The organism is Marinobacter sp. DUT-1, from assembly GCF_050379415.1.
GTDB lineage: Bacteria > Pseudomonadota > Gammaproteobacteria > Pseudomonadales > Oleiphilaceae > Marinobacter.
In genome coordinates this window covers 510,840-565,525 of record NZ_JBNRLS010000004.1, presented here as the reverse complement: position 1 = coordinate 565,525, position 54,686 = coordinate 510,840, and the positions used below count along the sequence as shown (strand labels likewise).

The window sequence follows — 54,686 nt, the reverse complement described above, 5'->3', positions numbered from 1 at the left end:
GGGTTACGTGCTGGAAACCGGCAAGGTGGTCATTGAGGGTACCGGTCGGGAGCTGCTCAGTAACGAGAAGGTCCGGGAGGCCTACCTGGGCATGTAAGCCTTCCGCCGGACGGAATCCGCCAGACGGAAACAGAAAAGGGGACAGGCTTTTGGCCTGTCCCCTTTTTGTTTGCCTCCGGCCTGCCGTTCGGGTCCAACGGGTGGCAGGCCGGATACGCCCCCAGTATTACTGGGGACGTTTGGCAACCAGTGTCAGGATGTCGTAGCTCGCAACCAGTTCGTCGTTCTGGTTGGTAACCTGAACATCCCAGACCACCACACCCTGGGGGTGTCCGTCCGGAGAGGTCCGACCCTGATCGATCTTACGCTTGCAGGTCAGGCGCGCCCGGATGGTATCGCCCGGGGCCACCGGCTCGATGAAGCGCAGGGTGTCCAGGCCGTAGTTCGCCAGTACCGGACCTTCGCCGGGGTCGACGAACAGGCCCGCCGCAGCGGACAGCACGAAGTAGCCATGGGCAATGCGCTTGCCGAACTGCGAATCCCGCGCGGCAATCTCATCGAAGTGCATGTAGAAGTGATCGCCGGACAGGCAGCCGAAATTGACGATGTCCGCCTCGGTGACCGTGCGACGGTGAGTCAGCAGCGACTCGTTGATCTGCAGGTCTTCGAAATGGCGACGGAACGGATGCACTTCGGTTTCGATCACATCGGCACCGCGCACGTATTCGCGGGTAACGGCCGCCAGCATGGTGGGGGAGCCCTGGATGGAGGTCCGCTGCAGGTAGTGATGGACCGCGCGGATACCGCCCAGCTCCTCACCGCCACCGGCGCGACCCGGGCCACCATGCTTGAGCATGGGCAGGGGCGAGCCGTGGCCCGTGGATTCCTTGGCCGCTTCGGCGTCCAGCAGGTGCAGACGGCCGTGGAACGCGGCGAGCAACGGGGCGATTCGGCCGGCAATGGCCGGATCGCGGGTGGTCAGGGTAGTGACCAGCGAGCCCCGGCCCCTGGAGCAGAGCTCCACCGCATCTTCGATGGTGTCGTAGGGAATTACGGTGGCAACCGGGCCAAAGGCTTCGATGTCATGGGCGCCACAGCCGTTTTCCGGGTTCCGGCACAGCAGCAGGTGCGGCTCGATAAAGGCGCCTTTCTCGGTGCCGTCGCCGGTGGGCTTGAAGCTGCCGTCACCACCGACAACCAGTTCACTGGTCTTAAGCAGTTCCTGGATGTTGGCCTTGACGTCTTCCAGCTGGTCGAGGGAGGCCAGGGCACCCATGCGTACGCCTTCCACGGAGGGATCGCCGACGGTGACTTTCGACAGCCGCTCTTTCAGCTTCTCGCAGACCGCGTCGACACGGTCCTTCGGCACCAGGACCCGGCGGATAGCGGTACACTTCTGACCGGCCTTGGCGGTCATTTCACGGCCGACTTCCTTCACGAACACGTCGAACTCGTCGTGCTCGGGGGTCACGTCCGGAGCCAGGATGGCGCTGTTCAGAGAATCCGCCTCGGCGTTGAACGGAATCGACCGGTTGATGATGTTCGGATGGTTGCGCAGCTTGCGGGCAGTCGCGGCAGAGCCGGTGAAGGTGACCACGTCCTGCTCTTCCAGGTGATCGAACAGGTCGCCGGTGCTGCCGATGATCAGCTGCAGGGCGCCCTCAGGCAGGGCACCGGATTCCTGCATCAGACGAACGGCCAGTTCGGTGACATAACAGGTGGAGGTGGCCGGCTTCACGATGCATGGCATACCTGCCAGGAACGTGGGCGCGAATTTCTCCAGCATGCCCCAGACCGGGAAGTTGTAGGCGTCAATGTGGACTGCCACACCGCCGCGGGGCACCAGGATATGGGTGCCGGCGAAGTGGTTGTTCTTGCCCAGGGGCATCACCGGGCCTTCGTGTACGACGTTGCCGGACGGCAGTTCACGGCGGCCCATGCTGGCGTAGGAGAACAGGGTGCCGAAACCGCCATCGATATCGATGCCGTTATCGCCCTTGCTGGCACCGGTGTGCATGGACAGGGCGTACAGCTCCTTCTTGTGCTCCTGCAGGTACATGGCCATGGCCTTCAGGGCCAGCGCACGTTCCTGGAAATCCATGGCCATCAGGTTCTTGCCACCGACCTTGCGGCCATATTCCACGGCTTTCTTGAAATCGAGGGTGTCGTCGTGGGTATGGGCGACGATCTCGCCATTGATGGCACTGGGCAGCGCCTTGGCGGGTTTTTCACCGACCCATTGGCCGGCAATGAAACTTTTCAGGACTGACATGGGAAACTCCATTCGTTTCTGAAACACGAAGGCAAGTCCCGTTTACCCGGGACTTGCCTCGTTCGTAGCTTTGGGGTGGGAAGGGACTACATCTCGTCGTAGTCGAGAACCACCTTGTCGCTGATCGGATAGCACTGGCAGGAGAGCACGTAGCCGGCTTCGACCTCGTAATCCTCCAGGGCGAAGTTCTGGTCCATTTCCACTTCACCTTCCACGACCTTGGCGCGGCAGGTGGAGCAGACGCCAGCCTTGCACGAGTAGGGCAGGTCCGCGCCTTCCTCATTACCGGCATCCAGGATGCTCTTGGTGTCGCGAACCAGCGGGAAGGTCAGGGAACGGCCGTCGGCAATCACGGTCACTTCGCTGATAGACTGCGGGTCCACGTGGGACGGATCCCGGTCTTTCCTGGACTGGGGTACACCACCGGCCGGTGTGAACAGCTCGTAGTGGATCTTGCTCTTGTCCAGGCCGTGGCGGGCCAGCGAGTCGCGGACGGTCTCGGTCATCGCCTGGGGACCACAGATGAAGGCCGCGGTGAGTGCCTTGGCATCGATCCAGTGATCGAACAGGGCGTCACACTTGTCGTGATCGATCCGGCCGTTGTAGAGGTCGATGTCCTGCTCTTCCCGGGTGAAGATATACACCAGGTTCAGGCGGGACATGTACTCGTTCTTCAGGTCCTGGAGCTCGTCCCGGAACATGGTGTTGCTGGTGGCCTTGTTGCCATAGAACAGCGTGACCTCGCTCTTGGGCTCGGTTTCCAGCGTGGTCTTCACAATCGACAGGATCGGCGTGATGCCACTGCCGGCAGCCACCGCCAGGTAGTTGCCTTCGCGCTCGGGGTCCAGGTCTACAGAGAAATGGCCCTGGGGAGGCATCACTTCCAGTGTCTGGCCCGGCTTGAGCTGTTCGTTGGCAAAGGTAGAGAAACGGCCTCCGGGAATCTTCTTGACCGCAATGCGCAACTCATGGTCGTTGACGCTGTTGCAGATGGAGTAGGAGCGCCGTACTTCCTCACCGTCCAGCTTGGTTCTCACCACCAGGTGCTGGCCCTGCTTGTAGGAGAACTTGTCGGACAGGTCTTCCGGTACGTCAAAAGACAGGGTTACCGCGTTTCTTGTTTCCGGTCTGACCTCTTTGAGGGCCAGTGAATAGAATTTGTTCATGGTCGTCTTGGCTCTAGATGCATTTGAAATAGTCGAAGGGCTCGAGACAGTCCTTGCAGCGATAGAGCGCCTTACAGGCGGTGGATCCGAACTCGCTGACCCGCTCTGTGTCGGTGCTGCCGCAATGGGGGCAGGTGATCACTTCGGAGTCGCCCAGCAGGCTTCGCTTGCTGGCGCTGCCCTGGGGCGGCGCAATACCGAACGCCCGGAGCTTCTCTTTGCCTTCGTCTGTAATCCAATCGGTGGTCCAGGCCGGGGTCAGCACCTGTTTGATCCGGGGATTGCGGAAGCCCGCAGCGCGCAGGGCTTCCTCGATCAACTCCTCGATCAATTCGGTCGCAGGGCAGCCGGAGTAGGTCGGCGTGACATCGACGGAAAGTTCCTTCCCGTCCCAGTGCACGGCCCGGACAATGCCGAGCTCGACAACGCTTACTGCCGGAACTTCAGGATCCTTGACCTCGTCAAGGATGGCCCAGATGTCCGCCTCAGTCAGTTGATCGGTGCGGGCGTCTGCCGGCACGCGATCACTGGCAATCAGCTTGTCTACCGCTGACCGCGGGTCTGTATCACCATGTTGTGGCATCGGGATAGGCCCTCTGCAGAAACTGCATTTCTGCCAGAATGAAACCGAGATGTTCGGTGTGTTCGCCGCGCTTGCCGCCCAGGTACATCCAGGCGTCATCCGGCTGCGGCGTCAGGGTGGCTTCCTGGAGCACTTCCTTGACCAGTCCGCGCCAGTTTTCCTTCAGCTGCTCGGGATCCGGGCCGATTCCTGCTTCCGCGATCAGACGGTCGGTTTCGTCCGGGGTGATCAGCTCACCGGTGAAGCGCCAGAGGATGTCTACTGCATCCTGCATGCGACGGTGGCTTTCCTCGGTGCCATCGCCCAGGCGCTTGACCCACTCGGACGAACGGCGCAGGTGGTAGGTCACCTCTTTCAGTGCCTTGGCGGCGATGCCGGCAACCCGCTCGTCGCTGGCATTGACCAGGCTCTTCAGGGTGAAATAGTGCCAGGCGTCATAAAAGAACTGGCGACCCATGGTGACCGCATAGTCCTCGTTCGGCTGCTCGGTGAGCAGCAGGTTACGGTAGTCATGGGCGTCGCGACGGAACGCGAGTTTGTCGGCATCGCGACCGTCATCGATCAGCTCGGCGGCGTACTCGTACCAGTTCCGGGCCTGGCCGACGAGGTCCAGGGCGACGTTCATCAGCGCCATTTCCTCTTCCAGGGCCGGGGCCTTGCCGCACAGCTCACACAGGCGCTGGCCCAGGATCATGTCGGAGTCCGCCAGGCGCAGCAGGTAGTCCGTGAGTGCTTCTTTCTGAGTCATGGAACCGCTCCTTACATGTGTCCGACTTCGTCGGGCAGCTTGTAGAAAGATGCGTGTCGGTAAACCTTGTCTTCCGACGGGTCGAACAGCACCTCTTTCTCATCGGAGGCAGAGGCAGTGATCGCGTCGGACGGAACCACCCAGATGCTGACGCCTTCGTTGCGGCGTGTGTACAGGTCACGGGCGTTTTCCATGGCCATTTCTGCATCGGCGGCGTGGACGCTGCCAACGTGCTTGTGGTTCAGACCGTGCTTGCTGCGTACGAAAACTTCGTAAAGGCTCCATTCAGCCATGATTCTTTCCTCCGGTATCAGGCGGCTTCAGCGCGCTGTTTTTGTTTTTTGGCGTAGGCGACAGCGGCTTCACGAACCCAGGCGCCTTCGTCAATTGCATTCTTGCGAGTTTTGATGCGCTCGCGGTTGCAGGGACCGTTGCCCTTGAGAACGTCGTAGAACTCCTGCCAGTTGATTTCACCGAAATCGTAATGGCCGGTTTCTTCGTTCCACTTCAGGTCCGGGTCCGGAGCGGTGCAGCCCAGGTACTCGAGCTGGGGTACGGTCTGGTCGATGAACATCTGGCGCAGTTCGTCGTTGCTCTTGCGCTTGATCTTCCAGGCCATGGACTGCTGGGAGTTCGGGGATTCGTCGTCGTGCGGGCCGAACATCATCAGCGCCGGCCACCAAAGACGGTTGATGGCGTCCTGCACCATCTGCTTCTGCTCCTCGGTGCCTTCACGCATCATGTCCAGCAGGATCTGGTAACCCTGACGCTGGTGGAAGCTCTCTTCCTTACAGATGCGGATCATGGCCCGGGAGTAAGGACCGTAGGAGGTACGCTGCAGGACCACCTGGTTGACGATGGCGGCGCCATCCACCAGCCAGCCCACGGCACCCATGTCGGCCCAGTTCAGGGTCGGGTAGTTGAAGATGCTGGAGTACTTGGCCTTGCCCTGGTGCAGCTTCTCGATTTCCTCATCGCGGTCGGCGCCGAGGGTTTCCATGGCGCTGTACAGGTACAGGCCGTGACCGGCCTCGTCCTGGATCTTGGCCATCAGCTGCAGCTTGCGCTTGAGGGTCGGGGCACGGGTCACCCAGTTGCCTTCCGGAAGCATGCCAACCACTTCGGAGTGGGCGTGCTGGGAAATCTGGCGGACGAGGGTCTTGCGGTAGCCCTCCGGCATCCAGTTCTTCGGTTCGATCTTCACTTCGGCGTCGATCTTTTCCTGGAATGCGCGCTCTTCGGGCGACATCTCATCCAGGCTCTTGACGCGCTTGGCTCCGGTTTCAACGAGCTGGGCGTACATACAATACCTCCGGTTCGGCTTGTTGTTCTGCGAGCAAGAATGCTCTCTTCATGTTTCTCTGATTTTAGTCAATATTAAATGATACTGAATAAAAATCAAGGAACGATTTTGTGTGTCATGTCAGCTTAAAAGGTTACGCAATGGCTTTTTAAGCATTTGATATTAGAGCTAAAAAAAGTGATACGTAATGAAAAACTATCGAGATCTATTGTGAGAGAGTTAAATTAAATCCCGATAATCCGGATGGTAGGAGCCCCGGCCGGTCGCCGGGACCGGTCGGGGCGCCACCGGAACTTAGTTCCGGCGGTCGATAACCCGCTTGGCCTTGCCTTCGGAGCGGGCCAGGCGGTTGGGTTCCACCACTTCAACACGGGTGCTGATACCGATGTAGGACTTGATGTGGTGCGCCAGTTCCTTGGCGGCGCTGGCGCGTACCTCGTCACCCATGCCGGCTTCCGGCTTGAGTTCGGCACGGATGTCCACGCAGTCCAGGTTGCCCTCCTTGTAGACCTCGATCTCGTAATGCGGGGCCAGTGCCTCGCACTTGAGCACCTGCTCCTCGATCTGGCTCGGGAATACGTTCACACCGCGGATGATCAGCATGTCGTCGCTGCGGCCGGTGATCTTGTCGATACGACGCATCGGGCGGGCCGTGCCCGGCAGCAGACGGGTCAGGTCGCGGGTGCGGTAACGCAGGATCGGCAGGGCCACCTTGGTCAGGGAGGTGAATACCAGTTCGCCGTATTCGCCGTCCGGAAGCACCTCGCCGGTGTTCGGATCGATGATTTCCGGATAGAAGTGGTCTTCCCAGATAGTCGGGCCGTCCTTGGTCTCGATGCATTCCATACCGACACCCGGACCCATCACTTCGGACAGGCCATAGATGTCCAGGGCTTCGATGCCCAGGCGCTCTTCCAGCTCCGTGCGCATGCTGTTGGTCCAGGGCTCGGCACCGAAGATGCCCAGGCGCAGGGGCAGCTTGCGCGGATCAATGCCCTGGCGATCCATCTCGTCTGCAATGTTCAGCATGTAGGACGGGGTTACCATGATGATGTCGGGCTGGAAGTCCTTGATCAGCTGGACCTGCTTCTCGGTCTGGCCACCGGACATGGGGATGACGGTACAGCCCAGTCGCTCGGCACCGTAGTGTGCGCCTAAACCGCCGGTAAACAGGCCATAACCGTAGGAAACGTGGACCTTGTCACCACGGTAGCCGCCGCCGGCCCGGATGCTGCGGGCCACGATGTCGGCCCAGGTATTGATGTCACTCTGGGTGTAGCCAACAACTGTAGGTTTGCCGGTGGTGCCGCTGGACGCATGCACCCGGACCACGTCAGACATCGGCGTGGCGAACATGCCGAACGGGTAGTTGTCACGCAGGTCCGCCTTGGTGGTGAACGGGATCTTGGCCAGATCTTCCAGGGAGTTGATGTCCATCGGCTTCAGGCCGATTTCATCAAACGCCTTCCGGTAGAAAGGAACATTGGTGTAGGCATGGACCACACTCCAGCGCAGGCGCTGGAGCTGTTCGTGACGAAGCTCGTCAATGCTGGCGGTTTCCATGCGGTCGAGTTTGCCGATTTTTTGTAGTGGTAAGGTCATGATTCAGTCCTGCTTGTACTTGTACCGTTAGGTCAACGTGTCAGTCGTAATGGTTGTCTTACTCGGCGCTGTCGGCACGCTCGAGGATCAATGCGATGCCCTGGCCAACGCCAATACACATGGTGCATAAGGCGTAACGGGCTTTCTTGCCGGCCTTGTGGCGCCGCTCCAGCTCGTTCAGGGCGGTGGTCACGAGGCGTGCTCCACTCATGCCCAGGGGATGGCCAAGTGCAATAGCACCGCCATTCGGGTTGACGTGCTCGGCGTCATCCGGCAGGCCGAGGTCCCGGGTGACGGCCAGCGCCTGGGCGGCAAAGGCTTCGTTCAGTTCGATCACGTCCATGTCAGACAGTTCCAGGCCGGCAGTCTTGAGGACCTTGCGGGTGGCTGGTGCCGGGCCAAAACCCATGATCCGCGGCTCAACGCCGGCGGTGGCCATGGCAACGATCCGGGCCCGCGGCTTGAGACCGTATTCCTTGAGGGCATCCGCGCCGGCCATCAGCAGGGCGCAGGCACCGTCGTTGACTCCGGAGGCATTGCCAGCGGTGACTGTGCCGTTCTCGCGGAACGGAGTCGGCAGCTTGGCCAGCTTTTCAAGGCTGGTTTCACGCGGATGCTCGTCGGTATCAACCACCAGCGGATCCTGCTTGCGCCGGGGGATGGTGACCGGCGTGATCTCGTCGGCAAAAACGCCTGAAGCCTGGGCCGCAGCTGTGCGCTGTTGACTGCGCAGAGCGAATGCGTCCTGGTCTTCCCGGGAAATGTTGAACTGCTCGGCCACGTTCTCGGCAGTTTCCGGCATGGAGTCGATGCCGTACTGCTTTTTCAGCATCGGGTTGACGAAGCGCCAGCCGATGGTGGTGTCAAAGATCTCCGCCTTGCGGCTGAAGGGGCTGTCGGCCTTGCCCATTACGAAGGGCGCACGGGACATGGACTCGACGCCGCCGGCAATCATCAGGCGGGTTTCACCGGTACGGATGGCGCGGGCAGCGCTGCCCACCGCATCCATGCCGGAACCACACAGGCGGTTGATGGTGCTGCCCGGGACGTCTACCGGCAGGCCGGCCAGCAGCAGGGACATGCGGGCTACGTCCCGGTTGTCCTCGCCAGCCTGGTTGGCGCAGCCGTAGAGCACGTCGTCCACTTTGGACCAGTCAAGGTCCGGGTGCCGCTGGACCAGGGCCTTGATCGGAATCGCACCGAGGTCATCAGCCCGGACCGGGGAGAGTGCGCCGCCGTAACGACCGATGGGCGTACGGATGGCGTCGACGATGTAAGCGTCCAGCAGGCGGTTGTCAGTGCTCATGAATTGTCCTCCGAATTGCGGACGGTGCCGCGAACTTCATAGGAGCGGCCGCGGAACAGTGCCACGGTGCGGCCGTCCTGGTTGGTCAGGGTAATGTCGTAAATACCGGTACGGCCGCCACGGGAACGCTCTTCTGCGGTAGCGGTCAGCAGATCTCCCTCTTTGGCGCCGGACATGTAGTCAATGCTGCAGCCGGAAGCCACGGTGGCCCGGTCATAGCTGTTGCAGGCAAACGCAAAGGCGGAATCGGCCAGGGTAAACAGGTAACCGCCATGGCAGGAGCCGTGGCCCTGGATCATGTCGGGGCCGACGATCATGGTCAGGATGGCTTTGCCGGGGGCGACCGATTCGATTTTCATGCCAAGTTTCTGGCTGGCACGGTCCCTGGCGAACATGGACTCGGCGCATGCTTCCGCCAGTTTCTGTGGATCGGGTTTCTGTTGATCGATAGTGCTCATGCGTAAAACCCCTTGTTGGCAAAACAGTTCTTTCTCAGCAGCAGCGACGGCCGGTAGCGATCCTCGCCGTAGCTGTTCTGTATGTTGGTCAGCACGGTGAAGGTGCGTCCGGCCCCGAGCCGGTCACTCCAGCTCAGCGGACCCTCCGGGTAGTTCAGGCCGGCTTTCATGGCCAGATCGATATCGGCAACCGTGGCGACTCCGTGCAGGTGGGCGTCGGCACCTTCGTTCGCCAGCATGGCAACGGTGCGCATGATTACCAGGCCCGGGCGATCGGCAATGCGGCTGACCGCAAGGCCGGCTTTCTGCAGCAGGGCGCAGGCATCGTCGATGGCCTCTCCGGAGGCCTGGTCTGCCGCAGCGATGGCAAGACGGGCGGCTTCGGCAAAGTTGAAAGCAAGGTCAAACAGCACCAGGTTGGCGCAACCTTCCTCCGTGGCCCGCTCGGTGGCCATACGGCCGTCGGTCAGTGCCAGCACGGCCTGGCCAAAGCGCAGCTGGCCATTACCGGCTCGCTCGATGATCTTCAGGCCGGCATCACGGAGACGATCCACCAGGGCCGACGCGGGGCCCAGGCTGCCTTCAACGATCACCACGGATTCACTGCTCTGGCGCGGAGCTTCGGTCTGCGGCTCGGGGCGCTCTGCCCCGTCCTGGTAACTATAGAAGCCCTGGCCGCTCTTGCGACCCAGGTGGCCCGCGGAGACCAGCTCCTGCTGAACCAGTGACGGCAGGAAGCGGGAGTCCTGGTAGTAGGCGTTGAACACCGAGTTGGTCACTGCGTAGTTGACGTCATGGCCGATCAGGTCGGTGAGCTCGAAGGCGCCCATGCGGAAGTTGCCCGCCTCGCGCATCAGGGCGTCAAGGGTGGCCGGGTCCGCGGCCTGTTCCTGGACCAGGCGCAGGCTCTCGGCATAGAACGGCCGGGCAACCCGGTTAACGATGAAGCCGGGGGTGGATGTCGCATAGACCGGTTTCTTGCCCCAGTTGGCGGCGGTGTCGTACACGGTCTCGGCAACGGCCTTGTCAGTGGCCAGGCCTAGCACCACTTCCACCAGCGCCATCAGCGGAGCGGGGTTGAAGAAGTGCATGCCCACCAGGCGGCCTGGATGCTTCATGCCGGCACCCAGTGAGGTGACGGATATGGAGGAGGTGTTGGTGGCGAGGATGGCGTCCTCGCGGCACAGTGCCTCGAGGTCTGCCAGCAGGCCGCGTTTGATGTCGAGGTTCTCGACGATCGCCTCGATCACCAGCCCGCTCTCGGCCACTTCCGTGAGATCGGCTACCGGCTGGATGCGGCCGAGGAGGGCGTCCAGGTCCTGCTGGTCCATCTTGCCCTTGTCCACACGGCGTTGCAGAACCCTGGCAATGCCGTCGCGTCCGGCCTCGGCGGCCCCTTCGCGCTGGTCATGCAGGAAGACATGGTGCCCTGCCTGAGCCGCTACCTGGGCGATGCCGGCGCCCATGGCGCCAGCGCCGATTACTGCAACCTTGGTTTGGGTATCCAGTGCCGGCATGTTTTATTTCCCCTTGAAAGACGGTGTGCGTTTTTCCATGAAGGCGGCCACGCCCTCGCGGTAGTCTTCGGTGCGGCCGGCTTCCCGCTGCAGATCCCGCTCGAGGTTGATCTGCTCTTCAAAGGTGTTGTTGACGCTGGCGTGCAGGGCCTGTTTGATCAGTGCCAGGCCCTTGGTGGGCTGGGTGGCAAAGTGGCGGGCCAGTTTCATGGTTTGTTCCATCAGCTGGTCGTCATCCACGCACTGCCAGATCATGCCCCAGTTTTCAGCCTTTTCGGCGCTGATCTTGTCGCCCAGCAGGGCCATGCCCTTGGCGCGGGCCATACCTGCCACCCGGGGCAGGGTCCAGGTTCCCCCGGAATCCGGCACCAGGCCCAGCTTGCAGAAGGCCTGTACGAAGCTGGCGGAGCGGGCAGCAAGCGTAATGTCGCAGGCCAGGGCGATGTTGGCGCCCGCGCCGGCGGCTACACCGTTCACCGCACACAGCACTGGCATGGGCAAGTCACGCAGGCTACGCATCATCGGGTTGTAATAGTTTTCAAGGGAAGCACCGAGGTCCGGCATCTCCTGGCCCGGAGAAACGCTGCGGTCAGAGAGGTCCTGGCCGGCACAGAAACCCCGGCCGGAACCGGTGATCACCAGCACCCGCACAGTCTCGTCCTTGCGAATGGTGTCGATGGCGTCGCGCATGCGCTCGTGCATCTCGACATTGAAGCTGTTGAGGTTGTCCGGTCGGTTCAGGGTGAGCAGGGCGACGCCCTGATCGATTTCAAGAAGGATGCTCGGCTGGGTCATGGTGTTGTCCCGTTGTTGGTAGCAAGAAATGGTTCGAGACGCTCAGCGTCCCGTCACAGGAATGGCGAAGGTCCCCCGGAGCACGCGACGGGTGTCCGGGCGGAGGTTTGCAGTGGCGGTCTCGGTCATTCCCGTTACCGCTCCTGCGGGCGTGATGTGCAGGTTGTTTGGCATAAGCAATCCGGTGTGACTTGTTTTTGTCTCAGGTGCCGGCTTTGCCGGTCAGATTCCGGGCGCTGCATGCCCTGGTTGATCTGGTCTGTCAGGGCCGAATGCGTGAATGAGTATATCTCAGAATTGATACCCGTCAAGGACTCGTGGTATCGACTTCTGTATCACTTTGGCAGGCTGGGGATAAATTTCCTGCTTATATTGTTGAAAATAAAGAAAAATAAATTCTGGCATTGCGCTTTCTATAGCCGTTTCGAAGGCAGTTGATCGTTGTTAAGTCGCCTGAAGGCATGAAATTCCATACAAAAACGGATAATGTGATACGGAAAATGAATCACAGCAATCGTTTTGGGTTCCATAAGGCCCCGAGCCGGTACCCCCTGCCAACAGGAGAAAGTTATGCCCGTATACAGCATTGAAGGTGTTGTCCCGGTTGTCCACCCCACCGCTTATGTTCACCCGAGCGCTGTGCTGATTGGTGACGTCTGGATCGGACCGGACTGCTACGTGGGGCCGGCTGCCTGTTTGCGCGGTGATTTCGGGCGTGTGGTTCTCAAGGAAGGATCCAACATTCAGGACACCTGTGTGATGCACGCCTTCCCCGGTATGGACACGGTAATCGAGAAGAACGGTCACGTCGGCCACGGCGCGATCCTCCATGGTTGCATTGTGGGTGAGGATGCGATGGTCGGAATGAATGCGGTGGTGATGGATGAAGCCCATATTGCACCCCGTTCCATCGTCGGGGCCGGAGCCCTGGTGAAAGCCAGATTCCAGTGCGAGCCTGCCTCACTGATCGTCGGCTCGCCCGCCAAAGTCCTGCGCACGCTCAGTGACAAGGAAGTGGACTGGAAGAAGAAAGGTACCGAGGAGTATCAACGACTGACCCGCCGCTCACTGGCCAGCCTGGTGGAGTGTCAGCCTCTGGAGAAGGGGGAACCGGACCGTCCCCGGGTTGATGCCGGCCAATACCAGCCCAAGCACCAGTCCTGATGGGGCGTTCCGGAGTCAGGCGGTAAAATGGCGGCTCAGGCCGCCATTTCCGATTTCAGGGCGTCGGTGATGATGCGCGCGAAGTCTTCGGGGGAGTCTTCTTGCAGGAAGTGGCCACCCCTGAGGGTGATGTGGGGTTGTCCGTGGGCGCCGGGAATCCGCCGTTGCATGTAACGGTCTTCCCCCCGGGTAATGGGGTCGCCGCTGCTGAAGCAGGTAATGAATGGTTTGTGCCATTTTTCCAGCACCTTCCACGCCGCCCGGTTGGCCAGCCCCGCCGGGTCGTTACGGGAAACCGGGACCAGTTTCGGAAAGGCGCGGGCGCCGGCCTTGTATTCCGTTGATGGGAAAGGCGCCTCGTAAGCCGCTTGCTCTGCTCTGGTCAGGGTCCGTTCAGTGCCCAGCTGGACGATGCGACCGACCGGGAGCCAGGGACTGTGGGTGACGAAGGCTTTCCACAGGGAAAACATCGCCGGTATGCGGTTTTCGCCGGTGGGAAGCATCCCGTTACCCACGATAATGCAGCGGAACCGGTGGGGATGTTCCGCCGCCAGGCGAAGCCCCAGCAACGAACCCCAGTTCTGACACACCAGCGTGATGTCCGTCAGATCCAGTTTTTCGATCCAGCTACCCAGCCAGGCCATGTGGCGTTCGTAACTGTAGTCCGCCATGTCTGCCGGCTTGTCCGATTTGCCGAAACCGATCAGGTCCGGGGCGAGTGCCCGGTGGCCCGCGGTGGCAATGAGCGGAATCATGTGCCGGTACAGGTAGGACCAGGATGGCTCGCCATGCAGCATCAGTACGGGTGAAGCGCCGCGGGGGCCTTCATCGACGTAGTGCATTCTCAAATCGGGCTCTACGTTGAGATAGTTGGGAGCAAAAGGGTAATCCGGCAGACCCTGAAAGCGGGCTTCGTCGGTTCTCAGAATACGCATGCCATCGACTGTCCTGACTGATAGGTTGCGCAATTGCCAGTATGACAATTCTCGCAAATCAGGATAAATCAGATGGCTGTTTCATGTGTTTGAGTTGCGTAACAGTGCGTAGCCCGTTTGAATCAGCAAGCAAGATCGAGCAGGCGATCCGGGTTGTCGATTTCCGCCATGGCGTCGTCACAGCAGTTCACGGCACCGCAATCGTCTGCCGAGCACAGCGCAAGGACGCGGCACTGGATGTCCTGCTGGTTTTCGCCCTCGTTGCGGAACATCCGGGCGCGGGAAAGGATGGATCGGCAATGGCCGCAAAGCAGGGTCGGTACCGCGCTGCCTTCGACAAAAATGGCGTTGTAATGGGTCTGTTCAGTCATAAATATCCTCCTGATAGTTTCAGACTAGGGCCAGAGTATGACAATACAGGGTCGGCCTTTCGCTGAGGTTTCCATCTCTATACGGATCCTTTATCCGGATCGACCACCGGCCGCCGGTTGGAGCGTTTGTCGTCCCAGTCAAGCTCCTTGGGGTCGTACCAGCCAATGGCGTCGAGTACCTTCTGTCGGGTGCGCGGGGACAGGGTGGGCCAGAGTTCCTGGAAATCGTCCAGGCCCTGTTCCCGTTGCTTCAGTTGTTTGCTCTGCAGTCGATTGATGATTCTCGGGAGCTGCAGAGCTTCCCCGAGCTGGCCCGGTACCAGCACCTCCTGACCCATCACCTTACGGCGATGGGTCCTGCCCGCCAGCACGCGCTGAAGTTCTGTCGCGGCATCGAGCGCAGTTTCGGTGGTAAAGGTTTCCAGTTCCAATAATGTGACTCGTTTGTCGGTTAATCCGTAACCGACCACTATAACCTGAAGCAGGCTACAGTGGCCATGTCATCGTGGTAGGCTATCGGGTCGGAGTAGCCGCACAGTCCCCGGTTACCGTTCACTGCTTTGGGAAGATCTGACCTATGTACGCAAAACTTGAAACACGGACTTTTCTGGCCTTGCTTGTCGGCGTTTCCCTCGCGTTCGTGTTTCTGATGAAGCCCTTCTTCGGCCCCATTTTCTGGGCCGTGGCGATCGCGCTCATTTTCCATCCGGTGCAGAACCTGCTGGTCCGCTGGCTGGGTGAACGGCCAAATATCAATGCCTTGATTACCCTGGTTATCTGCATGGTGATCGTGGTGATTCCGGTGCTGGTGCTGGTGACATCGCTGGTGGCCCAGGGGGTTGATCTGTACCAGCAGATCCAGCGTGGCGAGATCCGTCCGGGCGAGTACATCGATCAGGTCAACCAGTCCTTCCCGGCGATCCAGGCATTCCTGGCGCAGTTTGATATCAGCTTTACCGAGTTGCGGGACCGGGCCGTCAGCCTGTTCGTCGGCGGCAGCCAGTTCCTGGCCAAACAGGCTCTGGGCATCGGCCAGAATACCTTTCAGTTCTTTATGGGCCTGGCCCTGATGGTGTATCTGGCTTTCTTCCTGTTACGGGATGGCCACCACCTGGTGGAATTGATCATCCGGGCATTGCCGCTGGGCGATGAGCGTGAGCGCCTGCTGTTTGCCAAGTTCGCCGAGGTTACCCGTGCCACGGTCAAGGGCAACCTGTTGATCGCCATTATCCAGGGAGCCCTGGGCGGCCTGATCTTCTGGGTTCTTGGCATAACGGGCGCACTTTTGTGGGGCGTGGTGATGGCCATCGTATCTCTGCTGCCGGCGGTCGGCGCTGCCCTGGTCTGGGTGCCGGCAGCCATATACCTGGCGGCGGTCGGCGATATCGTTCCCGCCATTGTCCTCACTGTGTTCGGCGTGGTGGTGATAGGTCTCGCCGATAACCTGCTGCGGCCATTGCTGGTTGGGCGGGATACCAAGTTGCCGGATTACATAGTCCTGCTGTCGACCCTTGGCGGCATTGTCATGTTCGGGATCAACGGATTCGTCATGGGGCCTCTGGTTGCAGCCCTGTTCATGGCGTTTTGGGGGATTTTCATCAGGGAATTCGGGCACGAGGCGCAAACGGTCCGTCACCCGGGCACCGGACCGGAACCCGAAGATGAGAACCGGGCCAACCGGCACGGCGGCAAATTGTGATAGGGTATTCATTGTTTGCCTCAGCCTGTGGAGATAGGCACCACACAACAAGAAAAGACCGATGCCGGTGAGGCATCAGGAGTAAGGCAGGTGAGTACCATGAAGAAAACGACCCGTTCTTTCGGTCGCCTTCTGGCTGCAGCTGGTGTGGCGGTTACGCTGGGCCTGGCGCCCTTGGCTCATGCAGATGAAGCCGTGGCAGTGAAAAATGCCCTGTACGGCGCCGGTTACGACATCACGAACGTCAGCTCCGGGATGGATGACAAAACCCGTGCCGCGCTGACCCGGTTCCAGAAAGATCACGGCCTCGAGGCTACCGGTGCCCTGAACGATGAAACCCGGAAGGCGCTCGGAATGATTACCGTTCAGGTCGCTGCGGCGGCGCCAGCCCAGGTCGAATCGCAGGATGCGACGGCAAAGGCATCCAGTAATGCGTCGGCCCAGCCTGCCGAGAAGTCCGGGGAAAAGGACGCCATCGAAGAAGACGACGACGGTGGCTGGTCGCTCTGGTAACGCCGCCGGCTCGCCGCTCACAAAAAAGCCCGCCAGGCCTCAACCTGGCGGGCTTTTTTCTGGTTGTCCGGAAGAGGTCAGTCGAGTTTCGACAGATCCCGGACCGCGCCCTTGTCGGCGCTGGTGGCCAGCAGTGCATAGGCCTTGAGGGCAGCCGAGACCTTGCGGTCGCGCGGCAGGTCTGGCTTCCAGCCCTTGGCGTCCCGGGCTTCCCGGCGCCGGTCCAGTTCCTGCTGGTCGAGCTGGACATTGATGGAGCGGTTGGGAATGTCGATCAGGATGGTGTCGCCATTCTCGATCAGGCCAATTTCCCCGCCGGCTGCGGCTTCCGGGGAGGCGTGGCCGATCGAGAGCCCTGAGGTGCCTCCGGAGAAACGACCGTCCGTGAGCAGTGCGCAGTCCTTGCCAAGGCCTTTGGACTTCAGATAGCTGGTGGGGTAGAGCATTTCCTGCATGCCGGGTCCGCCGCGGGGGCCTTCGTACCGGATGATGACCACTTCGCCGGGTTTCACTTCGTCACCGAGGATGCCGGCGACGGCGGAGTCCTGGCTCTCGAACACCCGTGCCTTGCCTTCAAACACGTAGATGCTTTCATCGACACCGGCGGTTTTCACCACGCATCCGTCCCGGGCGATGTTGCCATAGAGCACAGCCAGGCCACCTTCGGTGGAGTAGGCATTGTCCACGGAGCGGATGCAGCCGTTCTCCCGGTCGCCGTCCAGGCTCGGCCAGCGGGTGCTCTGGCTGAAGGCGGTCTGGGTGGGAATGCCCGCCGGCCCGGCCTTGTAGAACTCCACCACTTCCGGGGTCGGGGAACGCATGATGTCCCAGGTTTCCAGGGCTTCTTTCATGGTCTTGCTGTGAACGGTGGGCAAGTCGGTGTTGATCAGCTTGCCCCGCTCGAGCTCACCCAGGATGCCCATGATGCCGCCGGCACGGTGGACGTCTTCCATGTGGTATTTCGGGGAGTTGGGCGCCACCTTGCACAGCTGGGGCACATGGCGGGAGAGCCGGTCGATCTCGGCCATGTCGAAATTCACCCCGCCTTCCTGGGCCGCCGCAAGCAGGTGCAGGATGGTGTTGGTGGACCCGCCCATGGCAATGTCCATGGTCATGGCATTCTCGAAGGCTGACTGGGACCCGATGCTGCGGGGCAGTACGCTGGCGTCGTTCTCCTCGTAATAGCGGCGGGCATTTTCAACAATCTGGCGCCCGGCCTTCAGGAATAGCTGTTCGCGGTCAGCATGGGTGGCCAGCAGTGAGCCGTTGCCGGGGAGGGCCAGGCCGATGGCTTCGGTCAGGCAGTTCATGGAGTTGGCGGTGAACATGCCGGAACAGGAGCCACAGGTCGGGCAGGCACTGCGTTCATACTCTTCCACCTGCTCATCGCTGGCATTGGGATCCGCAGCGATGACCATGGCATCCACCAGGTCCAGCTTGTGCTCGGACAGCTTGGTCTTGCCGGCTTCCATGGGGCCGCCGGATACAAAAATGGTGGGGATGTTGAGGCGCATGGCGGCCATCAGCATGCCCGGGGTGATCTTGTCGCAGTTGGAAATGCAGACCAGAGCGTCGGCACAGTGGGCATTGACCATGTACTCGACGGAGTCGGCAATGATCTCCCGGGATGGCAGGGAATAGAGCATGCCGTCGTGGCCCATGGCGATTCCGTCGTCCACGGCGATGGTATTGAATTCCTTGGCCACCCCGCCGGCCGCTTCAATTTCGCGGCACACCAGTTGCCCCAGATCTTTCAGATGCACATGGCCGGGTACGAACTGGGTGAAGGAGTTGGCGACCGCAATGATCGGTTTGCCGAAATCCTCGTTTTTCATACCGGTAGCGCGCCAGAGGGCGCGGGCACCGGCCATGTTGCGGCCGGCTGTGGATGTCCGCGAACGATACTGAGGCATGTGTTCTGGTCTCTCTGTTGTTACCTGACAAATTCCGTAAAAAACAGAGGATACCAGATTCGGCCCGGCGCGCATGGTTGTTTTTGCCCCGGCTGGTGACTATAAACAAGACATGAGCCGGAAGATTCCTGCGTTCTGCTGAGCGGAGAAGGAGTTCGTCTATGGCTGGCCGGGAAAGCCTGCCTCTGCGTCGCCTGAAAAGCTTCAATCCTCTGAATCGACTGACCGCCGACCAGTTGGTCCTGCTCGTTAACCGTGCCGAGCGTCGTTGCCACAGCCCGGGCGAAACCGTGATCGAGCAGGGCATGCAGGACGGCCTGGATTTTTTTCTCATCAGTGGCGCCGTGGAACTGCACGCCAAGGATGGGCGCAAATCGGTGATCGAAGCGGAGACGGACAAAGCCCTCAATCCCATTGCCCGGCTCCAGCCGCGTATGTATGAGGTGGTTGCCGTCAGGCCCAGTGAATTTCTGGTGATCGAGCAGGACATACTCAATGGCTTCCTGAATTCCGCTCCGGTGAGCCAGGTGGAAATGGAGCCTTCAGGGGACTGGGTTGCCTCCGGCAGTGCCGAGCATCGGCTGAGGATGGAGTTCAATTCGGAACTCCGCTCCAACCATATCCGTTTACCGAGCGTGCCGGATATTGCCTGGAAAATACGCCGCACCGCGGCCGGGGAAGGACTTTCAGAGAAGAAGCTGGCCATGGCGGTGGCGGCCGATCCGGCCATGACCGCCAAGCTGATACGGGCCTGCAACAGCCCTGTATACCGTGGTCTGGGTGGAGTTCACAGTATTCATGAGGCAGTCACCCGGCTCGGTATGCGTACCACACGACAACTTGTGTCCGAGTTCGCCCTGAGGGACGTTTTCAGAAGCCGGCAGCTGAACTTGCAGAGGGAAATGCTGAAGCTCAGCCAGCAATCCCGGGAACTGGCTGCATTGTGCTGGCTGCTCGCGGATCAGACCGAGGGCCTGGATCGAGATGGCGCAGAGCTGGCCGGGCTGCTGCATGGTATTGGCACAGTGCCGTTGCTGGTTCTGGCCGAGCATCACCCCGGCCTGTGGTCCAGTGAAGCCAGGCTGCGCTCTGTCAGTCGACAATTGCGGGCAGAGTTCGGCAGCGCGCTGCTTGAGAGCTGGGGGTGTCCGCCACCTCTGGTGGAGGCTGTGCGCCATGGGGAGGATTGGCAATATGAGTGTCCCGAAGAGAGCCCTCAGCTGGTGGACGTGGTGATCACCGCCCGGTTGCATTCCATGTTCGGCTCAAGCCAGAATGGCGAGCTTCCAGCCCTGAACCAGGTGCCAGCCCTCTGGCGACTGGCCGGGCCGGAACCCGGTGCCTCCCATAGCCAGGAGCTTCTTGCCGAAGCCGGGGCGAGGGTAGAGCAAACGCAACAATTGCTTTCGACTCGATGACCAAGCCAACCATGCATGTCCCCTTGTTCCCACTGAATTCCATTGTCCTGCCCCGGGGACGCATTCCGCTTCAGCTGTTCGAGCCGCGGTACATCGATATGCTGACCCGATGTCTCAAGGAGGACCGTGGCTTTGTCGTGGTATTGCTCAGGGATGGTGAGGAAACCGGCGCGGTTGCCCGCTTTTATGATATCGGGACTTACGTCCGGATCATCGATTTCCAACAGCTCGAGAACGGGCTTCTAGGTATTACCGTTGAGGGCGAGACCAAGGTGTCAGTGGTTCGCAGCTGGCAACAGGAGGATGGCCTGAATGTGGGCGATGTGGAGTGCCTGCTTGAGGAGACATGGAGTGACGTGCCCGAGCGTTACATTGAGCTGCCCTCCGTCCTGCAGGCTCTGTTTCGGCATCCGGTCATTCGCGACCTTGCTATGGATGTGGACTACGAGGATGCCCGGGATGTGGGGTGGCGACTGACCGAACTCCTGCCGCTCGACAAACAGGAAAAGCAGCGTCTGGTGGAGCTGCAGGATCCTCTGGAACGGCTCAGTCGTCTGCAGGGTCTGCTGGAGGCACTGGAGGAGGGCTAGCCTGCTCCGTGACTGGCTCCCGTGAATACTCTGTTACCGCCTCAGGCCAGCGCTCGAGCAGATAGCCGGCTGTGAACAGAGCCCACAGCAGAATGGCCGCCAGAGTAAATCCATCGGTGTGCATGGGTACACGGTCAAAACGGCTGTAGCTGGCCCGCACCAGGCCGGTGATCGCCAGGCCCAGCAGGATCCCCCCGATGATATCCGTGAACCAGTGCACCCCGAGGTACAGTCGGCTGACGGCCACCGGCAGCAAGGGTAGCGATAACAACACGTAGGCCTGCCAGCGTTTCCGGTGCCGGGTTTCGCCGGCCACAAACCCCGCCAGCATGGTGACAAACACCGTGATGCCGGCGGTGTGGCCGCTGGGAAAGGCTCCGGAGGAAGGAGGTTGGAACACCTGATCCGGGCGCGGGACACCAAGGGTCGACTTCAGCACCCAGACCAGGACGAGGGTCAGGCCGGCGGCGAACAGAATGTGCAAGGCAGCGGCATAGTAGCCCCGGAAACCAAGGACCAGGACCGCCAGCAGGGATGCCATGAAGAGTACCGCGGGGTCGCCGATCAAGGTAACGGTGATGGCCGGGCCATCGAGCAGGGGTTGTCGCAGCTGGCGGAACCAGTCGAGGGCCAGTTGGTTGAAAGGCTCCAGGATTCCGTGCACCGTCAGCTGCCCCCAGATCAGCAGCAGGCCGGACGCGGCAACGGCCATGAGCACGGAGGCCAGCGGAAACTCTCCCTCCCGGGCCGGGCGGTCGTTGGTGTAGAGACGCCAGAACCGGTGTGACAGCTCATACTGCCGCATCCTCTGCTCGAACCAGCGGTAGGTCCGGCTGCCTTCCCCCAGTCCCATCTGGAAACGGATCATGATCAGGTAGACCACGAACAGGGCCGCGAGGCTGATACCCATGACGGCATAGAAATGTGCGGGAGGGCGCAGTTCACCCTGAAGAGCACTGCCGACAACAAAACCAGGCAGGATATAGACCGGGGCCCAGCCAATGGCAGAGGCAATGTTGAACCCCAGGAACCGCCGCCACGGCATCCACAGGGCGCCGGCGACCAGGGGAATGATAGGGCGGATCGGACCGATAAATCGCCCGATCACCACGCTCTTGCCGCCATGCCGATAAAAGAAGGCTTCGCCTTTGCTGATCAGCACCGGGTAGCGGCTCAGTGGCCAGACCGAGGTCAGCCGGCCCTGCAACTGCCGACCCAGGGCAAAACTCACGCTGTCGCCGGCAACGGCTCCCAACCCTGCCCAGACCAGTGCCTCGGTCAGTGGCATGCCGGATTTGCCCGCCAGGGCCGCAACGGCAAACAGGATCGCAACCCCGGGCACGATAATACCTGCGATCGCCAGGGATTCGACGAGCGCAGTCAGAAACAGGGCTCCGGCCAACAGCCCGGGATTGCCTGTTAGCCAGGCCGTCAGGTCGGTCAGCCAGGCGGTGCTCATGCCTCGATGGTCTCTCCCGGGCTGAACCAGGCGGAGTCGGCGCCACGCTTTCGGGCCTCATCGAGGGCCTGTCGGGCACGTTTGCGCAGAGTGTCGGTTCGGGTATCGCCGGTGCCACGGGTCGTGCAGCCGAGGCTGACCGTAGCCTTGCCGACCACCGGCCACGGATGCTCGGCGATGTTTCGCCGGATCCGTTCCGCGATCACCCGGACGCCTTCCTCCGGTGTAAATGGGAGCACCAGGAAAAATTCCGCGTCGTCCAGTGTATACAGGGTGTCGCCAGCTCGGATCACGCCAAACAGATGCTGGGTCATATCGCGGAATACTGACTGGATTGCGTCTTCGCCGTGGAGGTCCCTGGCTTCATCCACATAGTCCAGGCCAAGATGGATTACCGAAAGCGGGTGCCCGGTTGCGATGGCCCGGCTGATCTCCTTCTGCAGGGTTTCGTCCAGGAAGCGGGCATTGTGGGCGCCAGTGACGGGGTCCGTGATCGCCAGGTCTTCCGCGGACTGGGCCATGTGGCCGTAATGCCAGGTGTAGAGGGCTGTCACGGTAAGCAGGATCAGGAGGCCGGTGGTAATAGTCAGGGCTTCGCTGACCGGATGCTTCAGGAACAGGGTCACCGCGAGCGGTACCAGCAGCAACACGGACAACCCGACGCCCTGGCGCAGGGGCAGGATCAGCAGGTTCAGAACGAGGAGGGGCATCGCCCAGTGACTGATTCCCGGGCCGTCCATGGTGATCAACGCTGCAACCAGTCCGCTGTTCAGTCCGGACAGGATGATCAGGTGCCCCGGCGCAGCGAGCTGGTGCCGGCGCTTGATTATGGTGTAGATGAATCCGGCGGCAGTGAGAATGGCCATGCCGGAAGCCAGGTAGAACAGGTCATAGAAACCATAGCGCAGGTTCTGGCCTGCCAGGCTGGCAATGAACAGAGTGGCCAGAACGTAGCCGGCGCTGTGGGTCCAGGTTCTCAGGCGCGTTTCGGTCATGATGCCGGCCGCTCCTGCCCGGCCATGCCGTGGTTCTGTTGTGACCAGGCACTGTACACCTGGGTCCGGTTGCCGCCCTGTTGCTGGGCGCGACGGAGGGCGTGGGCAGCGCTCTGCTGCAGGCTGTCGGCGTCATCGCCGATATTGAGCCCGGCAATACCGGTGCTCACGGTCAGGTGCATTCCGTGGGATTCCAGCAGTGTCTGCAGCCCGGCGCGGATGGTTTCGGCCCGGTCCAGGGCGTTATTGGTACCGATACCCGGCAGAATGACCAGGAACTGCAGGTCCGCGACCCGGTAATAGGTGTCGAAGTCGCGTAACTGGGAATGCAGGTAGCGGCCAATGCGGGGCAGGATCGAGCGGATGTCCTCGTCCCGTTCCTTGTCGCTCAGGTGGGTGTCCAGCCCGATCATGATCACGGACATGTCGGTGCCCTCCCGCTCACTTCGCTGGATCTCCTTATGCAGATCCGCGGACAGGTACTCCCGGCTGGCGGCCTGGGTCAGCTCGTCGGTGCGCCGCAACGGCGCAAGCTGGCGGCTCTTGTATTCACGGAGAAACACGAGCAGCCCGGACAGCAGCAGCGTCAGCAGAAAGGCACTGATCATCTGGTGCCGGTCGGGCAGGCCGGTTGCCCACCAGACACCTGTCATGGCCAGGATGGTCACCGCGAGGGCCAGAATCATGGCGGCGGCGGGCGGAAACAGCGAGAAGGCAACCAGCGGGACGGCGTACAGCCAGTGAGTCAGGGCCCAGGGGCCCACCACGAATCCGGATAGCAGCAAAAGAGTGAGGACCAGGAAAAACAGCCGTTGTACCAGAGGCCAGGGCCGCTTCGCCCGAGCCGGATGAAAGGTCCTGCCACTGATGACGACGCCAGCGGCCGCAGCAGCAACCGCCGCCATCATTGGCTGGCCGAGCAGAGCTTCCAGCAGGGTTATGGCGAGAAATGCCACGAACCCGGCTCGTGACAACCTGGTCAGCAGGAATTTATCGGCCGTCTGGGCCATGGTGTGTCCTTCCTCTCCCGGCGCATCCATTGAGTATGAAGCATAGCGCAGCGGTATAATAATGGTTTGGGATGCGTACTTGAAACGGGAAAGGTAAAGTTAGGCCCTTATTCCTGAATTTGACTGACAAGGTAGCAAGGACACGGGATGGATATAGCAGCATACATGGCCGAGGTCGGCCAGCAGGCGCGAGCGGCCGCCACACAGGTGGCCCGGTCAACCACGGCCACGCGCAACGAGGCTTTGCTGGCAACGGCGGAGGCCCTTGATGCCGCTCGCAACGAACTGGCAGTTGCCAACAGCAAGGATCTGGAGAAAGGGCGCGAAAACGGTCTGGATGCCGCGATGCTGGACCGGCTGGAACTGACTCCCCAGCGGATTGATACCATGATCGAGGGGTTGAATCAGGTGGCCTCGCTGCCGGATCCGATCGGTGAAATCACCGGCATGACCTATCGCCCGTCCGGCATCCAGGTCGGCAAGATGCGGGTGCCCCTGGGTGTGATCGGCATCATCTATGAGTCTCGCCCCAACGTCACTGTGGAGGCGGCCAGCCTGTGCCTGAAATCGGGTAATGCCACCATTCTGCGTGGCGGGTCCGAGGCGATCCACTCCAACCAGGCCATTGCCGCCTGTCTGGCCAAGGGGCTGGCGGCCGCGGGCCTGCCAGAGACCGCAGTCCAGGTCGTAAAGACCACAGACCGTGCCGCGGTCGGTGAACTGATCACCATGCCCCGGTATGTCGATGTCATCGTGCCCCGGGGTGGCAAGGGCCTGATTGAGCGGATCAGCCGGGATGCCCGGGTGCCGGTCATCAAACACCTGGATGGCGTGTGCCATGTCTACATCGACAGCCATGCGGATCCGGAGAAAGCGCTGAAAGTGGCAGTCAATGCTAAAACCCAGCGCTATGGCACCTGCAATACCATGGAGACTCTGCTTGTGGATCGCGAAGTGGCGGCCGATATCCTGCCCCTGCTGGCCTCCGCATTCGAGGAAAAGGGCGTGGAACTGCGGGGCTGCCCGGAAACCCGCGAGATCGTCCCGGCGGCCGGTGAAGCTACCGAGGCGGATTGGGAAGAAGAATACCTGGCGCCGATCCTGGCGGTTCGGGTGGTGGACGGCCTCGATGGCGCGATTGAGCACATTAATCGCTACAGCTCCCAGCATACCGACAGTATCATCACGGAAAACTATACCCGGGCCCGCCGGTTCATTACCGAGGTGGACTCCAGTTCGGTGATGGTCAATGCGTCCACCCGGTTTGCCGATGGCTTCGAGTACGGGCTCGGCGCAGAGATCGGAATTTCCACTGACAAGATCCATGCCCGCGGTCCGGTGGGGCTGGAGGGACTGACCTCCCAGAAGTACGTGGTGTTCGGCGATGGTCACGTGCGGACCTGATGCCGATGCACGTCATATACGGGGGGACCTTCGACCCGATCCATCACGGCCATCTGCGGCTGGCGATCGAGTTGTGTGATCGTCTGGAGGTGGAGCGCGTCAGTCTGGTGCCATGCCACATCCCGCCCCATCGGGGCGATACCGGCGCCAGCGCGTCGCAGCGGCTGCAACTGATGGAGCTGGCCTTGCAGGGCGAGCCCCGGTTGTACATTGACGACCGGGAACTGCTTCGTGCCGGGGCTTCCTACACCGCCGACACTCTCCGTCAGTTGCGGGAAGAGCTGGGGCCGGATCAGCCCCTGGTGATGGTGGTCGGCACCGATGCCTTCGCGGGCTTCGATCGCTGGCGGGAGTGGGAACGCATTCCTGAACTGGCGCACATCGTGGTGGTGCGCCGGCCCGGCCCGGCCCTGGATCCCGAGAGCACTCCTGCCAGGTTGCTGGCGAGCAGGAGAGTGGAAGATGTCGAGAGTCTCCGGGGCACCCCCGCCGGGTGTATCCTGGAGCTGGATCCGCCGCTGCTGGATATCTCCGCCACCGGGATCCGGGAACGGATTGCTGCTGGCAGATCCCCCCGTTACCTGATTCCCGATTCGGTCTGGGAAGAAATACGCCGCCTGGGGCTTTATGGTGCCTGCCCTGACGGGAACTTTTAGTGCTACAATCGCGTCTGAGTATGACTATTCGGGCGGCCGATCCGGCTGAAGCCCGTACAACAGGGTAATTATGCAGGCTGAAGAACTGAAAGATCTGGTTGTAAAAGCACTTGAAGAGGTAAAAGCACAGGATGTCAGTGTGATTGATGTTCGTGACCGCACCAGCGTCACGGATTTCATGGTGCTGGCGTCCGGCACGTCAAACCGTCATGTGAAATCCCTTGCTGATTCCGTGGTAATCGAAGCCAAGGAGCAGGGCGTGCGCGCCAGTAATGTCGAGGGCGCCACTGCCAGTGACTGGATACTGGTAGACCTCGGCGATGTTGTGGTTCATGTCATGATGCCCGCTACCCGCGAGTTCTATGATCTGGAGCGATTCTGGCGCGACGCACCGGATCTGGGTGTCGCGGGCAGCGAATAAACATGCGGTTACGTCTGATCTGTGTGGGGCAGAAGATGCCCGACTGGGTCAGTGCCGGGTACAACGATTACGCCCGCCGGATGCCTCCGGAGCTTCCCCTTGAGCTGGTCGAAATCCCCATGGCACATCGGGGCAAAAATCCCGATATTCCCAGGTTGATGCAAAAGGAAAGCGACGCGATTCTGGCGGCGACCGGACCGAGGGATCGGGTGGTTGCCCTGGAAGTCGGCGGCCGTCCCTGGTCCACCGAAAAGCTCGCCAGCCAGCTTGAAAACTGGCAGCAGGATGGTCGTGACGTGAGTTTCCTGGTCGGTGGCCCTGATGGTCTGGCGGATGCCTGCCGGCAGAGGGCCGACCAGCAATGGTCGCTGTCGCCCCTGACCCTTCCTCACCCGCTGGTGCGAATCCTGCTGGCGGAACAGCTCTACCGGGCCTGGTCGATCACCCGCAATCACCCGTACCACCGGGCCTAGGGGGCAATTATGCCGTGGGGTGAGTTCAAGGATACCGCTGCCGAACGCCGGTTGTTCCAGCGCCGCACTGTGGTCATGCTGGTGTTTGTCATCCTGATGCTGGGCGGCCTGCTCGGCCGCATGTATCAGCTGCAAGTGGTCGAGCACGAGATCTATACCACGATTTCCGACAAGAATCGGGTGCAGGTGCAGTCCGTACCTCCGCCGCGCGGGTTGATCTATGACCGTAACGGTGAACTGTTGGCCGAAAACCGCCCCGTGTTCAGTGTCACCCTGGTGCCCGAGCGCGTAGACGGCATGGATGAGACGCTCACCCGGCTGGGCGGCATCCTGGATATCTCTGAGCAGGATCTCGAGCGTTTCCATCGCCGCCTGCAGGAGCCCCGACGCCCATTCCAGGAAATTCCCCTTCGATACGATCTGACTGAACAGGAAATTGCCAGGCTCGCGGTCCATCGCCATGAGTTGCCGGGTGTTGAAGTCGAGGCAGAGCTGGTTCGCTATTACCCCCACAGTGAACTCACGGCCCATGTGCTGGGCTATGTTGGCCGCATCAACCGGGAAGAGTTGCAGCGAATCGATCCGGTCAATTACGCGGGCACCAACTACATCGGCAAGTCCGGCGTCGAGCGTTTCTACGAGCAAACCCTGCACGGCCGGGTCGGTTACCAGCACGTTGAAACCAATGCCCGTGGGCGCACGCTGCGGGTGCTTGAACGGGAAAACCCGGTACCGGGAGAGGATCTGAAGCTGCATCTCGATTTGCGGCTGCAGCAGCGGGCGCACGAACTGCTGGATGGCCGGCGTGGCGCAGTAATCGCCATTGAGCCGAAAACGGGGGGTATCCTGGCCCTGGCCAGTGTGCCGGGGTTCGACGCCAACAAATTTGTCACCGGTATCAGCGTGGATGACTATCGTGCCCTGAGTCAGAGCAAGGACAAGCCTTTGTTCAACCGGGCACTCCGTGGCCAATACCCGCCGGGCTCGGTAATGAAACCCATGTTGGCGATTGCCGCCCTCGACAGCGGTGCGACTACCCGGGACCGTACCATCTGGGATCCCGGCTATTTCCAGCTCAAGGATGGCGGGCGCCGGTACCGGGACTGGAAACGAGGCGGCCACGGCTGGGTGGATCTGAAGGACGCGATCGCCGAGTCGTGTGACATCTATTTTTATGAGACAGCCGTCGAGATGGGGGTGGACACCATGTCGGGCTACCTATCCAGCTTCGGTTTCGGGGAAGATGCCGCCCTTGACGTCTCGGGGGCCCTGAGTGGACTGTTGCCCTCCCGGGAATGGAAGCGGGCCATGCGCAACGAACCCTGGTATCCGGGCGATTCTGTCAACCTGGGGATCGGCCAGGGCTTCATGCTGGCGACCCCACTGCAGATGGCCACGGCCACCGCGCTAATTGCCAACCGGGGGACCTGGATCGAGCCGCGACTACTCAGGGATGTGGTTGGGGATGATACGGTCGAGGATGTCCTTCCGGACGAGACCCATGAACCCCTGAAACTCAAGAATCCCGGTGACTGGGAGTATGTGGTCGAGAGCATGGCCGAGGTCATGCATGGTACCAGGGGCACCGCCCGTCGGGCTGGCAGTGACGCACCCTACCGGATGGCGGGGAAGACCGGTACCGCACAGGTCTTCAGTCTTGCGGAAGACGAAGAGTACGACGCCGAGGAAATCCGGGAGCGTCTGAGGGATCACGCTCTGTTTGTCGGTTTTGCTCCGGTTGAGGATCCGAAAATCGTCGTGTCGGTCATCGTCGAGAACGGTGGCAGCGGCAGTGGTACGGCGGCTCCGGTCGCCAGGGCTCTGTTCGATGCCTGGCTCCTGGAATTTTCCGAAGGCAGTGACAGCGAGCTGGTGAGCCAGGCCGCAGGGGGGACGCAATAATGGCCTTGAAAGACCTGGTGGATCCGGCCGCCTCCGGCCCGTTCGCACGCTCCCGTGGCTTCTGGTCAGCCCTGCATGTGGACCCGATCCTGCTTTTCCTGCTGTTGATGCTGGTTTCCGGTGGCCTGTTTGTTCTTTACAGCGGTGCTGACCGCAATATTGAAGTGGTCAAGGCCCAGGGCATTCGCCTCGGAATCGCATTTGTGGTGATGCTTGTGTTTGCCCAACTGGATCCGGCGGTTTTTCGCCGTTGGGCGCCCTGGCTCTATGTAGCCGGTCTGGTCGCTCTGGCTGCGGTTCTCGTGATGGGCGTGGGGGCCAAGGGTGCCCAGCGCTGGCTGGCACTGCCCGGCCTGCCCCGTTTCCAGCCCTCTGAAATCATGAAACTGGTCGTTCCGATGACAGCCGCCTGGTACCTGTCGCGGCACTTTTTACCGCCTCGTCTGTCCCAGGTTGCCGTAGGGCTGGCGATTGTCCTCGTCCCTATGGTAATGATCATTCAGCAACCGGATCTGGGTACTTCCCTGCTGGTGGGGATGGCCGGTCTGTTTGTGGTGTTCTTTGCCGGCATGAGCTGGAAGCTGATTACCGCCTTTGTGGCCATGGCCTCGGTATCAGCGCCACTGATGTGGTTTTTCGTGATGCGGGAGTACCAGAAGCAGCGAGTTCTGACCCTACTCGACCCGCAGAGTGATCCGCTGGGTGCCGGCTGGAACATTATCCAGTCCAAGACTGCCATCGGCTCAGGGGGCATTGACGGCAAGGGCTGGCTCCAGGGAACCCAGTCTCACCTGGAATTCCTGCCAGAAAGCCATACCGACTTTATCGTCGCTGTGCTGGCCGAAGAGTTTGGTTTTGTTGGCATGTTGATGCTGCTGCTGGTCTATTTCCTGATCATCCTGCGCTGCCTGTATATCGCAGCCACCGCCCAGGACTCCTTCAGCCGACTGGTGGCGGGAGCCTTGACCATGACCTTCTTTATCTACATCTTCGTGAATGTAGGGATGGTCAGCGGGTTACTGCCGGTGGTTGGTGTGCCTCTGCCCCTGGTCAGTTATGGTGGTACGTCGAGCGTGACATTGATGGCAGCCTTTGGAGTACTGATGTCGATTCATACCCACCGCAGGATGATCAGTGCCTGATCAACCATGGAAAGCGGGTAATGGTGAATCGGCAAGAGAACCCGCTACAATGATTGAAAGCCGCCGGGTTTGAACCCCGCGGGAATGGCGCAAGAGGATTTCCGGACCGTGAAGCCGAGGTATACGTTTACATGGTGTTTGGCCGCACTCGCCCTGCTGGTGCTTGCCGGCTGTGCCTCGTCACCCGAAACGGATCATTCCTCCCGCTATACACTGAGTCAGGACCGGGCTCCGGCGGGTGATTTCGATGTCTCTGGCCTGAGCGATGCGCGCCCCCGCTACGAAGCTCCCCGCGGTGCCGGTAACAAGTCTCCGTACACGGTCTGGGGCAAGCGTTACCGGGTTCTCGAAAGTAATGAGGGTTATGTCGCCACCGGCACAGCGAGCTGGTATGGCGAGAAGTTTCACGGTCACAAGACGTCCAACGGTGAAACCTTCGACATGTACCAGATGTCCGCGGCCCACAAGTCTCTGCGGATTCCGGGGTACGCCCGGGTCACCAACCTCGACAACGGACGGTCGGTGATTGTCCGGGTTAACGATCGGGGGCCGTTTCACGGCGACCGTCTGATTGATCTGTCTTACGCTGCTGCCAAGAAACTCGGGTATCAGGGCAGGGGCACGGCAAGGGTCGAGGTGGCCGCGATAACGGTCAGGCCGGATGGCTCCATGACCCTGGCGGGCGAGCCGTTTGTGCCGGGCGACCGTCGCGCACCGGCAGCCTCTGGTACATTGGCTGACAATACTGTGGGTACCGGCTCCCGCGGTCTGTTCGTTCAATTAGGTTCTTTCAGCAGCCGGGACCCGGCGGAAGCCCTTTTAGGCCGGGTCCGGTCGGTGCTGGAAAATCCGATGCGGGTTCGTGCGATTGATACCCGGGCGGGTCGGTTCCACCGGGTGCAGGTCGGCCCGTTCGAGGACGAGGCCTCTGCCCGGCGCACCCAGAGCCTGTTGGAGTCTCGGGGCTTCTCGCAGTCAGTCGTCCTGACCGATTCACACTGATTCTTTATCATTAAAACCAGAAACACACCTGACGAATGAATGGACCCATGGCCTTAACAACCGCTTTACGTTCTCTCTCTGTTGTACTTGTCCTTGCCTTGGCCCTTGCGGGCAAGGCGATGGCCCAGACAGTGCTCATCCCCTCTCCGCCGCAGATTGCGGGCAGCTCCTACGTGCTGATGGACCCGAAGAGCGGCAGCATCATCATGGATGAAAACAGTCACGAGCGCCTGCCCCCGGCGAGTCTGACCAAGATGATGACGGCTTACATCGTGGAAAGGGAACTGGATGAGGGCCGCATCTCCATGAGCGACATGGTTCCGATCAGTGTCAAGGCGTGGAAAACAGAAGGCTCCCGGACCTTTGTGCAGGAAGGTACCGAGGTGTCTGTGGAAGACTTGCTCAAGGGTGTCATTATCCAGTCCGGTAATGATGCCTCGGTGGCCCTGGCAGAGTTTATTGCCGGCAGCGAAGGTGCGTTCGTGGACATCATGAACCAGCAAGCCCAGTTGCTGGGTATGAAAGACACCCATTTTGCCAATGCCACCGGGCTGCCGGCCGAGGATCATTACTCCACCGCCTATGACCTGGCGTTGCTGGCAAGGGCGATCATCAACGATTACCCGGAAAACTATCCCCTGTATGCCGAGAAGCACTTTACCTACAACAACATCCGGCAGCCGAATCGGAACAGCCTGTTGTGGCGGGATGACAGTGTGGATGGCCTGAAGACGGGTCATACGGAAGAGGCCGGCTATTGCCTCGTTGCCTCTGCCAAGCGGGACGAAACCCGCTTTATCGCGGTGGTGATGGGTACCAGTAGTGCCCAGGCCAGAGCCCAGGAAGTACAGAAAATGCTCAATTATGGCTTCCGATACTATGAGAGCGAGCGTTTGTTCCGCTCTGGCCAGGAGCTGATGGAAGCCCGTATCTGGGGTGGCCAGGCAGATCAGGTATCGGTCGGGCTGACTGAAGATGTCTTCGTCACCATTCCCCGGGGCTCCCGAAACCAGCTGGAATCCACCGTAGACCTTGATTCTGTGATCAAAGCACCCATCAATGTCGGGGATGAGCTTGGTCGGGTCAAGGTGAGCCTGAACGGCACAGTGCTGGTGGATGAGCCGGTACTCGCGCTGACCGAGGTTCCGGAAGGCGGTTTGTTCAAGCGCCTTTGGGACGCGATCAAGCTCTTTTTCGTCCAGTTGTTTCAGTAAGGGTGATGTCAGTACCCGGGAGTAATGCGGCATGAGTGAGCCGAAAGCACCAAAAATCGAATTCCCCTGCGATTACGTGATCAAGGTCATCGGTAATGCCGCACCTGATTTCACCGATTTTGTCGTGGAAGTGGTGGAGTGCCATGCGCCCGGGATCACCGAGGCGGATATTTCCGTTACCGAGAGCAGCAAGGGCCGCTTTTCCTCGGTCCAGCTGAAAATCGTGGCGACGGGTGAGGACCAGCTCAAGGCGCTGTTCGAAGATCTGAAGGCCAGCGGCCGGGTTCACATGGTGCTCTGACGGTCATGGCTGAACTCATTGTCCGTTCCCTCGGGGAGCAGCCTTACCTGGAAACCTGGGAGGCCATGAAAAATTTCACGGCGGACCGCGATCAGACCACCGTGGACGAGCTCTGGTGCCTGGAGCACCCCAGGGTGTTCACCCAGGGGCAGGCGGGCAAACCTGAACACCTGCTGTTGCCTGGCGATATCCCGGTCATTCAGGTGGATCGTGGTGGCCAGGTAACGTACCACGGGCCCGGCCAGCTGGTGATCTATCTGATGATTGACCTTCCGCGCAAGAAGCTCGGAGTCCGGGGCCTGGTGGATCAGATCGAGCAGGGTATCGTCCGTACGCTGGCAGATCTGGATGTTGAGGCGGCACCGCGCCCGGACGCGCCCGGTGTCTACGTGGGAGAGGCCAAGATTGCTTCCCTCGGCCTCAGGGTGCGTCGGGGCTGTTCGTTCCATGGCCTTGCACTGAACGTGGATATGGACATGGAACCCTTCAGCCGAATCAATCCCTGCGGCTATGCCGGGATGCCCATGTGCCAGGTCCGGGATTATGTGCCGGGCGCCACGGTGGCTGATATCGAGCAGCGTCTGATCGATGACCTGATTTCCGGCCTCGGTTACCAGCAGGTGCAAAAGCGTAAGGGCTGGTGATCGCCATCAGCTGCCTGCGGCACACGCCTGATTACGGCCGGCGCTTTTGGCGGCGTAGAGCGCCTCGTCGGCTCTCTGCAGCAGGCGGTCGATGGATTCCGATCCGATGATGGTGGCGGTACCGATGCTGACGGTGGCCCCTAGCGGTTTCCGGTCCACTTCGACCGAGTTCGCCTCGACGGTGGCACGGATACGTTGGGCGGTCTTCAGGGCTTCGTCCGGTCCGGTCTCTGGCAACAGGACCAGGTATTCTTCGCCACCCCAGCGGGCTACGGTATCGACTTTCCTGCATTGTTCCCGCAGGGTGCGGGCAACCATTCTGATCAACTCGTCTCCGGCATGGTGACCATACTGGTCGTTGATGCCCTTGAAAAGATCGATATCCATCAGCATGACCGAGAATGCCCGCCGGCTACGCAGGTAGCGCTGGTACTCGGTATCCAGTTGCTCAAGTGCCTCCCGCCGGTTCGCCAGGCCGGTGAGGGCATCGTGCTTGGCGGCGAATTCGAACTCCGAGGCCAGTCTCAGCAGGCGCAGCTTGCTGCGTCGCCGGCTCTGGTCAAGGATGTAACAGGTCACCATCTCGAAGCCGAGCACAATGATCATCGAGATCCGGAAGCTGGTGCTGTAGGGCGGCTCGAAAACAAGATCACCGGCGGGACTGAACAGGAACACGAGCGCAGCCAGGCCGCCGGCACAGGCGATGACGCCCACCCGGGCCTGGCTGATGTAGAAGATGACAGGCGGGTAGGCAAACAGCCAGATAATGGCCGAGCCATCCTCGACCGCCTGGATAACCAGAAAGGTAAACAGCGCGGTGATCAGGCCGATGAAGCCGCGACGGTGGAGGGTCTGGTGCCGGATTCCGAGATAGACCAGGGAGTTCAGTGCAAGCAATGCTGCAAAGGTTACCAGCAGAGCTGCGGTGAAAGGATTGTCTGCGGTGCTCGCGGCCCTGCCAGCGAAAAACAGCAGGATGGGTACTGCCGCAGAGGTGAGCCAGTTAATCAGAACCGGAACCGGAATTTCGCCTTTCACGCGAAACTGGGACAGTTCGGTATCCGGGGTTTTGGCAGCCGTTTGCTTCATCTTTAGTCTTGTTCTTGTGTTTTACCGAGCCTGATACTGCCTGACATACTAGACCGGATTCACGGTCAGCACTGTAGTAAAACGTAAACAGGCATAACAGGCACGTTTAAACCGGAATCCGTGATCCGGCATTGGCCGGCAGGCCGAAAAAACGGAGTCGCATCGGTGAGGATAGGTATTCACTGTATCCGTATAATGGAATGAACAGCTGGCAGACGGCTCAAATTTCCCGACACCCGCAGGTTGTCCATGTCATCCAAGCGTCCAGGAGCAAAAGTTTCCCGCATCAAGACCGGCAGCTTTGAGCGCAGGCTGAGCCTGACCCGGGCCGGACTGACGGCAGGTACCCGTATGGCTTCCCATATGGCCACCAACTGGTTCAGCAGCAAGGACAAGCGGGACGAGCGGCACCGGGCCATGCTGTCCAACCAGGCCCGGTTCCTGGTGGATGAACTGGGGCGCCTGAAAGGCAGTGTGGTGAAAATCGGGCAGGTGATGGCGCTGTATGGCGAGCATTTCCTGCCGGAAGAGGTCACCGAGGCCCTGCACACCCTCGAAGACCAGACCACCTCCCTGGAGTGGCCGGCGATCGAGCGGGTGCTCAAAGAAGAGCTGGGTAGTAACCGGCTGGCGGAACTGGACGTGGATCCCGAACCTATCGGTGCCGCCTCGCTGGGTCAGGTACACCGCGCTGTCCGGCGCAGTGACGGTCTGGAGCTGGTGCTGAAAGTCCAGTATCCGGGCGTTGCGGATGCTGTCGACAGCGATCTGAATGCAGTGGCGCAGCTGCTGAAAGTGGCGCGCCTGGTCAGCTTCGGGCCGGAATTCAATGACTGGCTCGAGGAAGTGAGGGAGATGATGCACCGGGAGGTGGACTATCGCCTCGAGGCCCGCACCACGGAGAAGTTCCGGACCATGCTGGCGTCCGACCCCCGGTTCATCGTGCCCAGGGTGTTGCAGGAATACTCTACGGCCCATGTGATCGCCTCCACCTACGAGCATGGCCACTCGGTGGGTTCCCAGGAGGTTCGCAAGCTGTCGCTTGAGCGGCGCAGCGCCCTTGGCGAGGCGGCGCTGGAGTTGTTTTTCCGCGAGTTGTTCGTCTGGGGGGAGATCCAGACCGATCCCAACTTCGGCAACTATCGCATCCGTATTGCCGGTGAAGAAGGTGACGATCCGGGCTATGACCGGATCGTCCTGCTGGACTTTGGCGCGGTGCAGTCGTATTCCGATGAGTTCCTCGCTCCGGTCATCCAGATGATACGGGCTTCCTACGAACAGGACCTCGAAGCGGTGATTGATGGTGGTATCAAGCTTCGTTTCATGAGTCTGGACTGGCCCAGGGAAGTGCTGGAGAAATTCGGCAAGGTCTGTATGTCGGTACTCGAGCCCCTGGCGAAAGACCAGTTCGAATGGCCGGAGTACGCAGTCAACAGTCACGGCCAGTATCGGTGGAAGCAGAGTGACCTGCCGTCCCGGGTTGCCCGGCAAGCGGCGCGTTCTGCCATCAGCCGGTACTTTCGGGTGCCTCCCAAGGAGTTTGTGTTCCTGAACCGGAAGTTGATCGGTGTCTACACATTCATTGCCGTGCTGCACTCCGAGTTCAATGGCGAACCCCTGCTGCGCAAATACCTTTACGGTGAAGGCGAAGATACGCCGGATGCCTCGGCCACCAGCCAGAGCACGAAGGCATAGCGTGCGCCCTTGCCTATGGCCACAAGTATCACGAAGTTCAGCCAGGGTACCCGCATGATGCCGCCCACCAGGGTGAGCGCGTCACCGCCCAGTGGCAGCCATCCCAGCAACAGGGACCACTGGCCATAACGGTTGAAGCGGTTCCGGGCCTTGTGCAGCTGCAGTTCACTGACCGGAAACCAGTGTTTGTGTTTGAAACGGTCCACCTGGCGCCCGATGATGCCGTTTACCACAGAACCCAGGGTGTTGCCCGCGGTGGCCCAGAACCACAGCCACCACCAGGAATAGCCCTGGGTCACGAGGGTGCCCAGCAGTACCTCGGAGTAAGCCGGTAGCAGTGTCGCTGCGGCAAACGCCGTCAGAAAAAGCGTCAGATAGACCAAATCATTTCCCCGTCTTGACCGAATTCAATGCCGGATGTCGGTCCTGTCGGTATGGTTACGTACTATGGTTGCCATGCAAACCATCAATTTTTATTCTCTCTTGCCTTGCCAGTATCCTGTCGGCAGGTTTGTTGTCATCCCGGTTTTATACCCTTGCAGGAGGTTTTATGGAGCAGGTCACGATTTATGGCCGTTCGAGTTGTGGTTTTTGCGTTCGGGCAAAAGGCCTGTGTGAATCCATGCAGCTGCCGTACACCTGGATCGATATGATCGAGAAGGGTGTCTCCAAGGCTGACATCGCGGACAAGATTGGCAAGCCGGTACACACTGTGCCACAGATTTTTGTCGGCCAGCAGCATATCGGTGGTTTTGACGAGTTTTACGCCTACGTCCGTGAACACGAGGCAGCATCAGCCCGCTAGGGCAGTGTTTCAGGTGCAAAAAAAACCGCCCGGGGTCGAGCCGGGCGGTTTTGTGTTTCTGGCGGCGGATCAGATCTTGAACTCGGTCTTGAGTTTCTTCTCTACCAGCTGATTCTTCAGCTTCGCCACTTTCGGCAGGCCATTTTCAAACGGTGGGAAGCTCTCACCATAAATCAGGGGCTCCAGGTAGTCACGACAGTCCTGGGTAATGCCGAAACCGTCATCGGTGATGTAGTGGATCGGCATTTTCTTTTCCTGGTTCGCCACCTCGCTGAGGTTGGCTTCCCCGATCTTCCACTGATAGGGCTTGGTCTGCTCGCGGACAATGGTCGGCATCAGCGCCTGCTTTCCGGCAATCGCCATTTCCACCGCGGCCTTGCCAACCTCATAGGCTTGTTCCACGTCTGTGGCAGAAGCGATGTGACGGGCGCTGCGCTGTAGATAGTCAGCAACGGCCCAGTGGTATTTGTGGCCCAGGGCCTGCTTGACCATATTGGCGAGAGCCGGAGCGACACCCCCGAGCTGGGTGTGGCCGAAGGCATCCTTGGCGCCGGCGTCGGCCAGGAAACGACCGTCCTCGTACTGGGCACCTTCGGAAGCAACCACGACGCAATAACCGTAATCCTTCACGCACTGATCCACCCGGGCCAGGAAGGCTTCACGATCGAACGGGATCTCCGGAAACAGGATGATGTGCGGCGGCTCACCTTCACCCTGGCCGGCGAGGCCACCGGACGCAGCAATCCAGCCGGCATGGCGCCCCATCACTTCCAGGATGAACACCTTGGTGGAGCTTTCGCACATGGACTTGATATCCAGGCTCGCTTCCAGAGTTGAGGTGGCAATGTACTTGGCAACCGAGCCAAAGCCGGGGCAGCAGTCGGTGAAGGGCAGGTCATTATCGACGGTCTTGGGCACGCCGATGCACGTGATGGGGTAGCCCATCTTGTCGGCGATCTGGGAGACCTTGTAGGCGGTATCCTGGGAATCACCGCCACCGTTATAGAAGAAGTAGCCGATGTCGTGGGCGCGGAATACTTCGATCAGGCGCTCGTACTCAGCCCGGTTTTCGGAGATATTCTTGAGCTTGTGGCGACAGGAGCCGAAGGCCCCGCCAGGGGTGTGGATCAGCGCCTGGATTGCCTCGTCGCTCTCGAGGCTGGTATCAATCAGTTCTTCCCTCAGCGCCCCGATAATGCCGTTGCGGCCGGCAAACACCTTGCCGATCTTGTCCGGATGCTTGCGGGCGGTCTGGATGACGCCACAGGCGCTGGCATTAATGACGGCGGTGACACCGCCGGATTGGGCGTAAAAAGCGTTCTTGATAGCCATCTCGGGCTGAAGCCTCCTGCTGGTTCGACAATGGCGCAGATGATACGCCAAACGCCGGGGATTTTCATGAGCAGGATTGCGGATAGCGCCGGCCTTGACGCCTTGCAGCGTATAGGGGAGGCTTGGCAGGTTTCAACGGAGAGGTCGAACGCCGAATGCATATTCACATTCTCGGAATCTGTGGCACCTTCATGGGCAGCCTTGCGGTGCTGGCGCGCGAGCTTGGCCATACGGTCACCGGCTCGGATCAGGGTGTTTACCCGCCCATGAGTACCCAACTGGAAAGTCAGGGCATCGGCCTGATGGAGGGTTACAGTGCTAACCACCTCGACCCGAGGCCGGACCTGGTGCTGATCGGCAATGCCATGTCCCGGGGGAACCCCGAGGTCGAGGCGGTACTGAACCTCAACATCGATTACATGTCCGGCCCCGAGTGGCTGGCCCGGGAAGTGCTGCGTCACCGCTGGGTCATGGCGGTCGCCGGTACCCACGGCAAGACCACCACCACGTCGATGCTGCTGTGGATCCTCGAGCAGGCCGGCTTCGAACCCGGTTACCTGGTGGGCGGTGTGCCCCTGGATTTTCCGGTCTCAGCCCGGCTGGGAAACAGTGATTTTTTCGTGATCGAGGCTGATGAATACGACAGCGCTTTTTTCGACAAACGCTCGAAGTTTATTCATTACCGGCCACACACCCTGATCCTGAACAACCTGGAATTCGACCACGCCGATATCTTCGACAACGTCGAAGCCATCGAGCGCCAGTTTCATCACCTGGTGCGCACCGTGCCCTCGAAGGGACTGATCGTTCGTCCGGCGGTGGATCCGCATCTGGACAACGCCCTGGCCATGGGCTGCTGGAGCCCGGTTCAGGATACCGCTATTGGCAGCGAGGTTACCCGCACGGCGGACTGGCGCGCCGAGCTGTTGTCGGAGGACGGCAGCCGGTTCATGGTGATTCACCACGAACAGCCGGTGGCTACCCTGAAATGGGACCAGACTGGCATGCACAATGTGCGTAATGCCCTGGCCGCCATTGCCGCTGCCCGACACGTGGGTGTCACCCCGGATCATGCCGTTGCCGCATTGTGCCGTTTCTCGGGGGTCAAGCGTCGGATGGAGCTGCTGGCGGATGTCGGTGGCGTGAGGGTCTATGACGATTTTGCTCATCATCCTACCGCCATTGCTACAACCCTCGAGGGTTTGCGTAACCGGGTGGGGGAGGAGCCGATCCTGGCGCTCATCGAGCCCCGCTCCAACACCATGAAACAGGGCGTGCACAGTGACAACCTGCTGGCCAGTGCGGAGCTGGCGGACCGGGTCCTGTGGGCGAACCTGAATGACATGGACTGGCTGCAGGAGCTGGTCGGTGCCTGGCAGACCGAGAACGAGGATAATGACCTGCATCGGATTGAGTCCTCGGTTGAGGCACTGATCGGTCGGGTACTGGACGACCTTCCGAGCCCCTGCCACATTGTCATCATGAGCAATGGCGGTTTTGGCGGGATCCACGGCAAACTGGTGGCGGAACTCGAACGTATCCATGGCTGACCTTCCCGCCCTGACAACCCCTGGGGAAAAGCGCGAATGACCACGCCCGCTCCGGCACAGCGAACCGTAAATCTGGCGATTACCGGCGCTTCCGGCGCCCAGTACGCATTGCGTCTGCTGCAATGCCTGGTGGCGGCCGGGTGCCGTGTGCATGTCATGGTCAGCCGGGCCGCACAGGTGGTTATCGCCACCGAGACAGACCTGAAATTGCCGGGGGCGCCGCCGGCCATGCAGGAATGCCTGACGGAATTTTCCGGTGCTGAGCCGGGCCAGGTGCTGGTTTTCGGCCGGGAGGACTGGTTTGCGCCGCCGGCCTCCGGTTCCGGCGAAAAGGCTCCCCTGGTGATCTGCCCCTGCAGCACTGGGACCCTGTCGGCCCTGGCCACCGGTGCAAGCAACAACCTGATCGAGCGGGCGGGGGATGTTGCCCTCAAGGAACGGCGCCAGTTGATTCTGGTGCCCCGGGAGGCGCCATACTCGGAAGTGCATCTGGAGAATATGCTGCGCCTGACCAGGATGGGCGCGGTGGTCATGCCGGCCAGCCCCGGCTTCTATCACAAGCCCCAATCTATCCAGGATCTGGTGGATTTTGTGGTTGCACGCCTGCTGGACCACCTGGACCTGCCGCAGGATCTGATGCCCCGATGGGGCGAGGCCCGGGTAGACGCCAAGCAGCCCCGCTGAAGCGCTTTCGGGCCGATGGTTTTGGTCAGCGCGATTGATGGTTTTCATCATTGAGCGAAACCGGCCAGCGGCCGAGACTTGGTGAACGACAATCACAACACACGTCATTCACCGAGGTTCACCATGATTCCACGTACCGTTTTCGACGCCGACCTGGAAGGCTTCCGCGATTCCGTTCGCAAGTTCCTGGAACAGGAGGCTGCGCCCTATCATGATCAGTGGGAAAAAGACGGCCAGGTCAGCCGTGAACTTTGGCAGAAGGCCGGTGAGCTCGGTTTCCTGTGCCCGACCACCCCGGAAGAGTATGGTGGTGTGGGGGCGGATTTCCGCTACAGCGCTGTTGTCATCGAGGAAATTTCCCGTGCCGGGCTGTCCGGTATCGGCTGGGGTCTGCACTCGGACATTGTGGCTCCCTATATCCTGAATTACGGCTCGGAGGAGCAGAAGCAGAAATATCTGCCCAAACTGGTCTCCGGTGAGATGATCGGCGCCATCGCGATGACCGAGCCCGGGGCCGGTTCCGACCTGCAGGGCGTCAAAACCACCGCCATCAAAAGCGGGGATCACTATACCCTGAACGGCTCCAAGACCTTCATCACCAACGGCCAGCTGGCGGACCTGGTGATTGTGGTGGCCAAGACCGATCCGAAGGAGGGGGCCAAGGGCACCAGCCTGTTACTGGTTGAGACTGCCTGGGAAGGTTTCGAGAAGGGACAGAATCTGAACAAGGTGGGCATGAAGGCCCAGGATACCTCCGAACTGTTCTTCCAGGACGTCAAAGTACCGGCAGAAAACCTGCTCGGTTCCATGGAAGGGCAGGGCTTCTTCCAGCTGATGCAGGAGCTGCCCGCCGAGCGTCTACAGGTGGCCCTCGCCGCGGTGGCGGCAGCGGAGGCGGCCTGGCAGTGGACCCTGGATTACGTCAAGGAGCGCAAGGCCTTCGGCAAGCCGGTGATTGCCTTCCAGAACACCCGCTTCAAGCTGGCGGAGCTGAAGGCCGAGATCACCGCAGCCCGGGTATTTACCGATCGCTGCCTGGAATTGCATCTGGAGAAGAAGCTGGATATCCCCACGGCGGCCATGCTCAAGCAGCACACCACGGATCTCCAGTGCAAGGTCATGGACGAGTGTGTTCAGCTTCACGGTGGCTATGGCTACATGTGGGAATACCCGATTGCCCGTGCCTGGGCCGACTCCCGCGTGCAGCGTATCTATGCCGGCACCAATGAAATCATGAAGGAAATCGTTGCCCGTTCGTTCTGACAGGCTCAGGCCCCCGCCGAGCCTGCGCCGGCGGGGCGCCCAGTTACCAATCTTTACAAATTGCCAAGCCTGTCAAGGTCTCCCTCGGTAACATTCACTAAAGTAGCGGCACACCTCTGATAACAATAAACGGTTGCCGCGATGACACGCCTGGAATGCTTACCCGTTGCACTGCTGACGCTTACTCTGGCTGGTTGTGGTCAGGAGTCGGATACCCTGCCTGTGGATGGAAGGGATTTGGATGGGGTGTCGTATTCCGAGCCGACACCCTATTCGGGGAAGGTTATTGACGGTTACCTGACCCATGCCCGGGTGTGGCTGGATATGGATGGCGACAGTCAGTACACCCCCGGACCGATGGAAATCGAGCTGGAGAACGGCAACACTGCGGTGCTCGAATCCGGTGAGCCTACCGCCATGAGCGGGCAGGGCGGTGAGTTTTCACTTGATGTGGCAGAGCTGGATCTTCCTCCGGAGGTTGGCCCCGACCTGGACCCGAGAGATTATCCTCTCTATGCGATAGCGTTACCCGGAAAAACCCTGGATCAGACTTGGCAAGGCGACGTGCCGGTGGCTCGGGCATTTCTGATGTCCGCGGCGTCCGGGGTCCGGAATATCACGCCGCTTACCACGCTGGCCCGTTACCGCAGCCTGTTTGGTCTGGGCTCTTATCTGGAGGCCCCCGAAGACCTCGCCGGCAGTCTGGCCGGTCTCAACCTGATGGCGGATTACGTGTTATCAGGCGACGAGCGTGCCCATGCCTATGCCCGGGCCTTGGCCAGGTTCATGGCCAGCCAGATTCCCGATGATTACAACGAGGCGCTGAGTAGGCCAGATAGTGATGGTACTGAGCGTTCTCTGCGAAATGCCCGGCAGGCAGTGTATATGCTCGGTATATCTCTGGTGCAGAACGCCCCGTCGGTGATTGCAGTAGTGGATGAGGCCGCCGGCGGTGATTACGCCAATGCCGATGTGGATGCTCTTTCCTTGCCGGAGGTGCCTCTGGAACTGAGTGACCCGGTTCTGCTGACCCACCAGCGTATCCTGGCCCAGCCCGAAAGTGACCAGAACCTGCCGGTCAGTGCCTCCAGCCTGATGGTGTCCTCCGAACTCTTCTACGATTACTCCGAAGCGGGTCAGTTGTTGTCGGTATCGGCTGAAGGGTGCCTCGCGCCGTCCATGCCGGAGCTTGCCCGGCTGATTAACGTGAATGGGCTGATGTACCAGCTTGGCAGCCAGTGGCGGCCCTCGGTATCACTCTCCCCCCAGAGCCGGATGGCCTATGAAGCGGAAGGGGTCGACGAGCGCCTTATTTTCGACTGGGATAGCCAGCGGATCTATTTCGAGACTTCTACAACCTGCCATGAACATGAAGGTGTTTCGGCGGGCTCCACGGAGCTGTCGGGGAACCCGGAGGTGATTTATCGTTGGCAGAAGACTGACAACGCAGTCTCTGAGCTGATCGCGGAGATTCCGCAGTGGGACGGTTCTGCCCTGATTCGGAAGCTGGTGCCGAAGGCCGGGAGTGCTCCCGAGGATTTTGATGGTTTTGTCCTGAGTGAGGGTGGGGCGGAAGTAGCCTCTCTGTTGGTCGGCGCAGAGACAACCTGCAATCCCGATATCGAGGCTGCAGGAATGGATCAGGTGGTCACTACGCAGTACGCCTATGAAATCTCCGGCGTCGAGCCCCAGCCTGCCAATTTTGTCGAGCTGGCACTGGAATATGATACTCGTCCAGTTGAGGGGGGAGCGGAGGGTGATTCGGTAAGCCGGTTGCTGCGTTATGCCTTTCTGGATCCAGCTTTGTCGGATCTGGCCAATGTCGATGCCGGATCCGGTTTTCAGTGGGCGATGTACTACCCGGCGACTCGGGACCCGGAGACTCCCGATCTGATCCGGGAAGCCTACCTCACCAACTATAGCGGTGCTCGAGAGTGCGGAAGGGAATTCGAGGAGACGACTTCTTCCGCCTACGCCAAAGTGGAGTACAGCTATCAGGCGCTGTCGGAATACTTGCTCGGGCTGCTTGACTGAGAGGGATGGATGTCGGGCTTGTGACGTGGGGCGTTGACCGGTCAGTGCATAAAATACAAAAATCCAGGCGCAACAAAGTTGTTCTGGTTGGATGTGATCACGGAGTCTCGGGGATTTTCAGGCCACTTCCTGGGGAAGGAAGTGGTGCCGAGGAGAGGACTTGAACCTCCACGGGGTTGCCCCCACTAGCACCTGAAGCTAGCGCGTCTACCAATTTCGCCACCTCGGCAGATGACTTGCAACGTTAGCTATGTTACTGAATTCGCTTCTGAATTCAAGCTTTTCGTCGCTGGCTGAGGTGCGTCCCTCAACCGATGGCGCGTACTTTAATGATTCCCCCTGACGCTGTCAAACACTTTTTCCAAAAAAGTTTCGGTGGTATTTGTGCCTATCAAATGGTCCCTTGTTAGGCAGCATTGCCATACCAACGTTATACTGCATCAAAATGCAAATTCCGCCGCGCCGATGCGGCTCAAGAACAAGGATCCGAATGGTTTCCAGGAAGAAAGACAAAGGTGATCCTCACGCCGACCGTGAGGCCCAGAAATACGACAACCCCATCCAGAGCCGGGAATTCATACTCAAGCACCTGAAGGACCGGGGGGCGCCAGCCACCCACGAAACCCTTTGTGAGGAGTTGGGGCAAACCTCGCCGGAAGGTATTGAGGCCTTGCGCCGCCGGCTGATTGCCATGTGCCGGGACGGACAGATGATCTGTAACCGCCGTGGTGCCTACCTGCCCATCGAAGAGGCGGATCTGGTTACCGGCAAGGTTACCGGCCACAAAGATGGCTTCGGCTTCCTGATTCCCGATGATGGCGGATCGGACCTGTTCCTCACGGCCCGGCAGATGCGCCAGGTGTTCCATGGCGACCGGGTTGCGGCTCGCGTGGACCGCGTCGATGACCGCGGACGCCGTGAGGGCAAGATCGTCGAAGTGCTTGAGCGCAACACCAGCCAGATTGTTGGCCGGTTTTTCCGGGAGAGCGGCATCAGTTTCGTGGTGCCGGAGAATGCCCGCATCAATCACGAGATACTGGTGCCGGAGGAGCACGTTGGTGAGGCCTACCAGGGCCAGTACGTCGTGGTGGAGATCCTGCGTCATCCCACCGTCCGTACCCAGCCATTAGGCAAGGTGATTGAAATTCTCGGCGAGCACATGGCGCCGGGCATGGAAATCGACGTGGCCATCCGCTCCTACGAGATTCCCCATAGCTGGCCGCCCTCCGTTGGTGAGCAGGCTGCCGCCATCCCCGCGGAAGTGGAAGAGAAGGACAAACAGAACCGGGTGGATATCCGGCATCTGCCGCTGGTGACGATTGATGGCGAGGATGCCCGGGACTTTGATGATGCCATCTACTGTGAGCCCCGCCCTCGCGGGGGCTTCCGCCTGCTGGTGGCGATTGCCGACGTGTCCCACTACGTCCGTCCGGGTACGCCGCTGGATGAAGAGGCGCTGAACCGGGGTAATTCCGTATACTTCCCGGACCATGTGGTTCCAATGCTTCCGGAGAAACTGTCCAATGGCCTGTGCTCCCTGAACCCGGGCGTGGACCGTCTGTGCATGGTGGCGGATATGACACTCAGCGCCAACGGTCGCATCAGTGGTTACAGCTTTTATCAGGCGGTGATGCACAGTCACGCCCGGCTGACCTACAACAAGGTCAGTGACATTCTGGAACGTCCGGATTCCGAGCCCGGCTACCGCTTGAGCCAGCAATACTCCGAAGTACTGCCGCAGCTCTATAATCTCTACGAGCTCTACAAGCTGCTGCGCTGGGCTCGCACCGAACGGGGTGCGATTGATTTCGAGACCACCGAAACCCGGATCATTTTCGATGCCAATCGCAAGATCGAGGAAATTGTTCCGGTTCACCGCAACGACGCCCACAAGATTGTCGAAGAGTGCATGCTGTGTGCCAACGTGGCGACGGCGCGTTTCCTGAAGAAGCACAGTACTCCGGCCCTGTACCGGGTACATGAAGGCCCCTCGGAAGAGCGGCTGGCAGCACTCCGGCTGTTCCTGGGCGAGCTCGGGTTGCAGCTGCGCGGTGGCGACAAGCCGACGTCCGCGGATTACCAGGAGCTGTTGTCCCAGATTGCCGATCGCCCGGATGCCGATGTGATCCAGACCGTGATGCTGCGCTCCCTCAGCCAGGCGGTATACAGCCCGGAGGAGAGTGGTCACTTCGGTCTGGGCTTTGCCAGCTACGCCCACTTCACCTCACCGATCCGGCGTTACCCGGACCTGATTGTGCACCGGGCCATCAAGTCCCGGATCCACAATCCCGAGGTCAAGAAGGATGTGGTCACGCCTCCGGTCACCGATCCGGAACTGGCGGAATATCCCTACGATTATGCCCGCCTGGAACAGCTGGGCGAGCATACCTCCATGACCGAGCGGCGCGCTGATGATGCCACCCGGGATGTCATGGCCTGGCTCAAGTGCGAGTTCCTCAAGGATCACGTGGGCGAGGAATACAACGGCGTGATTTCCGCGGTGGTGCCCTTCGGCTTCTTTGTGGCTCTGGAGGACATCTATATCGAAGGCCTGGTGCATGTCTCCACCCTCAGTGGCGATTACTTCCACCATGACTCCGCCAAGCACCGGATGATCGGTGAACGCACGGCCGTGAGCTTCCGGCTCGGGGACGATGTCCGGGTGCGCGTTGCCCGTGTGGGCCTGGAAGATCGCAAGATTGATCTGGAGCTGGTGAGTCAGCCAAGGCGACGCCAGGCGGACCGGGACGCGCTGGATATGTCCCGTCGCGAGGAGCGCGGAAAAGGTAAGGGTAAGGGCCGCGGTGCAGGTGGCAAGAAAGCCGCCCGGGGCCGGAGCAAGGGTAAGGGCCAGCAGGGCAGTGCCAAGCAGAAGCTGGCTGCCGAAGCCGCCCGCGAAGCCGGGAAGAAGTCCGGCAAGTCCGGACAGGCCGGATCCGGCAAGAAACCCAGGCGTAGAACCCGGAAGTGAGTTCTGAACAGTAACCCGTAACCAGGATCAGAATCAGTGTCCCAGGAATTTGTATTCGGGTGGCACGCGGTTGAGGCAGTCCTCAAGCGCGAGCCGGAAAGATTGCAGCAGGTCTGGATCCAGACCGGGCGCCAGGATAAGCGTGTCAGGGCCATTACCGATGCACTGGACAGCCTCGGCGTGCGCTGGCAGGTGGTGCACCGCCGCGAACTCGATGAGCGGGTCGCCGGCGTTCACCAGGGTGTTGTCGCAGCCGTGTCGGAGAGTCGTGAATGGACGGAGGGTGATCTTCTGGCCCAGCTGGAAAAAAGCGACAAATCGCCGTTTCTGCTGGTGCTCGACGGCGTGACCGATCCCCATAACCTGGGGGCCTGCATGAGAACTGCGGACGCTGTGGGCATTCAGGCGGTCATCGTCCCCAAGGACAAGTCCGCGTCCCTGACCCCGGTCGCTCGCAAGGTTGCCTGTGGCGCGGCTGAAACCGTGCCGTTCGTGCGCGTGACCAATCTCGCGCGTTTCCTGAGATCCCTGCAGGAGCAGGGCGTCTGGTTGATCGGCACTGCCGGTGAGGCCAAAGCCACGCTCTATCAAGCCGATTTCAAGGGGCCGGTTGCCCTGGTAATGGGTGCCGAAGGCAAGGGTATGCGGCGGCTGACGAAAGAACACTGTGACCAGTTGATCAACATTCCCATGTTGGGGCACGTGGACAGCCTGAACGTTTCCGTCGCCACCGGCGTGTGCCTGTACGAGGCGTTGCGCCAGCGTCTTGGTTAACCCTTGCACAGAAGGCGCTGGGCGCCTAGAATACGTCACCCCTTTTTTAAGGGGTGGTTTTTTATTGCCTGAACAAATGGGCAGTAAGACTGCTGCTTTTGATCAAGCCTTTCGTTGTAAAGCCTTATTGATAAAGCAAAAAGAAACCGGCAGCCCGAGGCTGTCACCTCCTTGCTTTCATGCTCAACAGGGCGGCCAAAAGCCGCGCGGTTGAAAAAGGAAGCTGTTTAAACCGTAGGGAGAACTCATGCGTCACTACGAAATCGTATTCATGGTACATCCTGATCAGAGCGAGCAGGTGCCCGCAATGATCGAGCGTTATACCGGCGTCATCACCGAAGATGGCGGCAAGGTACATCGCCTGGAAGATTGGGGCCGTCGTCACCTGGCTTACCCGATCAACAAGATCCACAAGGCTCACTACGTCCTGATGAACGTCGAGTGTTCCCAGGCCGCTATGGACGAGCTGACTCACAACTTCCGGTTCAACGATGCCATCATCCGTGACCTGATCCTGCGTCGCGATGAAGCCGTGACCGACATGTCTCCGATGAAAGCCGCCGAGTCCCGTGAGGACCGTCGTTCAGGTGGCGAAGACCGTCCGCGTCGTTCTGCCGAGTCTGACAGCCGTCAGAAGTCCGAGTCCCAGGACGAAGAAGAGTAATTTACCGGAGTTGAGGAGTTAAGTTATGGCTCGTTTTTTCAGACGTCGTAAGTTCTGTCGTTTCACGGCAGAAGGTGTTAAAGAGATCGATTACAAGGATCTGGACACCCTGAAAGGCTACATCACTGAAACCGGCAAGATCGTGCCCAGCCGCATCACCGGCACCAAAGCACGTTATCAGCGTCAGCTGGCTACCGCTATCAAGCGTGCCCGCTACCTGGCACTGCTGCCGTATACGGACAGCCACGATCACTAAGAACAGATAGACAGGATTTGGGACCATGCGTGCACTAGCACAGTTTGTAATGCGCGGTCCCCTGCAGGCCGGCGGGGTTGCAGCAGTTACCACTGCGATACCTCTGCTGTTCTGGATAGGCGCAGCGGTGGTCGGTCTGGTGATTCTCAGGCTGGGTATCGGGCAGGGGTTGAGTATCGGCCTCTGGGCATTGCTTCCGGCACTGGGCTGGAGCTGGTTCGGGCAGGATCCCACGGCTCTGGCGGTATTGCTCCAGACAATGCTGATGGCGTATATCCTACGAACCACGCTGTCCTGGGAAAGAGCCCTCCTCGGGGGGAGCTTTCTGGCGATTGTCACGGGCCTGATGTTGCCCGTGCTCTATCCCGGTTTGCTGGACGATCTCGTTCAGGCCGGGGTGGAATTTTACGAACAGTACAACGCCGAAGTGGCCCGCACCCTCGGGAGCGATCTCGAGAAGGTGATCCGGGACACGATGAACGCCAGCATGGCGGGTACCTACCTGGCAACGGCCGTGGGTATGACGATGCTGGCCAGGGCATGGCAGGCCGGGCTTTATAACCCCGGTGGCTTCCGGAAGGAATTCCATGCCCTGCGGCTGTCGCCGGTGGTGGCAGTGTTGTGTGCGGTGACCATGTTGATTGGTCCCCTCCTGGGCCTGAATTCGATGTTGCTGGCCTGGGCTGCGGGCACACCCCTGTTCCTGGCGAGTATCGCCCTGGTTCATGGCGTTGTTGGTCGTAAACAGCTAAGCGGGAACTGGCTGGCGATGTTCTACATCGCGTTGTTGCTGCTGGGCCCAAGCCTGATGATTCTGTTAGTGGTTATGGCTTTTGTGGATAGCTGGCTGGATATCCGGGGGCGTATCAAACCTGCCGGGCCGGCTGAATAAAGCACGAAGAGGTTAACGAGATGGAAGTTATTCTGCTCGAGAAAGTTGCAAACCTTGGCTCCCTGGGTGACAAGGTAAAGGTAAAGGCCGGTTACGGTCGTAATTTCCTGCTTCCTTACGGCAAGGCCGTTCCTGCCACCGAAGCAAACCTGAAGGCGTTCGAAGAGCGTCGCGCCGAGCTTGAAAAAGCGGCTGCCGAAAAGCTGGCCGCTGCCCAGGCGCGTGCCGAGGCACTGGAAGGTGCTTCTTTCACCATCAGCTCCAAAGCCGGTGAAGAAGGCAAGCTGTTCGGTTCTATCGGTGTGCGCGACATTGCTGACGCGATCACTGCCGGTGGTACTGAAGTAGAGAAGAGCGAAGTGCGTCTGCCGGAAGGCCCGATCCGGGTGACCGGCGAGTACGACATCGAGCTTCAGCTGCACTCTGACGTTGAAGTAACCGTCAAGCTGGCGGTTGTTGCGGACTGATCCGCAGCAGGTCAACGCCAGGCCGGGGTGACCCGGCCAAGCTTGATTGAACGGGCCCGAACCGGAGACGGTTTCGGGCCCGTTTGTTTCTGGTATTCTTATCAGTTCCTGAGCTTACCCCAATCCTGAAGCGTTCTTATGGCCAAGCCCAATCTGAAACCTGCCAGTACCGACCTCGAAACCAGTCGCATCAAGGTGCCTCCGCATTCGGTGGAGGCCGAGCAGGCCGTCCTCGGTGGCCTGATGCTCGATAACCGTCGGTTCGACGAAATCGCCGAGGTCATTTCGGCTGCGGATTTTTATCGTCAGGACCATCGTCTGATCTTTGGCGCTGTCGAGCGCCTGGCCAGTGAGAGTGAGCCGCTGGATGTGGTGACCCTGGCCGAGTTTCTGGAACGGGCCGGCGACATCGAGGACGCAGGCGGTCTGTCCTACCTGGCCGAGCTGGCGGAAAAGACCCCCGGTGCCGCCAATATCCGCGCCTACGCCGACATCGTTCGCGAGCGCTCGATTCTGCGACAGCTGGTGGAAGTGTCCGGCCAGATTTCCGATTCCGCCTTCAACCCCCTGGGACGAACCAGCAACGAGATCCTGGATGAAGCGGAACGGAATGTTTTCCGGATTGCAGAATCCCGTAACAAGGAAGGTTCAGGCCCCAAGGCCATCAACCCGATCCTGACCCAGACCCTGAGCCGGATAGAGGAACTGTTCGAATCCGGGGAGCAAACCACCGGCCTGACCACCGGCTTCCGGGATCTGGATGAGAAAACCTCCGGTATGCAGCCGGCAGACCTGATCATCGTTGCGGGCCGGCCTTCCATGGGTAAGACCACCTTCGCGATGAACATCGTCGAGAATGCCCTGATCAGCACCGGTACGCCGGTACTGGTGTTCAGTATGGAGATGCCAGCGGACGCTCTGGCCATGCGTATGATCTCCTCCCTCGGGCGCATCGACCAGACCAAGGTCCGGGGCGGCAAGCTGGAGGAAGATGACTGGCCCCGGCTGACCTCCGCCGTGAGCCTGCTCAAGGACAAGCCGTTGTATATTGACGATACCCCGGGTCTGAGTCCCACGGAAATGCGTTCACGCGCCCGCCGCATCGCCCGGGAGAATGACGGAAAGCTGGGCCTGATCATGGTGGATTACCTCCAGTTGATGCGGGTGCCCGGCAACACCGAGGGGCGGACGGCGGAGATCTCCGAGATCTCCCGGTCCCTGAAGGGTATCGCCAAGGAGCTTAGTTGCCCGGTGGTGGCCCTCTCACAGCTTAACCGGAGCCTCGAGCAGCGGCCCAACAAGCGGCCGGTGAACTCGGATCTTCGGGAATCCGGTGCGATTGAGCAGGATGCCGATGTGATCATGTTCGTATACCGGGACGAGGTCTACAACGAGGATACGCCGGACAAGGGCATCGCCGAAATCATCATCGGTAAGCAGCGGAATGGTCCCATCGGTACCGTGCGGCTGGCGTTCATTGGTAAGTACACCAAGTTCGAGGACCTCGCCCACGGCGATTACAGCGATTACGGTGACGACTACTGATGCCCCGCAGCACCATCGCCCGAATCGACTTGCAGGCGCTCCGCGACAATTATGCTCTGGCCCGGAAGCTGGCCGGGAGCGCCCAGGCCATGGCCGTGGTCAAGGCCGATGGCTATGGCCACGGTATCCGTCCGGTGGCGCTGGCGCTGGCGGAAATGGCGCCCAAGTACGCCGTGGCCTGCCTGGAAGAGGCTCTGGCCATCCGTGAAGCCGGCCTCCGTCAACCAGTGGTATTGCTACAGGGCGTGCATGAAGAAGGGGATCTCGCAGGCTGCAACGTGCACGGGTTCGAGCCCGTATTGCACAGCGACGCCCAGCTGACGTGGCTGGATCGGTGCGGAGACCGGCCGGCATTCTGGGTCAAGGTGAACAGTGGCATGAATCGCCTGGGCTTCAGGCCGGCAGAACTACCCGGTGTAATGGCGACAATAGATGCCATGGGAGCCCGCCCCCGACTGCTGGGCTTTGTCACCCATTTTGCCTGTGCGGACGACGCCTCCAGTACCCGAACGGCAGAGCAGACCGAGTGTTTCGTTCAGGGCACCGCAGCCTGGCCGGAGCTGATGCGCAGCGTCGGGAACTCCGCGGCGCACTTTCTTCCTGATCAGCCCCTGTTTGACTGGAGCCGTCCGGGCATCATGCTTTATGGCGGCTCTCCGTCTCTCGGTAAGATCGGACCGGAGCTGGGCCTGAAGCCGGTGATGACGCTGGAGGCCCCCTTGATCAGTACGCGGATTGTGAAGGCAGGGGAGGCCGTCGGCTATGGTTCGAGCTGGGTAGCGGAACAGGACACCCTGATGGGTATGGTGGCTATCGGCTACGGCGACGGTTATCCGAGGCACGCCGGCACCAACACTCCCGCCGCAGTCGGTGGCCGGCGCATCCGGCTGATCGGCAGGGTGTCGATGGATATGCTGGCCGTGGATCTCACCAACGCGCCGGACGCCCGGCCCGGTGACACGGTGGAGTTGTGGGGCGAGACGATAGCCGTGGATGAGGTGGCGGCCTGTGCCGGCACCATCTCCTATGAACTGATGACCGGTGTCACCGCCCGGGTGCCGCGGGAATACCGCTAACGCCCGGCCCCAGCTCAGCCTGCTTCCGGTTCGTGAATGATCTCCTCGATGAAGTCGAGGATGGCCGCGAGGCTGCGGTCGTCCAGTTTTTTCAGTACCTTGTGGACGACCATCTTGCTGCCCTTGAGCATACTGCTGATGCCCATTTTGGCCATGCCCAGCATCATGCTGCTGGCCTTGAGTCGGCGAAGGGGTTCCAGGAAGAAGAAGTCCAGGCCTTCCTCGGTCATTTCGACGATCAGCTCGTAGAGCTTGTCGATTGCTTCTTTATCGGCCTTGCCGCGTTCGCGGAGTTCACCCACGGTGTACAATGCACGGGTTCGGAGTTCGTCCGGTATCGGCGCAACAATATGGCTCTGTTGTTTCAGCATGTGGCTTCCCGTTGTTGTATGCTCTTGAAAGAGATAGCAAAGATATAAGACGCTGGCGTGTCAGGCCGAGTGTTATTCTAAGAGGCCCGGCCAACAAACCATTGGCCTTACCGTTTCGGGCCGTCCGTCACCCAAGTGAAAACCTGGAGGCATTGATTCCTCGTGCACGTACTTGTTGTCCATGACTACGGCCCCCTGGGGAAAGTCCTGCTGGAGCGCCTGCGGGAAACCCACCTGCAGATCAGTCCGCTGCTGGTCAGTGACGCCGCCAGTGCCGATCTCAATGCCCTGGATAACTGGATTCCCGAAGACACCGACCTGATCGTCAACGCCCTGTGGCTGGCGGACCCGGAAGTCGCGCAGAAGGCCCCTGAGGATACCCACAAGGCAGCGTTCTCGTTGCCCGTCGCCATGGCCGAGCATGCTCGGGAGCATGGTATCGCCCTGTTCCAGCTGTCCTCCTGCTATGTGTTCGATGGTCGGAAGCAGAGCGGCTACATCACGTCCAATCCGGGCCAGCCGATGAACGAGCTGGGGAACTGGCAATGGGAGTGTGAGCAGGCGTTACGTTCGTTGCTCCCCAGGCACATCATTCTGCGCACTGGCTGGAGCCTGGTGCGGTTCATTCGCAAGGTGCAGGCCAGCACAGCCGCCGGAGAGACCCTGTCGCTACCTGGGCGGTGTCGGGGGCAGCCGGTTGCCGTCAAGGACCTGGCGCGGGTCATGACTGCGGTCATTCTGCAGCTGGATTGTGGTGCCGAGGTTTGGGGTACTTACCAGTATGCCGGTGCCGAAGAAATCAACCTCTATGAGCTGGGGCTGGCCATCGCAGGTTTGCCGGGCATTCCCGAGGGAATACGGGTGGTTGATGAGGTCCCGGACTGGGGCCATCTGGAGCCGGTGAATACCACGATGATCTGTACCAAGATCCGCAATACCTTCGGTATCAAACAGCAGCCTTGGCGGTCAGGGCTGGTGGAGGAGCTGGCGATGCTGAAGAACCGGGAAGGGAAGGAGACGACGGAGACAGCCGGGTAGGTTGAAGATAGCGTCAATGAAAATGGGGTCAGAAGAAGGCTTTCTTCTGACCCCGTCTTGGATCTTCTGACCCTGCGTTAACCGTCTGACTAGCAACCCTGGCGGGAAAACTCCCGGGTCACCGTCTGCAGGGCTTCCACGTCCAGTAGCTCCACTTCCCGGCCGCGGGCGCGGATCAGACCCTGGTTCTGGAAACGGGTAAACACGCGGCTGACGGTCTCCACCGCCAGGCCCAGAAAGTTGGCGATGTCATTCCTGGCCATCGGGAGGCTGAAATTGGTCGGCGACAGCCGGCGGCGCTGGAAGCGGCTTGACAGGGATAGCAGCAGGGCGGCGATTCGCTCCTCTGCTGTATTCTTGCTCAGCAGCATGGCCAGCTGATGGCTGTTCTGGATCTCCTGGCTCATCAGGTGGTACATGTGGTGCTGCAGTTCCGGCATCTTGCCGGTCAGTTCTTCCAGTTTCTCAATCGGAAACTCGCAGATACTGGTGCGTTCCAGGGCCTTGGCCGTGCAGGCATAGGTCTCGCCGCTCATGCTGTCCAGTCCTACCAGTTCACCTGGCATGAAAAAGCCTGTGACCTGTTCTTCACCACCTTCGGTAATGATGGATGTCTTGATAGAACCGCTCTTTACCGCAAAACAGGAGCGGAATGGAGTGCTCTGATCAAAGATGTGCTCACCGCGATTGAAGATACGTCCCTGCTGGACGATGTCTTCCAGGCGCTCGAGTTCGTTTTCTTCAATGGCCAGAGGCAGACAGAGGTTGCTCAGACTGCACTGGTGACACGAGGCTTTGAGGGGCGAGTTCTTACGAATGGGGATTGCTTGCGCCATAGCGGATGAACCGTCCAAATTGATCCATATCAACCTCGTACCTTAATACGTACAGAGCCTTTTGCCAATGATCAATCGCATGGCGGGCCAAAAAATTATGCGTGGTGGCGGCCCTGAAGCCGCCACCACTGGCAGTCAGACCTTTTCGAAGATCAAGGACGCGTTGGTGCCGCCGAAGCCGAAGCTGTTCGACATCACGCAATCCAGCGACATATCCCGGGCCTCGGGGCCCACAATCGGCAGATCCCGGATCTTTTCATCGGCATCGAGCAGGTTCTTTGTGCCGGCTGCGAAACCGTGCTGCAACATCAGCAGCGAATAGATCGCTTCCTGAACCCCGGCGGCACCGAGTGAGTGCCCGGACAGGG

General features: G+C 60.3%; 56 protein-coding genes and 1 tRNA gene (2 of these 57 cut by a window edge). 31 read left to right on the top strand and 26 right to left on the bottom strand.

All coding sequences use genetic code 11. From position 1 onward, the window contains the following. Positions 1–97: the 3' portion of an ABC transporter ATP-binding protein gene (locus tag ACQUTG_RS15885; RefSeq protein WP_428920356.1), read on the top strand. The gene continues 608 nt to the left of window position 1, outside the view; the window shows 97 of its 705 coding nt (coding positions 609–705); the start codon falls outside the window, past its left edge; its stop codon occupies positions 95–97. A 129-nt stretch (positions 98–226) separates the two neighbouring features. Here ACQUTG_RS15885 and paaZ read toward each other — a convergent pair whose 3' ends face one another. From paaZ to ACQUTG_RS15825, 12 genes are all read right to left on the bottom strand, one after another. Next, the gene (gene paaZ, locus ACQUTG_RS15880) at positions 227–2,272 is read right to left on the bottom strand and encodes a phenylacetic acid degradation bifunctional protein PaaZ (protein WP_428920335.1); all 2,046 of its coding nucleotides are present in this window, start codon (positions 2,270–2,272) and stop codon (positions 227–229) included. An 86-nt stretch (positions 2,273–2,358) separates the two neighbouring features. Then, positions 2,359–3,438 carry a 1,2-phenylacetyl-CoA epoxidase subunit PaaE gene (gene paaE, locus ACQUTG_RS15875; protein ID WP_428920334.1) on the bottom strand — a complete coding sequence of 360 codons (1,080 nt, stop codon included), beginning with the start codon at positions 3,436–3,438 and terminating at the stop codon, positions 2,359–2,361. Positions 3,439–3,451: 13 nt separating this feature from the next. Then, positions 3,452–4,021, bottom strand: coding sequence for a 1,2-phenylacetyl-CoA epoxidase subunit PaaD (paaD, locus tag ACQUTG_RS15870; protein ID WP_428920333.1), 570 nt, complete (start codon positions 4,019–4,021; stop codon positions 3,452–3,454). Further along, on the bottom strand, positions 4,005–4,769 hold the full coding sequence (paaC, locus tag ACQUTG_RS15865) for a 1,2-phenylacetyl-CoA epoxidase subunit PaaC (RefSeq protein ID WP_428920332.1): 765 nt from the start codon (positions 4,767–4,769) through the stop codon (positions 4,005–4,007). The genes paaD and paaC overlap by 17 nt, the downstream gene beginning before the upstream one ends. 11 nt (positions 4,770–4,780) lie before the next feature. Then, positions 4,781–5,062: a 1,2-phenylacetyl-CoA epoxidase subunit PaaB gene (gene paaB, locus ACQUTG_RS15860; protein ID WP_113860921.1), complete on the bottom strand. Its 282-nt coding sequence runs from the start codon at positions 5,060–5,062 to the stop codon at positions 4,781–4,783. Between the two features lie 17 nt (positions 5,063–5,079). Further along, entirely contained in the window at positions 5,080–6,072 is a 993-nt protein-coding gene (paaA, locus tag ACQUTG_RS15855; protein WP_092005198.1) for a 1,2-phenylacetyl-CoA epoxidase subunit PaaA, read from the bottom strand. A gap of 294 nt (positions 6,073–6,366) precedes the next feature. Continuing rightward, positions 6,367–7,674, bottom strand: a complete 1,308-nt coding sequence (gene paaK, locus ACQUTG_RS15850) for a phenylacetate--CoA ligase PaaK (RefSeq protein WP_428920331.1) — start codon at positions 7,672–7,674, stop codon at positions 6,367–6,369. A 58-nt stretch (positions 7,675–7,732) separates the two neighbouring features. Then, entirely contained in the window at positions 7,733–8,980 is a 1,248-nt protein-coding gene (gene pcaF, locus ACQUTG_RS15845) for a 3-oxoadipyl-CoA thiolase (RefSeq protein ID WP_428920330.1), read from the bottom strand. Then, positions 8,977–9,438, bottom strand: a complete 462-nt coding sequence (paaI, locus tag ACQUTG_RS15840; protein WP_428920329.1) for a hydroxyphenylacetyl-CoA thioesterase PaaI — start codon at positions 9,436–9,438, stop codon at positions 8,977–8,979. The genes pcaF and paaI overlap by 4 nt, the downstream gene beginning before the upstream one ends. Beyond that, a complete protein-coding gene (gene paaH, locus ACQUTG_RS15835) occupies positions 9,435–10,955 on the bottom strand; it encodes a 3-hydroxyacyl-CoA dehydrogenase PaaH (protein WP_428920328.1) in 1,521 nt (506 codons plus the stop codon). Before paaH ends, paaI begins: the two co-directional genes overlap by 4 nt. Positions 10,956–10,958: 3 nt before the next feature. Continuing rightward, complete coding sequence (gene paaG / locus ACQUTG_RS15830) at positions 10,959–11,750, bottom strand: 2-(1,2-epoxy-1,2-dihydrophenyl)acetyl-CoA isomerase PaaG (RefSeq protein WP_428920327.1); 792 nt, start codon at positions 11,748–11,750, stop codon at positions 10,959–10,961. Positions 11,751–11,792: 42 nt separating this feature from the next. Continuing rightward, on the bottom strand, positions 11,793–11,924 hold the full coding sequence (locus ACQUTG_RS15825) for a hypothetical protein (RefSeq protein WP_428920326.1): 132 nt from the start codon (positions 11,922–11,924) through the stop codon (positions 11,793–11,795). A 396-nt stretch (positions 11,925–12,320) separates the two neighbouring features. On the opposite strand from ACQUTG_RS15825, the gene ACQUTG_RS15820 reads away from it, so the two are divergent. Beyond that, the gene (locus tag ACQUTG_RS15820; protein ID WP_428920325.1) at positions 12,321–12,914 is read left to right on the top strand and encodes a phenylacetic acid degradation protein PaaY; all 594 of its coding nucleotides are present in this window, start codon (positions 12,321–12,323) and stop codon (positions 12,912–12,914) included. Between the two features lie 35 nt (positions 12,915–12,949). Here ACQUTG_RS15820 and ACQUTG_RS15815 read toward each other — a convergent pair whose 3' ends face one another. From ACQUTG_RS15815 to ACQUTG_RS15805, 3 genes are all read right to left on the bottom strand, one after another. Then, positions 12,950–13,849 (bottom strand): haloalkane dehalogenase, encoded by a 900-nt coding sequence (locus ACQUTG_RS15815; protein ID WP_428920324.1) that lies wholly within the window; start codon positions 13,847–13,849, stop codon positions 12,950–12,952. A gap of 122 nt (positions 13,850–13,971) precedes the next feature. Then, a complete protein-coding gene (locus tag ACQUTG_RS15810) occupies positions 13,972–14,220 on the bottom strand; it encodes a hypothetical protein (protein ID WP_428920323.1) in 249 nt (82 codons plus the stop codon). Positions 14,221–14,297: 77 nt separating this feature from the next. Beyond that, on the bottom strand, positions 14,298–14,651 hold the full coding sequence (locus tag ACQUTG_RS15805; RefSeq protein ID WP_428920322.1) for a hypothetical protein: 354 nt from the start codon (positions 14,649–14,651) through the stop codon (positions 14,298–14,300). A 146-nt stretch (positions 14,652–14,797) separates the two neighbouring features. On the opposite strand from ACQUTG_RS15805, the gene ACQUTG_RS15800 reads away from it, so the two are divergent. Together ACQUTG_RS15800 and ACQUTG_RS15795 are read left to right on the top strand one after the other, a co-directional pair. Then, a complete protein-coding gene (locus ACQUTG_RS15800) occupies positions 14,798–15,919 on the top strand; it encodes an AI-2E family transporter (protein ID WP_428920321.1) in 1,122 nt (373 codons plus the stop codon). Between the two features lie 99 nt (positions 15,920–16,018). Beyond that, positions 16,019–16,432: a peptidoglycan-binding domain-containing protein gene (locus ACQUTG_RS15795; protein WP_428920320.1), complete on the top strand. Its 414-nt coding sequence runs from the start codon at positions 16,019–16,021 to the stop codon at positions 16,430–16,432. 77 nt (positions 16,433–16,509) lie between these two features. On the opposite strand, the gene ilvD is transcribed toward ACQUTG_RS15795, so the two are convergent. Then, on the bottom strand, positions 16,510–18,345 hold the full coding sequence (gene ilvD / locus ACQUTG_RS15790) for a dihydroxy-acid dehydratase (RefSeq protein ID WP_428920319.1): 1,836 nt from the start codon (positions 18,343–18,345) through the stop codon (positions 16,510–16,512). A 161-nt stretch (positions 18,346–18,506) separates the two neighbouring features. On the opposite strand from ilvD, the gene ACQUTG_RS15785 reads away from it, so the two are divergent. Beyond that, complete coding sequence (locus ACQUTG_RS15785) at positions 18,507–19,763, top strand: HDOD domain-containing protein (RefSeq protein WP_428920318.1); 1,257 nt, start codon at positions 18,507–18,509, stop codon at positions 19,761–19,763. An 11-nt stretch (positions 19,764–19,774) separates the two neighbouring features. Continuing rightward, on the top strand, positions 19,775–20,353 hold the full coding sequence (locus ACQUTG_RS15780; RefSeq protein WP_428920355.1) for an LON peptidase substrate-binding domain-containing protein: 579 nt from the start codon (positions 19,775–19,777) through the stop codon (positions 20,351–20,353). On the opposite strand, the gene ACQUTG_RS15775 is transcribed toward ACQUTG_RS15780, so the two are convergent. From ACQUTG_RS15775 to ACQUTG_RS15765, 3 genes are read right to left on the bottom strand one after another with little or no spacing between them, the layout of a single operon-like run. Then, positions 20,310–21,812 carry a bifunctional DedA family/phosphatase PAP2 family protein gene (locus tag ACQUTG_RS15775; RefSeq protein WP_428920317.1) on the bottom strand — a complete coding sequence of 501 codons (1,503 nt, stop codon included), beginning with the start codon at positions 21,810–21,812 and terminating at the stop codon, positions 20,310–20,312. The two genes, ACQUTG_RS15780 and ACQUTG_RS15775, sit on opposite strands and share 44 nt — an antisense overlap. Beyond that, positions 21,809–22,807 (bottom strand): GGDEF domain-containing protein, encoded by a 999-nt coding sequence (locus ACQUTG_RS15770; RefSeq protein ID WP_428920316.1) that lies wholly within the window; start codon positions 22,805–22,807, stop codon positions 21,809–21,811. Before ACQUTG_RS15770 ends, ACQUTG_RS15775 begins: the two co-directional genes overlap by 4 nt. After that, complete coding sequence (locus ACQUTG_RS15765) at positions 22,804–23,817, bottom strand: GGDEF domain-containing protein (RefSeq protein WP_428920315.1); 1,014 nt, start codon at positions 23,815–23,817, stop codon at positions 22,804–22,806. Before ACQUTG_RS15765 ends, ACQUTG_RS15770 begins: the two co-directional genes overlap by 4 nt. A 147-nt stretch (positions 23,818–23,964) precedes the next feature. Here ACQUTG_RS15765 and ACQUTG_RS15760 point away from each other — a divergent pair, with 147 nt between their 5' ends. From ACQUTG_RS15760 to lipB, 10 genes are all read left to right on the top strand, one after another. Beyond that, positions 23,965–25,221 carry a glutamate-5-semialdehyde dehydrogenase gene (locus ACQUTG_RS15760; protein ID WP_428920314.1) on the top strand — a complete coding sequence of 419 codons (1,257 nt, stop codon included), beginning with the start codon at positions 23,965–23,967 and terminating at the stop codon, positions 25,219–25,221. Positions 25,222–25,226: 5 nt separating this feature from the next. After that, positions 25,227–25,877, top strand: a complete 651-nt coding sequence (nadD, locus tag ACQUTG_RS15755; protein ID WP_428920313.1) for a nicotinate-nucleotide adenylyltransferase — start codon at positions 25,227–25,229, stop codon at positions 25,875–25,877. Between the two features lie 70 nt (positions 25,878–25,947). Further along, a complete protein-coding gene (rsfS, locus tag ACQUTG_RS15750) occupies positions 25,948–26,298 on the top strand; it encodes a ribosome silencing factor (protein WP_428920312.1) in 351 nt (116 codons plus the stop codon). 2 nt (positions 26,299–26,300) lie between these two features. Further along, positions 26,301–26,771, top strand: coding sequence for a 23S rRNA (pseudouridine(1915)-N(3))-methyltransferase RlmH (gene rlmH, locus ACQUTG_RS15745; RefSeq protein ID WP_428920311.1), 471 nt, complete (start codon positions 26,301–26,303; stop codon positions 26,769–26,771). A 9-nt stretch (positions 26,772–26,780) separates the two neighbouring features. Next, positions 26,781–28,673 carry a penicillin-binding protein 2 gene (gene mrdA, locus ACQUTG_RS15740; protein WP_428920310.1) on the top strand — a complete coding sequence of 631 codons (1,893 nt, stop codon included), beginning with the start codon at positions 26,781–26,783 and terminating at the stop codon, positions 28,671–28,673. Next, the gene (gene rodA / locus ACQUTG_RS15735) at positions 28,673–29,815 is read left to right on the top strand and encodes a rod shape-determining protein RodA (protein WP_428920309.1); all 1,143 of its coding nucleotides are present in this window, start codon (positions 28,673–28,675) and stop codon (positions 29,813–29,815) included. The genes mrdA and rodA overlap by 1 nt, the downstream gene beginning before the upstream one ends. An 84-nt stretch (positions 29,816–29,899) precedes the next feature. Further along, entirely contained in the window at positions 29,900–30,817 is a 918-nt protein-coding gene (locus tag ACQUTG_RS15730; protein WP_428920308.1) for a septal ring lytic transglycosylase RlpA family protein, read from the top strand. A 47-nt stretch (positions 30,818–30,864) separates the two neighbouring features. Then, on the top strand, positions 30,865–32,031 hold the full coding sequence (locus tag ACQUTG_RS15725; protein ID WP_428920307.1) for a D-alanyl-D-alanine carboxypeptidase family protein: 1,167 nt from the start codon (positions 30,865–30,867) through the stop codon (positions 32,029–32,031). A gap of 31 nt (positions 32,032–32,062) precedes the next feature. Beyond that, positions 32,063–32,332, top strand: a complete 270-nt coding sequence (locus ACQUTG_RS15720) for an HP0495 family protein (RefSeq protein ID WP_428920306.1) — start codon at positions 32,063–32,065, stop codon at positions 32,330–32,332. Positions 32,333–32,337: 5 nt separating this feature from the next. Then, positions 32,338–32,976 carry a lipoyl(octanoyl) transferase LipB gene (gene lipB, locus ACQUTG_RS15715; protein WP_428920305.1) on the top strand — a complete coding sequence of 213 codons (639 nt, stop codon included), beginning with the start codon at positions 32,338–32,340 and terminating at the stop codon, positions 32,974–32,976. Positions 32,977–32,982: 6 nt separating this feature from the next. On the opposite strand, the gene ACQUTG_RS15710 is transcribed toward lipB, so the two are convergent. Then, entirely contained in the window at positions 32,983–34,065 is a 1,083-nt protein-coding gene (locus ACQUTG_RS15710; RefSeq protein ID WP_428920304.1) for a diguanylate cyclase, read from the bottom strand. Positions 34,066–34,314: 249 nt separating this feature from the next. Here ACQUTG_RS15710 and ACQUTG_RS15705 point away from each other — a divergent pair, with 249 nt between their 5' ends. Next, entirely contained in the window at positions 34,315–35,760 is a 1,446-nt protein-coding gene (locus ACQUTG_RS15705) for an ABC1 kinase family protein (protein WP_428920303.1), read from the top strand. Here the strand turns inward: ACQUTG_RS15705 and ACQUTG_RS15700 are convergent. Beyond that, positions 35,700–36,143: a YqaA family protein gene (locus ACQUTG_RS15700; protein WP_428920302.1), complete on the bottom strand. Its 444-nt coding sequence runs from the start codon at positions 36,141–36,143 to the stop codon at positions 35,700–35,702. The genes ACQUTG_RS15705 and ACQUTG_RS15700 overlap by 61 nt on opposite strands. Positions 36,144–36,310: 167 nt before the next feature. Here ACQUTG_RS15700 and ACQUTG_RS15695 point away from each other — a divergent pair, with 167 nt between their 5' ends. After that, entirely contained in the window at positions 36,311–36,565 is a 255-nt protein-coding gene (locus ACQUTG_RS15695; protein ID WP_428920301.1) for a GrxA family glutaredoxin, read from the top strand. A gap of 69 nt (positions 36,566–36,634) precedes the next feature. Here the strand turns inward: ACQUTG_RS15695 and ACQUTG_RS15690 are convergent, their stop codons facing one another. Further along, positions 36,635–37,897, bottom strand: coding sequence for a 6-phosphofructokinase (locus ACQUTG_RS15690; protein ID WP_428920300.1), 1,263 nt, complete (start codon positions 37,895–37,897; stop codon positions 36,635–36,637). 155 nt (positions 37,898–38,052) lie between these two features. On the opposite strand from ACQUTG_RS15690, the gene mpl reads away from it, so the two are divergent. The 4 genes from mpl (at position 38,053) to ACQUTG_RS15670 (ending at position 43,428) form a co-directional block, all read left to right on the top strand. Then, positions 38,053–39,447, top strand: a complete 1,395-nt coding sequence (mpl, locus tag ACQUTG_RS15685) for a UDP-N-acetylmuramate:L-alanyl-gamma-D-glutamyl-meso-diaminopimelate ligase (protein WP_428920299.1) — start codon at positions 38,053–38,055, stop codon at positions 39,445–39,447. Positions 39,448–39,483: 36 nt separating this feature from the next. Further along, positions 39,484–40,131 (top strand): flavin prenyltransferase UbiX, encoded by a 648-nt coding sequence (locus ACQUTG_RS15680; RefSeq protein WP_428920298.1) that lies wholly within the window; start codon positions 39,484–39,486, stop codon positions 40,129–40,131. Positions 40,132–40,254: 123 nt separating this feature from the next. Continuing rightward, positions 40,255–41,394, top strand: a complete 1,140-nt coding sequence (locus tag ACQUTG_RS15675) for an acyl-CoA dehydrogenase family protein (protein WP_428920297.1) — start codon at positions 40,255–40,257, stop codon at positions 41,392–41,394. A gap of 141 nt (positions 41,395–41,535) precedes the next feature. Next, positions 41,536–43,428, top strand: coding sequence for a hypothetical protein (locus ACQUTG_RS15670; RefSeq protein WP_428920296.1), 1,893 nt, complete (start codon positions 41,536–41,538; stop codon positions 43,426–43,428). Between the two features lie 142 nt (positions 43,429–43,570). Here the strand turns inward: ACQUTG_RS15670 and ACQUTG_RS15665 are convergent. After that, positions 43,571–43,657: transfer RNA gene (locus ACQUTG_RS15665), tRNA-Leu, on the bottom strand. Between the two features lie 261 nt (positions 43,658–43,918). Between ACQUTG_RS15665 and rnr the strand changes: the two genes are divergently transcribed. From rnr to alr, 8 genes are all read left to right on the top strand, one after another. Next, on the top strand, positions 43,919–46,399 hold the full coding sequence (gene rnr / locus ACQUTG_RS15660) for a ribonuclease R (RefSeq protein WP_428920295.1): 2,481 nt from the start codon (positions 43,919–43,921) through the stop codon (positions 46,397–46,399). Positions 46,400–46,435: 36 nt separating this feature from the next. After that, the gene (rlmB, locus tag ACQUTG_RS15655) at positions 46,436–47,173 is read left to right on the top strand and encodes a 23S rRNA (guanosine(2251)-2'-O)-methyltransferase RlmB (protein WP_428920294.1); all 738 of its coding nucleotides are present in this window, start codon (positions 46,436–46,438) and stop codon (positions 47,171–47,173) included. Positions 47,174–47,420: 247 nt separating this feature from the next. Continuing rightward, on the top strand, positions 47,421–47,837 hold the full coding sequence (gene rpsF, locus ACQUTG_RS15650; RefSeq protein WP_428920293.1) for a 30S ribosomal protein S6: 417 nt from the start codon (positions 47,421–47,423) through the stop codon (positions 47,835–47,837). A 25-nt stretch (positions 47,838–47,862) separates the two neighbouring features. Next, on the top strand, positions 47,863–48,093 hold the full coding sequence (rpsR, locus tag ACQUTG_RS15645; protein ID WP_008937282.1) for a 30S ribosomal protein S18: 231 nt from the start codon (positions 47,863–47,865) through the stop codon (positions 48,091–48,093). 25 nt (positions 48,094–48,118) lie between these two features. Continuing rightward, positions 48,119–48,985, top strand: coding sequence for a hypothetical protein (locus tag ACQUTG_RS15640; RefSeq protein ID WP_092005087.1), 867 nt, complete (start codon positions 48,119–48,121; stop codon positions 48,983–48,985). A gap of 20 nt (positions 48,986–49,005) precedes the next feature. After that, on the top strand, positions 49,006–49,452 hold the full coding sequence (rplI, locus tag ACQUTG_RS15635; protein ID WP_092005084.1) for a 50S ribosomal protein L9: 447 nt from the start codon (positions 49,006–49,008) through the stop codon (positions 49,450–49,452). A 138-nt stretch (positions 49,453–49,590) separates the two neighbouring features. Further along, a complete protein-coding gene (gene dnaB / locus ACQUTG_RS15630; RefSeq protein WP_092005082.1) occupies positions 49,591–50,997 on the top strand; it encodes a replicative DNA helicase in 1,407 nt (468 codons plus the stop codon). Further along, positions 50,997–52,073 (top strand): alanine racemase, encoded by a 1,077-nt coding sequence (gene alr / locus ACQUTG_RS15625; RefSeq protein WP_428920292.1) that lies wholly within the window; start codon positions 50,997–50,999, stop codon positions 52,071–52,073. Before dnaB ends, alr begins: the two co-directional genes overlap by 1 nt. Positions 52,074–52,087: 14 nt before the next feature. Here the strand turns inward: alr and ACQUTG_RS15620 are convergent, their stop codons facing one another. Further along, the gene (locus ACQUTG_RS15620; RefSeq protein ID WP_428920291.1) at positions 52,088–52,444 is read right to left on the bottom strand and encodes a hypothetical protein; all 357 of its coding nucleotides are present in this window, start codon (positions 52,442–52,444) and stop codon (positions 52,088–52,090) included. A gap of 162 nt (positions 52,445–52,606) precedes the next feature. Between ACQUTG_RS15620 and ACQUTG_RS15615 the strand changes: the two genes are divergently transcribed. Next, on the top strand, positions 52,607–53,482 hold the full coding sequence (locus ACQUTG_RS15615; protein WP_428920290.1) for a sugar nucleotide-binding protein: 876 nt from the start codon (positions 52,607–52,609) through the stop codon (positions 53,480–53,482). A gap of 89 nt (positions 53,483–53,571) precedes the next feature. On the opposite strand, the gene fnr is transcribed toward ACQUTG_RS15615, so the two are convergent. Then, positions 53,572–54,318, bottom strand: coding sequence for a fumarate/nitrate reduction transcriptional regulator Fnr (fnr, locus tag ACQUTG_RS15610; protein WP_428920289.1), 747 nt, complete (start codon positions 54,316–54,318; stop codon positions 53,572–53,574). A gap of 135 nt (positions 54,319–54,453) precedes the next feature. Continuing rightward, on the bottom strand, positions 54,454–54,686 hold the end of the coding sequence (gene fabB / locus ACQUTG_RS15605) for a beta-ketoacyl-ACP synthase I (RefSeq protein WP_428920288.1). 976 nt of this gene lie beyond the right edge of the window; the window shows 233 of its 1,209 coding nt (coding positions 977–1,209); its start codon lies beyond the right edge, outside the window; it ends in the stop codon at positions 54,454–54,456.

Excerpts from the sequence above, each read along its gene's own strand:
- ACQUTG_RS15695 (WP_428920301.1), top strand. The coding sequence starts at position 36,311 with ATGGAGCAGGTCACGATTTATGGCCGTTCGAGTTGTGGTTTTTGCGTT.
- paaH (WP_428920328.1), bottom strand. The coding sequence starts at position 10,955 with ATGCCGGCACTGGATACCCAAACCAAGGTTGCAGTAATCGGCGCTGGC.
- ACQUTG_RS15720 (WP_428920306.1), top strand. The coding sequence starts at position 32,063 with ATGAGTGAGCCGAAAGCACCAAAAATCGAATTCCCCTGCGATTACGTG.
- lipB (WP_428920305.1), top strand. The coding sequence starts at position 32,338 with ATGGCTGAACTCATTGTCCGTTCCCTCGGGGAGCAGCCTTACCTGGAA.
- ACQUTG_RS15725 (WP_428920307.1), top strand. The coding sequence starts at position 30,865 with ATGGCCTTAACAACCGCTTTACGTTCTCTCTCTGTTGTACTTGTCCTT.
- ilvD (WP_428920319.1), bottom strand. The coding sequence starts at position 18,345 with ATGCCTCAGTATCGTTCGCGGACATCCACAGCCGGCCGCAACATGGCC.
- ACQUTG_RS15640 (WP_092005087.1), top strand. The coding sequence starts at position 48,119 with ATGCGTGCACTAGCACAGTTTGTAATGCGCGGTCCCCTGCAGGCCGGC.
- mpl (WP_428920299.1), top strand. The coding sequence starts at position 38,053 with ATGCATATTCACATTCTCGGAATCTGTGGCACCTTCATGGGCAGCCTT.
- ACQUTG_RS15730 (WP_428920308.1), top strand. The coding sequence starts at position 29,900 with ATGGCGCAAGAGGATTTCCGGACCGTGAAGCCGAGGTATACGTTTACA.
- paaA (WP_092005198.1), bottom strand. The coding sequence starts at position 6,072 with ATGTACGCCCAGCTCGTTGAAACCGGAGCCAAGCGCGTCAAGAGCCTG.
- ACQUTG_RS15795 (WP_428920320.1), top strand. The coding sequence starts at position 16,019 with ATGAAGAAAACGACCCGTTCTTTCGGTCGCCTTCTGGCTGCAGCTGGT.
- ACQUTG_RS15815 (WP_428920324.1), bottom strand. The coding sequence starts at position 13,849 with ATGCGTATTCTGAGAACCGACGAAGCCCGCTTTCAGGGTCTGCCGGAT.
- pcaF (WP_428920330.1), bottom strand. The coding sequence starts at position 8,980 with ATGAGCACTGACAACCGCCTGCTGGACGCTTACATCGTCGACGCCATC.
- rsfS (WP_428920312.1), top strand. The coding sequence starts at position 25,948 with ATGCAGGCTGAAGAACTGAAAGATCTGGTTGTAAAAGCACTTGAAGAG.
- ACQUTG_RS15670 (WP_428920296.1), top strand. The coding sequence starts at position 41,536 with ATGACACGCCTGGAATGCTTACCCGTTGCACTGCTGACGCTTACTCTG.
- rplI (WP_092005084.1), top strand. The coding sequence starts at position 49,006 with ATGGAAGTTATTCTGCTCGAGAAAGTTGCAAACCTTGGCTCCCTGGGT.
- ACQUTG_RS15780 (WP_428920355.1), top strand. The coding sequence starts at position 19,775 with ATGCATGTCCCCTTGTTCCCACTGAATTCCATTGTCCTGCCCCGGGGA.
- fnr (WP_428920289.1), bottom strand. The coding sequence starts at position 54,318 with ATGGCGCAAGCAATCCCCATTCGTAAGAACTCGCCCCTCAAAGCCTCG.
- rlmH (WP_428920311.1), top strand. The coding sequence starts at position 26,301 with ATGCGGTTACGTCTGATCTGTGTGGGGCAGAAGATGCCCGACTGGGTC.
- paaK (WP_428920331.1), bottom strand. The coding sequence starts at position 7,674 with ATGACCTTACCACTACAAAAAATCGGCAAACTCGACCGCATGGAAACC.
- mrdA (WP_428920310.1), top strand. The coding sequence starts at position 26,781 with ATGCCGTGGGGTGAGTTCAAGGATACCGCTGCCGAACGCCGGTTGTTC.
- ACQUTG_RS15620 (WP_428920291.1), bottom strand. The coding sequence starts at position 52,444 with ATGCTGAAACAACAGAGCCATATTGTTGCGCCGATACCGGACGAACTC.
- ACQUTG_RS15785 (WP_428920318.1), top strand. The coding sequence starts at position 18,507 with ATGGCTGGCCGGGAAAGCCTGCCTCTGCGTCGCCTGAAAAGCTTCAAT.
- paaE (WP_428920334.1), bottom strand. The coding sequence starts at position 3,438 with ATGAACAAATTCTATTCACTGGCCCTCAAAGAGGTCAGACCGGAAACA.
- paaB (WP_113860921.1), bottom strand. The coding sequence starts at position 5,062 with ATGGCTGAATGGAGCCTTTACGAAGTTTTCGTACGCAGCAAGCACGGT.
- ACQUTG_RS15775 (WP_428920317.1), bottom strand. The coding sequence starts at position 21,812 with ATGAGCACCGCCTGGCTGACCGACCTGACGGCCTGGCTAACAGGCAAT.
- paaG (WP_428920327.1), bottom strand. The coding sequence starts at position 11,750 with ATGACCCAGCCGAGCATCCTTCTTGAAATCGATCAGGGCGTCGCCCTG.
- ACQUTG_RS15770 (WP_428920316.1), bottom strand. The coding sequence starts at position 22,807 with ATGACCGAAACGCGCCTGAGAACCTGGACCCACAGCGCCGGCTACGTT.
- rpsR (WP_008937282.1), top strand. The coding sequence starts at position 47,863 with ATGGCTCGTTTTTTCAGACGTCGTAAGTTCTGTCGTTTCACGGCAGAA.
- ACQUTG_RS15690 (WP_428920300.1), bottom strand. The coding sequence starts at position 37,897 with ATGGCTATCAAGAACGCTTTTTACGCCCAATCCGGCGGTGTCACCGCC.
- ACQUTG_RS15765 (WP_428920315.1), bottom strand. The coding sequence starts at position 23,817 with ATGGCCCAGACGGCCGATAAATTCCTGCTGACCAGGTTGTCACGAGCC.
- paaD (WP_428920333.1), bottom strand. The coding sequence starts at position 4,021 with ATGCCACAACATGGTGATACAGACCCGCGGTCAGCGGTAGACAAGCTG.
- ACQUTG_RS15825 (WP_428920326.1), bottom strand. The coding sequence starts at position 11,924 with ATGCCAAACAACCTGCACATCACGCCCGCAGGAGCGGTAACGGGAATG.
- ACQUTG_RS15800 (WP_428920321.1), top strand. The coding sequence starts at position 14,798 with ATGTACGCAAAACTTGAAACACGGACTTTTCTGGCCTTGCTTGTCGGC.
- paaC (WP_428920332.1), bottom strand. The coding sequence starts at position 4,769 with ATGACTCAGAAAGAAGCACTCACGGACTACCTGCTGCGCCTGGCGGAC.
- nadD (WP_428920313.1), top strand. The coding sequence starts at position 25,227 with ATGCACGTCATATACGGGGGGACCTTCGACCCGATCCATCACGGCCAT.
- ACQUTG_RS15680 (WP_428920298.1), top strand. The coding sequence starts at position 39,484 with ATGACCACGCCCGCTCCGGCACAGCGAACCGTAAATCTGGCGATTACC.
- rpsF (WP_428920293.1), top strand. The coding sequence starts at position 47,421 with ATGCGTCACTACGAAATCGTATTCATGGTACATCCTGATCAGAGCGAG.
- ACQUTG_RS15810 (WP_428920323.1), bottom strand. The coding sequence starts at position 14,220 with ATGACTGAACAGACCCATTACAACGCCATTTTTGTCGAAGGCAGCGCG.
- ACQUTG_RS15710 (WP_428920304.1), bottom strand. The coding sequence starts at position 34,065 with ATGAAGCAAACGGCTGCCAAAACCCCGGATACCGAACTGTCCCAGTTT.
- ACQUTG_RS15820 (WP_428920325.1), top strand. The coding sequence starts at position 12,321 with ATGCCCGTATACAGCATTGAAGGTGTTGTCCCGGTTGTCCACCCCACC.
- rnr (WP_428920295.1), top strand. The coding sequence starts at position 43,919 with ATGGTTTCCAGGAAGAAAGACAAAGGTGATCCTCACGCCGACCGTGAG.
- paaI (WP_428920329.1), bottom strand. The coding sequence starts at position 9,438 with ATGAGCACTATCGATCAACAGAAACCCGATCCACAGAAACTGGCGGAA.
- rodA (WP_428920309.1), top strand. The coding sequence starts at position 28,673 with ATGGCCTTGAAAGACCTGGTGGATCCGGCCGCCTCCGGCCCGTTCGCA.
- alr (WP_428920292.1), top strand. The coding sequence starts at position 50,997 with ATGCCCCGCAGCACCATCGCCCGAATCGACTTGCAGGCGCTCCGCGAC.
- paaZ (WP_428920335.1), bottom strand. The coding sequence starts at position 2,272 with ATGTCAGTCCTGAAAAGTTTCATTGCCGGCCAATGGGTCGGTGAAAAA.
- dnaB (WP_092005082.1), top strand. The coding sequence starts at position 49,591 with ATGGCCAAGCCCAATCTGAAACCTGCCAGTACCGACCTCGAAACCAGT.
- ACQUTG_RS15760 (WP_428920314.1), top strand. The coding sequence starts at position 23,965 with ATGGATATAGCAGCATACATGGCCGAGGTCGGCCAGCAGGCGCGAGCG.
- ACQUTG_RS15705 (WP_428920303.1), top strand. The coding sequence starts at position 34,315 with ATGTCATCCAAGCGTCCAGGAGCAAAAGTTTCCCGCATCAAGACCGGC.
- ACQUTG_RS15675 (WP_428920297.1), top strand. The coding sequence starts at position 40,255 with ATGATTCCACGTACCGTTTTCGACGCCGACCTGGAAGGCTTCCGCGAT.